The following is a 57,315-nucleotide window of genomic DNA, read 5'->3' as shown; positions in this document are numbered from 1 at the left end:
CGGCGTTGCGCGCAGCGGCGACCAGTTGCTTGATATTGCCGACCGCCGCGTCCATGCCGGAGAGGGCGAGCGGGCCACTGAGGTATTCCTTTTGGGCGTCGATGATCACGAGGGTCGCATGGCCAAGGTTGGCAGCTGCGTAACCACGACCGCTGAGTTGAAACATCGTCTTTGGAACGGACATTCTGGGGCTCCTGTGAGGGGGGCTTTTGCGTCATTGTCCACTGGCTGAGCGGTTCTGTGAATCGCTACTATCGTAAGGTACGCCGTTGCTGGCGTGCAGCCATGTCAAGTGGCGGTGATGTTTAACCGAATGATGGCGATTTGGATGAAATCCGACGTACGGCGACAGGTTTTCGTACATCGTCGGCACAGGCGAAGGCTGTTAGAATCGCCAGTCGTTTTTTCCAGGAGTCTGCCCCCGTGATCACATCCCGCCTGCGCACCTTGCGCGACCACATCCGTTGGGCTGTCAGCCGTTTCCATGGGGAAGACCTGTTTTTTGGCCACGGTACCGACAATGCCTGGGACGAAGCCCGGCAGTTGGTGCTCGGCGCTTTGCACCTGCCATGGGAAATTGCCGACAGCTACCTGGATTGCAACCTGGAAGAAGAGGAAATCTCCCACGTACAACGCTTGCTGCATCGCCGTATCCACGAGCGCGTGCCTACCGCGTATCTGTTGAAAGAGGCGTGGTTCTGCGGCATGTCGTTTATCGTTGACGAGCGCGTGCTGATCCCGCGTTCACCCATCGGCGAGTTGATCGAAAACCGCTTCGAGCCTTGGCTGGCCCAACCGCCGGCGCGCATCCTCGACCTGTGCACCGGCTCCGGTTGCATCGGCATTGCCTGCGCCTACGAGTTCCAGGACGCCGAAGTGGTACTCGGTGACTTGTCCTTCGAAGCCCTGGAAGTAGCCAACCAGAATATCGAGCGCCATGGTGTCGACGAGCGCGTGTACACCGTGCAGGGCGATGGCTTCGACGGCCTGCCGGGCCAGCGCTTTGACCTGATTGTGTCCAACCCACCGTATGTGGATGCCGAAGACTTTGCCGACATGCCGGACGAATACCAGCACGAGCCGGAGCTGGGCCTGGCCTGTGGCGACGATGGCTTGAACCTGGTGCGGCGCATGCTGGCCGAGGCGGCGGACCACCTGAACGAGAAGGGTTTGCTGATTGTCGAGGTGGGTAACAGCCAGGTGCATGTTGACGCGCTGTACCCGGAAGTGGACTTCGCCTGGCTGGACTTCCAGCGGGGTGGGCATGGGGTGTTCATGCTCACGGCCGAACAGTGCCGGGAACATCAGGCAATCTTCGCCGCTCGGGTTTAACCAACCTTGTCTGTAGAAAATGTGGGAGGGGGCAAGCCCCCCCACATTTTGATTGCTTTCCAGCCGGCTAGCGGTGCGTGGCAATCCAGATCAACAGCCCCGCCTGAAACACGGTGAACGCCACCAGGCAGGTGATGGTAAACCGCAACCCGCTGTCCTCACGCTTGAACTTGGTGACCTTTTCTTCTTCCTTGCGCAGCTTCACTTCCTGCTCCAACAGGTTGTGCTCGGCCTGTTGCAGCATCTGCGCGGCTTCAAGGATCTCCACGAACTGCACCTTCTCGGTGTTCCAACTGTCGAGCACGTCGCTGACCTTGCCCGGCTGCACGTTGCCTTTGAGGTGCTGCACATCGGCGTAGGCCACATCGAAACCCTGGACGCGCAGGAAGTGATCGCGGCGCAGGCGTGTGGCTTCGTTGAGTGCATCCTTGTTGGCCAGGTCCACGCCATCGACGCGGTAGTGCGACCATTTCTTCTTCGCCCACGCGGCGCCCTGGGCCACCAGGAAGCGACCGATGCCGCGGTTGGCCGGTTCGATTTCCAGGCTGTTGCCCGGGCCGAAGTGCACGCGGTGTTTATCGTGATCCACCCAGATATCCAGATGGTTCTGCTCACGGCGCACCCGCTGCCCCGGCAATTGGATGACCATGCGCAACAGGCTGTGGTGTTTGTCATGGCGCTCGGCATAGCCGAACTGTACGAAACGTAGCGGCCGCAGGCCGGTGGCGCGGTCGGTGGCCAGTGGGGCCAGGCGCAGCATCTTGAAATGCTCGGCCTGAACATCCGCCCACGGCAGGGGAGCCGCCGTGTCGATGGCCTCGGTTTTTTCAGCCGGGGTGTCGGCGGTCGGTTCCGGTGTTGCTTCAGTGGTTGTCATGCGGTGCGATCCTGTCCAAGCCCTGCAAGTCGACCGTCTTTTTGCCGTCGACCCTGGGCTTATCGGCCGATTTCTGCAGGACTGGAGGCAAATTGTCGCTTAACGGGGTTGAAGTCCGTCGATAAAGCGCACCACACGGTTGCCCAGCTCGGCGGCGAGGGGTAATTGCGGGTCATTGTAGGAGGCCAATTGTTGCTTTACGTCGTTGGGCACGATGCGCATCACGTGGTTCATGCCTTCGATCACCGTCAGTTCGGCATCGGGCTTCGCCCTTTTGAGTTGCTGGGCGTCGCCGACACCTACCTGAATATCGTTGGTGCCCTGGATGATCAACGCCGGCATGCGCAGTTTCGCAAAGGCCGCCGAAGGGTCGGCGCGAAACAGGCTGATCAGATACGGCTGCACGCTGGGTCGGAAAATGCCCTCCAACGGGCCAGGCACATCGGCATCCACCTGACCGGCCTTGAGGTGATCAAGGATTTCATTGCTGCGCAGCAGCAGGGCAGGGGGCAGGTGATCGGCCAGTTGCTGGCGGATGACCTGATCCACCGGGCGGGCGCTGCCGGACAGGGATATCACCCCGGCCGGGTCGAGTTGCGGTGCAGCCAGTGCGGCCACCAGCGCGCCTTCGCTGTGGCCCAGCACAATCAGCGGGCCCATGCGTTTGTCGGCTTTGAGCAATTTACCCCAGGCCACCGCGTCGGCCACATAGGCGTCGAGGGTCAGGTTGCGTTCGTCGGGCGTGGCGGCCAGGCTGGCGGCCACACCGCGCTTGTCGTAGCGCACGCTGGCGATGTTGTGCCGGGCCAGCACCCAGGCCAGGCGCTTGAGGCTGTCGTTGCGTGCGCCGTCGGCGCTGTTGCCGTTGCGGTCGGTGGGGCCGGAGCCGGCGATGATCAACACCACCGGCACCGGCTTGTCGGACTGGGGCAGCAGCAGCGAGCCAAACAGTTCGCCGCTGCCGGTGTCCAGGCTGATCGGGCGTTGCAGTACGACAGGGGAGGCGGCGTGGGCCACGGCGGTAAACAGGGTCAGGGTAAACAGAAGAACTCGCAGCATCATCGCGCCATCATGAGGAAGGTGCCGGTTGGACCAAGGTCTACCGGTAAGGTTTCGAGGATGAACTAGTCGGTTAGCCTGCGTATACTGGCCGCCTTAAGTTATTACGGTTGACTTGATTCAACTGATTTCACGGAGCGCCCTGCATGTCCGGCAATACCTTCGGCAAGCTGTTCACTGTCACCACCGCGGGCGAAAGCCATGGCCCGGCGTTGGTCGCCATTGTCGACGGCTGCCCGCCCGGCCTCGAGCTGTCCCTGGAAGACCTGCAGCGTGACCTCGACCGCCGCAAGCCCGGCACCAGCCGCCACACCACCCAGCGCCAGGAGCCCGACGAAGTCGAGATCCTCTCCGGGGTGTTCGAAGGCCGCACCACCGGGTGCGCCATCGGCCTGCTGATTCGCAACACCGACCAGAAGTCCAAGGACTACTCGGCGATCAAGGATCTGTTCCGCCCGGCTCACGCCGACTACACCTACCACCATAAATACGGCGAACGTGACTACCGTGGCGGCGGCCGCAGCTCGGCGCGCGAAACCGCGATGCGTGTGGCTGCCGGCGCCATCGCCAAGAAATACCTGGCGACCCAGGGCATCGTCATCCGTGGCTACATGAGCCAGTTGGGCCCGATTGAAATCCCGTTCAAGACCTGGGACAGCGTGGAAGACAACGCCTTTTTCTGCCCTGACCCGGACAAAGTGCCGGAACTGGAAGCCTACATGGACCAGCTGCGCCGCGACCAGGATTCGGTCGGCGCCAAGATCACCGTGGTCGCCGAAGGCGTCAAGCCGGGCCTGGGCGAGCCGATCTTCGACCGCCTCGACGCCGAACTGGCCCATGCGCTGATGAGCATCAATGCGGTGAAAGGTGTGGAAATCGGCGCCGGTTTCGCCTGCGTGTCCCAGCGTGGTACCGAGCACCGCGATGAACTGACCCCGGAAGGCTTCCTCAGCAACAACGCGGGCGGCATCCTCGGTGGTATTTCCTCCGGCCAGCCGATTGTTGCGCACCTGGCACTCAAGGCCACCTCGAGCATCACCACCCCCGGCCGTTCCATCGATGTGCACGGCAACCCGGTGGACGTGATCACCAAGGGCCGTCACGACCCGTGCGTAGGCATCCGTGCCACGCCGATTGCCGAAGCGATGATGGCCATTGTGTTGATGGACCACCTGTTGCGCAATCGCGGGCAAAACGCCGATGTGCGCGTGAGTACCCCGGTGCTGGGCCAACTGTGACGGCGCGGCGGTGACAGCCCTCCCATACTGGCGTCTCTCCAGCTTCTACCTGTTCTACTTCGCCCTGCTCGGGGCGACGGCGCCGTTCCTGGCGCTGTACTTCGACCACCTGGGGTTCTCCAGCGCGCGTATCGGCGAGCTGGTGGCCATCCCCATGCTGATGCGCTGCGTGGCCCCCAACCTGTGGGGCTGGCTGGGCGACTACACCGGCCGACGTCTGGCCATCGTGCGCTTCGGCGCGGTGTGCACCCTGCTGAGTTTTTCCCTGATCTTCATCAGCCACACCTACGCCTGGCTGGCCCTGGTGATGGCCCTGCATGCGTTCTTCTGGCACGCGGTGCTGCCGCAGTTCGAAGTGATCACCCTGGCCCACCTGCAAAAACAGACCTCGCGCTATAGCCAGGTACGCCTGTGGGGCTCCATCGGTTTTATCCTCACCGTGGTGATCATGGGTCGCCTGTTCGACTGGCTGAGCCTGGACATCTACCCGGTGGTGGTCGTGGTGATCATGGCTGGCATCATCGGCGCCAGCCTGTGGGTGCCGAATGCGCAGCCCGCCAGCCACGGCAATCGCCTGGCGGCTGATGGATTCCTCAAGCAATTGCGCAGTCCCGGCGTACTGGCGTTTTACGCCTGTGTGGCGCTGATGCAAATGAGCCATGGCCCGTATTACACCTTCCTGACCCTGCACCTCGAACACCTCGGCTACAGCCGTGGCGTGATCGGCACGCTGTGGGCCCTGGGGGTGGTGGCGGAAGTGCTGATGTTCCTGGGCATGAGCCGCATCCTTGCGCGTTTTTCGGTACGCCGGGTTCTGCTGGTCAGTTTCCTGCTTGCGGCGCTGCGCTGGTTGCTGCTGGGCTCGTTTGCCGAACTCCCATGGGTGCTGTTGCTGGCGCAGGTCATGCACGCTGCCACGTTCGGCAGTTTTCACGCGGCGGCGATTGCCTTTGTGCAGCGCAGCTTTGGCGATAAGCAACAAGGCCAGGGCCAGGCACTTTACGCCGCCCTGGCCGGCACCGGCGGTGCGCTGGGTGCGCTGTATTCCGGCTACAGCTGGAACCTGCTGGGGCCGACCGTCACCTTTAGTATTGCCAGCGTCGCAGCCCTGGCCGCGGCCGTTATCATCGGTTTTCGATTGCAAGAGCAGAACCAAGGAACCCTTCAATGAGTTATGTCGCCGTCTACCCCGTTGCTTCACCGGATACCCCGAACAAGGTCCTGACCCATGTCGACGACATCGCTGCCACCCTGGCCGAGCACGGTGTGCGGTTCGAGCGCTGGCAGCCAGGCCTGATCGAGAGGGACGCCAGCGACGCTGAAATGATTGCCGCCTATCAGCCGCAGATCGATGCACTCGGCTATGGTGCGGTGGCGGTGCTCCGTGTCACGAGCGACCACCCGCAGAAAGCCGAATGGCGGGCCCGGTTCCTGGATGAGCGCCGCTACAACGAAGACGAAGTGCGTTTTTTCATCGCCGGCCAGGGTTTGTTCAACCTGCATGTTGGCGACTACGTGTATGCCGTGCGTTGTGAGAAAAACGACCTGCTGGGGGTGCCGGCCGGTATGGCGCACTGGTTTGATATGGGGGAGAACCCGCACTGTATAACGCTGCGACTCTTCAATAAGGCGCAAAGCCCAGTGCCGGAGTTGACGGGCGACGATATCGCCCGACGCTTTCCGGGTTTGGATGACTAATTACGGTGTATCGAAAACTTCAACCCCCGCATGTTGGAAGTTGTTGTGGGAATAAACTCTTATTTTTGTAAGGCCCGGCTGTTTATCGCGGGGCCTGCGCCTTAGTGCCATTGGTTATGTAACTCTTTGCGGCATTAACGTTTATATCACCTGTCAATAGGAGGAATCCGAAGGTGATAGGGCGATAGCCAACAAAAGGGAGTGAAACTAATGAGAGGCCCCAGGGAATTGTTTCCAACGCCAAACTCCGTGCCCAGCGCTGTCAGAAGGCGTTTGAGTTTGTCCGGAAAACCACTGACGCCTACGGAACTGGAAATCCTGCGTTGGGCCTCCGAAGGCAAGACCGTCTGGGAAATCAGCCAGATTCGCGCCACGTCCGAAGCGACGGTGAAATTCCACCTGCGCAATATCTACGGCAAACTTGGAGTGACCAACCGCGTGCAGGCGATGAATGAGGCGGCACGCCAAGGTTTATGCTGACCCAAGCGAGCCTTGGAGGAGGACTTTCGGCCACCGAAGCAATCGGTTTGAAGCGTCATAGTCCAGCCACAACGAAGCCGTGCTTCGGCCTATCAAGGCATTCGTGCGGCGCTCCGGCAACGCCTGGTCGATCTTGACGCGCAAAAGGGCATCCCATGCTCGGTCGAACTCTCGAATGAACATGCGCAATAACGGTAATGCCATGACCTCGACCTTGCACCTAATTGACCTCATCATCGTGTCGCCCATTCACATTCGGGGGGCTCGATGTCTAACGTCGCATTGGTGGCGCTAGGCTCGACGTCAGTCTTTTGATTGATCGCGTCGGCTAAGCGGCAGCGATCAGCGCTCCTTGTTGGCGCAGATGCGTCTGGAAACGATCGGCATAGTCTTCGACAACGGCATCCCTTACGCTGGAGCGCGCCTCAAGCGCCTCACGCCAAGCCGAAATGCGCGGAAGACCGTCGAAAATCTGGTGTGCGACAGTTGCGTCGATACTCTCGAAGTAACGGAAAAGCGGGGCATAAACCGCATCAACCATTCCAAAGGCCGAGCCATCGAAGAACGGCCCCGCGCCTATTTCTGATTCCAGTTTGCCGAGCCGTTCGCGAAATGCGGTGCGCTTGGCATCTGCGGTCGCAGAGTCACGAGCGTGGAGAAACTGCCAGGCTTCAGCTTGAGTCTGCGACGCGAACTCGATCCATGCGCGATTCCGTGCGCGAGCTAACGCATCAATGGGGTACATCGGCGTGCCACCTTGGGTTTCGTCGAGGTACTCGCAGATGACCATGCTTTCGAATAGGATCGCATCTTGCGCATTGTCCTGGCGCACCTTGAGCACGGGGACCTTGCCGGTTGGCGAAACGGCCAGGAACCAGTCTGGCTTGGCTGATAAATCGACATCTATCCGATCGAATTGGATACCCTTTTCAAGAAGCACAATCGCGGCGCGCTGTACGAATGGGCATAGTGGGTGGCTTATTAGCGTAAGAGCGTTCATTGCTTTTAGTGGCCCTGGATGGTTTATCAAGCGGAAACAGCGGCAGAGGTTTCCCGCGTGCCGCTGTGTGCGCAGTCTGGATTGGACTGGTTCGTCGCTAAGTGCTGGGGCGGGCGTTCAGTACCTGATTAACTTAGCCCGGACGATGTGGCATTCGCATAATTCTTGAGCTGCGCGCTTAGCCATTCAGCAGGCGGCCGCCGTCAAGGACGATTTCAGAGCCGAGCGTCCAGCGTGACTCGTCGGATGCCAGATACAGCACTGCTTTGGCCACCTCGTCGGAGGTACCGAAGCGCCCAAGCGGAATGGTTGCCGCGATCTCTTTGTTAAGCTGCGCGCGATAAGCTTCCGGAATACCCAGCTTGTCGTAAAGCGGAGTCTCGACGGGGCCAGGGCTCACTGCGTTGACACGGATGCCACGGCCCAGCAATTCGGTCGAGAGCGTCTTCGACATGTTCAGCAGTGCGGCCTTCGTTGCGGCATACACGGACGAGCGATCTGCGCCTGCATGCGCGCTTACGGAAGTCGTCAACACTACGGAAGCAGGATTGGCGAAGACCGGCAACAGCGCCTGCATCAGGAAGTACGGCCCTTTGACGTTGATGTCGAAAGAGCGGTCGAACATCTCTTCCGTCCATTCCTCAATGGGCAGCCAGACGGATACGCCGGCATTGAGGAAGGCAACGTCGAGTTGGCCGTAGTGTTCCTTGATGACTTGTGCCAGCTCCTTTTGTGCTGCAACGCTGGCCGAGTCGGCGCGCAGCACCGGCACTTCCGGGCCTAATTCGGCCTTGGCCTTTGCAATCGAATCGGGGTTGACACCCGTTACGATCACGCGAGCACCCTCCGCGAGGAACTGCTTTGCCGTTTCCAGCCCGATGCCACTGGTGCCGCCAGTGATGAGCGTACGTTTACCTTGCAAGCGCGACATTTGAATTCTCCGGTGAATGACGACCACCGCGGTCGACATGGAGAACTATGCGCTCATGCCTCGTAGCATATAAGACTGCTTATTCGCATATAATTCATGCAATTTGAGCATGAATTGAGGTGGAGAAGTGGACCGATTTCTTTTGATGACATGCTTCGCGCGTGCGGTAGAAACCGGGAGCTTTTCGGCGGCAGGGCGGGATCTAGGGCTGGGGCAACCCAATGTAAGCCGCTATGTAGCGGCTCTGGAGGATCATTTGCAGACGCGTTTGCTCCACCGGTCTACGCGCAAGCTGTCGTTGACACCGGAGGGCGAACGCTACTATGCGGACATCCGGCGCATCCTGGATGCGGTGGATGAATCCGAATCGTCCTTCAGAAACAACGTCGATCCATCGGGACTCTTGCGCGTAGCCTGTCCGACAGCTCTCGCACACGCGTTTGTGCTGCCGCATGTGCCGGCCTTTTTGGAACGCTACCCTCAATTGATCTTGGATCTCCAGCTCAACGATCGATACGTAGACCTGGTCAATGAAGGCACCGAACTCGCCATTCGCATAGGACAGATGGAGGACAGCACCTTGCGCGCCCGGCCTCTTGGATGGTACGACCGGGTCTTCGTCGCCAGCAAGGACTACTTGGCTAAACGCGGCGTTCCGCAGACCCCGGAGGATCTACGCGACCACGATTGCATCATCTACACCTTACTGTCGTCCGGGGCGACCTGGCGATTCCGAGACGCGGACATTCCGATTACCGGTAGGCTCAGGGTCAACTCTCCCGACGCTGTGAGTGCGGCGGTCGTGGCTGGCCTGGGTGTGGCGCATGGACCTGCGTGGCTGTTTGAGGGTGGGCTGAACAGCGGGAGATTACAGTTCATTCTCGCCAACCATGGGGCTCCCCCTGTCCCCGTGCAGATGGTTTATGTCGCCAATAGACTGCTCCCCACGCGGGCTATCGTGTTCATGGATTTTATGGCTGAGGTGTTTTCAAAGATTCCAGCCTTGAACGGCGGCACCCCTGTGCCGACGCTATAGGACGAGACGGCACCGGCCTAAGTTGAACTCGCCTAATTGTTTGATAAACCCGCTGTATCGGGGTTAGGCGCAGTCCAGCGAAGTGCCGGGCTGGAGTCATCGTCAAACAAAAAAGGCCGCGACGCTCAAGAGCGTCGCGGCCTTGTTATGACTGCGGTATTTATGCCGAATGGTAGGTCGGCAGGGCAAAGCGATTCTGACTTTGCAGCATCGAAATGTGCGGCAATTCACTGGCTTGTTCGGCCAGGTCGCGGCGAATCGCGCTGATCACCCAAGTCAATTGATCGGCAGTATGCAGCTGCTGGTAAGAGATCGAACGCTTGACCTGTTTGCCGTCACTGTTGCGCAGGGTCAACAGGATGCCACCGTCGGGACGTGGCTGGGTGGTGACGTCGTAGTTGGAGAATACTGAAGCGAATTTATCTTGGATCAGGCTCATGTCTATCAGCTCCGTTGGCTCAAGTTGGCAAGCATGGAGTGATAGGTGCAGTGATTGTGCCATCTTATGATTTATAAAATATCGTTATAAATCAATAGTTTGAAAAAGTAGAAGATTTTCGGTTTCGTGCAAATTGCATGAATGGCCATCATGCATCCTGCATTTTGCGTTACTCAATGGAGTGGGATGGACGCGCCTGTATGGATAAAGACTACTCGCGGGCAGCTAAATTCCTTTTTTGAGCGCGCACCCGACGGGATACAAAACTTTTCAAATCCCGCGTGTACAGCCGAAGAACGGCTGACGTATTTTCCTGCAATGCATTCGGCCTTCCTCTTACGGAAGTGTCGGTGTTTCGGGATCAGACGAAGAATAAGAAAAAGGACGTTCCTCCATGAGCCACCCGCACAACGACATGATCACCTGGGGCAAGCTGCTGAGAAAGGTGCCGGCCATCGTTCGCGCCCTGCCGCGCGTAGTGCGCGGCATGCGTGCCGCCAATGTCACCGACCCCGCGCAGCCTTGCGGGTTGGGCTGGCACTTTGAGCAAGCCACCCTGCGCAACCCCGACGGCAACGCGTTGCTGTACGGCGACCGTGTGCTCAGCTACACCGACGCCAACCAGTGTGCCAACCGTATTGCCCATCACCTGCAAGCCCAGGGCGTCGGCAAGGGGGACGTGGTGGCGCTGTTTATCGAAAACCGCCCCGAATTGCTCTTGAACGTGCTGGCCGTGGCCAAGCTGGGGGGCATCTGCGCGATGCTCAATACCGCACAAACCCAGGCGGCGCTGGTGCACAGCCTGAACCTGGTGAGTCCGGCAGCCATTATTGTCGGCGCGGAATTGGTCGCCCCCTATGACGCGGTGCGCGATCAGGTGGCCATCGCGGCTGATCGAACCTGGTTCGTCGCCGATCAGCCGTCTAGCCTGGTGCCGCAGGGGTATATCGACCTGTTGGCTGCGAGCGGCGAGTGCCCGGTGGACAACCCGGCCAGCACCGCGCAGATCTTCTTCAACGACCCCTGCTTCTATATCTACACCTCCGGCACCACCGGCCTGCCCAAGGCCGGCATCATGAAACATGGTCGCTGGACCAAAACCGCCGTCAGCTTCGGCAGCATCGCCTTGGACATGGGCCCTGACGACGTCCTGTATTGCACGTTGCCGCTGTACCACGCCACCGGCCTTTGCGTGTGCTGGGGCTCGGCAATTGTCGGGGCGTCGGGCTTCGCCATCCGCCGCAAGTTCAGCGCCAGCCAGTTCTGGGACGATGCGCGCAGATTCAAGGCGACCACCCTCGGCTACGTCGGTGAGTTGTGTCGTTACCTGCTCGACCAGCCACCCGGCGAAAACGACCGTGATAACCGCGTGACCAAGATGGTCGGCAATGGCTTGCGCCCCGGCGTGTGGGCGCAGTTCAAGGCACGCTATGGCGTGGAGCATATCTGTGAGCTGTACGCGGCCAGTGACGGCAATATCGGTTTTACCAACGTACTGAATTTCGACAACACCATCGGTTTCTGCCTCCAGCACTGGGCGCTGGTGGACTACGCCCACGACAACGGCGAGCCGTTGCGTGGCAGCGATGGTTTTATGCGTAAAGTCCCCACGGGCGGGCAAGGCCTGTTACTGGCCAGGATCGATGAAAAATCGCCCTTCGACGGCTACACCGACCCGGAAAAGAATCGCAGGGTGGTACTCACCGACGTGTTTGAAAAAGGTGACCGCTACTTCAATACCGGCGATGTGTTGCGCAGCATCGGCTTCGGTCATGCGCAGTTCGTGGATCGACTGGGGGATACCTATCGCTGGAAAGGTGAAAACGTGTCCACCACCGAGGTAGAGAACGTCCTGCTGCAACACCCGCAGATCGCCGAAGCAGTGGCCTATGGCGTTGAGATCGAAAACACCAATGGCCGCGCGGGCATGGTCGCCATCACCCCGAGTGAGTCCCTGGCCTCGCTGGACATGCGCGAGCTGCTGCAATTCGCCCACGGCCAGTTGCCGCACTATGCGGTGCCGCTCTTCCTGCGGATCAAGGTCAAGATGGAAACCACCGGTACCTTTAAGTACCAGAAGGTGAAGCTCAAGGAAGAAGCCTTTGATCCGGACAAGGCCGGCAACGACCCGGTGTATGCCTGGCTGCCGGGTTCGGACTGTTATGTGCCGGTTACCGGACAACTGTTGGCGCAGATCCAGGGCGGCCAGTTCCGCTATTGATTCTGTCTATGGCCGCTTTTGCTAAAAAGGGCATGACAGTGGGGAACTCCCTCGCGACACTGGCGGCCTATAAAGCACCAGACAAGGAGCCCCCCACATGTCAGACCAAGCCAAACAGATGACCGAAGACGAAGCCGCCGAATTTGCCGAGCAGGTCTTCGACGTGGCCCGCAAAGGCGACGCCGCTATGCTCGCCGCGCTGCTGGCCAAAGGCTTGCCGGCCAACTTTCGCAACCACAACGGCGACACCTTGTTGATGCTCTCGGCCTACCACGGCCATGCCGAAGCGGTAAAAGTGCTGCTGGAATTCAAGGCCGACCCGCTGATCGCCAATGACAAGAACCAGCTGCCCATCGCCGGCGCGGCATTCAAGGGTAATTTGCCGGTGGTCAAGGCGCTGATTGAAGGGGGCACGCCGATCGAGGCCGCCTCGTCCGACGGTCGTACCGCGCTGATGATGGCCGCCATGTTCAACCGCGTCGAGATGGTCGACTACCTGCTCAGCCAGGGCGCCAACCCCAAGGCCACCGATGCCCAAGGCGCGACTGCGCTGGCGGCGGCGCAGACCATGGGGGCGAAGGACACGGCGGCGCAGCTGGAGAAACTGGTGTAGGCTGTGCGCCCTCAAAAACCAGCCCGCTACAGGATCACCCCATGAAAACCACCCTCGTCGAACTTATCAGCAAAATCAGCGCCGGGGTCATGGGCGAGGACGAGGTGGCACGCATCGCCGAAGAGGCCGCCCAGGCCTACGCCGACCCGGCGGCTTTCCTGGCGGCCAACCCGGATATCAACTACGACGACAGCTTTCCGATCCCGTTGGGGGAGTGGGTGGTGGTCGGCAGCCTGCCGGACACCGTGCTGTTCCAGGCCGATACCTATGGCGACCTGTTTGCGCAGATCGTCGCATCGTTCGGCCCGGGTGTGGCGTTCAACCTCAAGCCCAAGCAACTGGCCAAGACTGAAGACCTCACCGCGTTGAACCGTATCCAGATCCAGATGAGTGCCCTGAGCCCGGAAGACGGCGGTTATGTGCTGCTCAATTTCAGCCAGCCACTGGATGACGAGATCCAGGCCGTCCTGGTGTTCGGCAATGACCTGCAGCGCGTGCTGGCGTTGTGCGCCGAAGTCGGCATCAAGGCCGAGCCGTCCCTGGAAGCGCTGAAAGTCGCCGTGCACGTCTGAAATAAAACGGAACCCCGACCAGGGCTGGCTATCCTACAAGGGCATGCCCTCACTTAGGAGCGACACCATGGGTTCCACTTTTAATGGCTTGATCGGGCTGATCATCCTGGCGCTGGATATCTGGGCGATCATCAACGTGTTCAAAAGCGGCGCGAGTACCGGCGCCAAGGTCTTGTGGATCCTGTTGATCCTGCTCTTGCCGGTACTGGGCCTGATCATCTGGGCCATTGCAGGGCCGCGCGGTAACGTGCGGATCTGACCTCTCACTCACTTGGAGAGTGAGCAATAAGTGTGGGAGGGAGCAGTCGAATCGTCGCACCGCCCCTCCCACATTGGTCTTCAGCGCCCTCCAGAGATTTGTGTATCGATATATTCGCTGCACAAAATTTTCACATCTTATCCAAGACAATCCGCCGGCTGTATCTCCCTGCCAAGGCCCTGCCTCAGGTGCTTTTAAAGGCGGCGTAGCAGTGCTCGCTCAGTAATTAATAGCCTTGATGCCATTGATCGGGCACCATTCGCGCCACCGTAAAACTTCGTCACTTAAACTTCCAATGGGTCCTGAAACGACATGGCAAACCCGGACGCCCTGAGTCAGCAGCGAGCTTCTAATCGCCTGCTGCAACCGACCGTCAAATCCCATCTGGCGTACACGCTGCTCTGCGCACTGGTCATGATGGTGATGCTCTCCCTGCTGCGCCTGGCGCTGCTGGTCTACAACCGCGAGATGATCCTCGACACGCCGGCCTCGACTTTCCTTGAAGCGTTCGCCAACGGCCTGCGTTTTGACATCCGCCTGGTGGTCTACCTGCTGATCCCGCTGCTGCTGGCCCTGTTCAGCGTACGGGCCATGGCCGCGCGTGGGTTTTTCCGCTTCTGGCTGACCATTGCGTCCAGCATCGCCCTGTTCCTGGGCTTGATGGAGATGGACTTCTATCGCGAGTTCCACCAGCGCCTCAACGGCCTGGTCTTCCAGTACGTGAAGGAAGACCCGAAAACCGTGATGAGCATGCTCTGGTACGGTTTCCCGGTGGTGCGCTACCTGCTGGCCTGGGCCGTGGGCACGTTGATCCTGAGCATGGCGTTCAAGGGCGCTGATCGCGCCACGCGCCCACGTGGCCCGTTCAGTGGCGGCAGCATTGGTACGCGGCAAGTGGCGCCGTGGTACAGCCGCATCGCGGTGTTCGTGGTGTGCCTGCTGATCGCCGTGGTTGCCGCCCGTGGCACCCTGCGCCAGGGCCCGCCGCTGCGTTGGGGTGATGTCTACACCACCGATTCGAACTTCGCCAACCAGTTGGGCCTTAATGGCACCTTGTCGCTGATCGCGGCGGCCAAGGCCCGGTTCGGTGAAGACCGCTCCAATATCTGGAAGGCGACCCTCGACCAACCGCTGGCGACCCAGACCGTGCGTGACATGCTGGTGCTGCCGCAAGAGAAACTGGTCGATACCGACATCGCCGCCGTGCGCCGTGACTACACGCCACCGGCCGAGAAGACCCTGCCGATCAAGAACGTGGTCGTGATCCTGATGGAAAGCTTCGCCGGTCACTCGGTAGGCGCCCTGGGTCGTCCGGGCAACATCACGCCATCCTTCGACAAACTGTCCAAAGAAGGCCTGCTGTTCGATCGTTTCTTCTCCAACGGCACCCACACCCACCAGGGTATGTTCGCCACCATGGCCTGCTTCCCGAACCTGCCGGGCTTTGAATACCTGATGCAGACCCCGGAAGGCAGCCACAAGCTGTCAGGCCTGCCGCAGTTGCTCAGCGCCCGTGATTTCAACGACGTGTATGTCTACAACGGCGACTTTGCCTGGGACAACCAGTCGGGCTTCTTCAGCAACCAGGGCATGACCAACTTCATCGGCCGCAACGACTTCGTCGACCCGGTGTTCTCCGACCCGACGTGGGGCGTGTCCGACCAGGACATGTTCAACCGTGGCCTGGAAGAGTTGAAGGCCCGTGAAGGCGGCAAGCCGTTCTACGCACTCCTGCAAACCCTGTCCAACCACACGCCGTACGCGTTGCCAACGCCATTGCCGGTGGAGAAAGTCACTGACCGTGGCAGCCTCAACGAGCATTTGACGGCCATGCGTTACTCCGACTGGGCCTTGGGCCAGTTCTTTGAAAAGGCCCGCAAGGAGCCGTACTTCAAGGAAACCCTGTTCGTGATCGTGGGCGACCACGGCTTCGGCAACGAACAGCAGATCACCGAGATGGACCTGGGCCGCTTCAACGTACCGATGCTGATGATTGCACCGGGCATACAGGAGAAGTTCGGCGAGCGTGACCACACCGTTGGCACCCAGATCGACATCGTGCCGACCATCATGGGCCGCCTGGGTGGCGACACTCTGCACCAATGCTGGGGCCGCGACCTGCTGAACCTGCCGGAAGGCGACAAGGGCTTTGGCGTGATCAAACCATCGGGCAGCGACCAGACCGTGGCCTTGGTCACCGCAAACCGCATTCTGGTACTGCCCAAGGAAATGCCACCGAAGCTGTGGGAATACGAACTGGGCGCAAACCCGACCGGGAAAGTGATTGCCGAGTCGCCGGACGAGGCTGCCTTGAAGCAGAAACTTGAGTCGTTCCTGCAAACGGCGACCAAGAGCCTGCTGGATAACACTGCCGGCGTGGTTAACGGCAAGCCGGACTAACTAACCGGCAATAAAAAAGAGGCCTTAACAGGCCTCTTTTTTTTATCCGGATTTTATATCCGGCCGAGTAACAACAACACCAGCAGGACAACCAGCACGACACCGAGGATACCCGACGGGCCATAACCCCAGTTACGCGAGTGCGGGAATACCGGCAGGCCACCGACCAGCAGGAGGATCAAGATAATGATCAGAATGAGGCTCATGGTTTTTTTCCTTGTTGTCTTTCTGCAAAGACCGGTTGTTTAACGATAGGCCTGCAGAGTTAATTACAGACGCCTTAACAACTCCGACTCTGGCGCTTCGTAGAAAATTCCATGTTTTTTTAAAGCATTTCGATCAGTCGCTTATTTCTTTTAATTCACGCGCATTCACCGCTTATTAGTTGAAAAACATTGAACTTAGGCTGAGGGCAGGCATCCGACCCGGCCCGCAGTTTGCCTGGGGCATTCATCAATCTGATGGTGCGTGGGTGCAGGAAAAACCTTCGCTACACTGCCGATCACTTCTTCTGTGAACCACAAGGCTACTTCCTATGCAAAATCGCATGATGATCACTGGCGCCGGGTCCGGCCTGGGTCGTGAAATCGCTCTGCGCTGGGCCCGTGAGGGTTGGCAGTTGGCCTTGTCGGATGTCAGCGAGCCAGGCCTGCAGGAAACCCTGAAATTAGTGCGCGAAGCCGGTGGTGATGGGTTTATCCAGCGCTGCGACGTGCGCGACTACAGCCAGCTCACCGCGTTTGCCCAGGCCTGCGAAGTGAAGTTGGGCGGCATTGATGTGATCGTCAACAACGCCGGCGTGGCCTCGGGTGGTTTCTTTGCCGAGCTGTCCCTGGAGGACTGGGACTGGCAGATCGCAATCAACCTGATGGGCGTGGTCAAGGGCTGCAAGGCGTTCCTGCCACTGCTGGAAAAGAGCAAGGGCCGCATCATCAACATCGCCTCGATGGCAGCCCTGATGCAGGGGCCGGCCATGAGCAACTACAACGTGGCCAAGGCGGGTGTGGTGGCGCTGTCGGAGAGTTTGCTGGTGGAGCTCAAGCAGCAGGAAGTCGGCGTGCACGTGGTGTGCCCGTCGTTCTTCCAGACCAACCTGTTGGATTCGTTTCGTGGGCCCACACCCGCGATGAAGGCACAGGTAGGCAAGCTGTTGGAGAGTTCGCCGATCTCGGCGGCGGACATTGCCGACTACATCTACCAGCGTGTAGCGCAGGGCGAATTCATGATCCTGCCCCATGAGCAAGGGCGGATGGCGTGGGCATTGAAGCAGAAGAACCCGCAGTTGCTTTATGACGAAATGACCACCATGGCCGACAAGATGAGGGCCAAGGCTCAGGCTGTTAAGGGTTAATCAGGCGGTAGTCTGTCAGGCAATTTACCTGCTTAAGTAGGTATTGCCTGATTTTGCCGCGAGGCATTGCTGCGGCCAGACCCGGCGCGCATGGTCGGGGTCCTGTTATTGGATAAGGACAACCGCCATGCTGGTCTTAAGCCGCGCCGTGGGCGAAATCATCGCCATCGGCGATGACATCACCGTGCATATTCTTGAGTTGAACGGTAACCACGTGAAATTCGGTATTGCCGCCCCCGTCGGGGTGCATGTGCACCGCGCCGAGGTCTACCAAAAGATCCGTGAACATCAAACCCCGCAACCCCAGCCCGCCACCACCCCCTGAGTCAGTCGAACAGATGCTTGGGCACATCGTGCTTGAGCATCAACTGGCACTGCTCGCTGTCCGGGTCGAACACGATCAGCGCCTGGCCCTTGGTCAGCGCCTGGCGTACGCGCAGTACGCGGGTTTCCAGGGGCGTGTCGTCGCCATTGTCGGTGCCGTCGCGGGTCACGAAGTCTTCGATAAGGCGGTTCAGGGTGTCGACTTCAAGTGCGTCGTAGGGAATCAGCATACAAGCCTCAGGTGATGGATCCCGGCGATGCTACTGCGCCGGGACCGCAGTTGCCAGCGTCAGGACTTCTGACCGACCAGGCTGTCCACCGACGGTACACGCGTGTCGCTCTCCATCTGCGTTTCGTGCTCGATCTGATGACTGAAGCGATCCAGTGAGCCCTGGGCCGGTTGTGCGTCACTGGCAAACACCGGCGGGCTGAGGATATACGCGCCCAGCAGACGGCTCAGGGCGGCCAGGCTGTCGATATGGGTGCGCTCATAACCGTGGGTCGCATCGCAACCGAACGCCAGTAAGGCGGTGCGGATGTCATGACCTGCAGTCACCGCCGAGTGGGCATCGCTGAAATAATAGCGGAACAGGTCGCGGCGCACGGGCAAGTCGTTATCCGAGGCCAGGCGCAGCAAGTGGCGGGAGAGGTGATAGTCATACGGCCCGCCGGAATCCTGCATGGCCACGCTGACCGAGTGCTCGCTGGAGTGCTGGCCGGGGGCGACGGGGGCGATATCGATGCCGACAAACTCACTCACATCCCAAGGCAGGGCCGCCGCAGCGCCGCTGCCGGTTTCTTCGGTGATGGTGAACAGCGGGTGGCAGTCGATCAGCAAGGGCTCGCCGCTGTCGACGATGGCCTTGAGCGCAGCCAACAGTGCGGCGACACCGGCTTTATCGTCCAGGTGGCGGGCACTGATATGCCCGCTCTCGGTGAACTCGGGCAACGGATCGAACGCCACGTAGTCGCCGATGCCGATCCCCAGGGAATCGCAATCGGCGCGGGTGGCGCAATAGGCGTCCAGGCGCAATTCCACGTGGTCCCAGCTCACCGGCATTTCATCCACGGCGGTGTTGAACGCGTGCCCGGAGGCCATCAACGGCAACACGCTGCCACGGATCACGCCGTTGTCGGTGAACAGGCTGACGCGACTGCCTTCGGCAAAGCGGCTCGACCAGCAGCCGACGGGGGCAAGGGTCAGGCGGCCATTGTCCTTGATCGCGCGCACGGCGGCGCCGATGGTGTCGAGGTGCGCGGACACGGCGCGGTCGGGGCTGTTTTTCTGGCCCTTGAGGGTGGCGCGAATGGTCCCGCGCCGGGTCATTTCAAACGGGATGCCCAGCTCTTCCAGGCGCTCGGCGACGTAGCGCACGATGGTGTCGGTGAACCCGGTGGGGCTGGGAATGGCGAGCATTTCCAGCAGCACTTTTTGCAGGTAGTTGAGATCCGGTTCGGGAATGGTTCGGCTCATAAAGACTCCTGATGGAATAAGGGAAATTCTGTGGCCAATGGGGCTTGTTGTGACCAGTGGGGCTTGTTGTGGCGAGCGGGCTTGCCCCGTGTTGGGCTGCGAAGCAGCCCTCAATCCGGGCGCCGCGCTCTTTCAGTCAACCCTCATTGGCAGCCTTTGGGGCTGCTTCGCAGCCCAACGCGGGGCAAGCCCGCTCGCCACAGGGTTATTGAGCCGTCGGCTGGCTATGGGGGAATAACAGGTCCACAAACTTCTCCGCCGTCGGCTGCGGGTCATGATTGGCCAGGCCGGCCCGTTCGTTGGCTTCGATAAACACGTACTCGGGCTGATCGGCAGCGGGCACCATCAGGTCCAGGCCGACCATGGGGATGTCCAGGGCGCGGGCGGCGCGCACAGCGGCGTCCACCAGCGTGGGGTGGAGGATCGCCGTGACGTCTTCCAGGCAACCGCCGGTGTGCAGGTTGGCGGTACGGCGCACGGCGAGCGTTTTGCCACGGGGCAGGATGCTGCTGTAGTCGTAGCCGGCGGCGTGCAGGGTGCGTTCGGTTTCGGCATCTACGGGGATTTTGCTTTCGCCGTCAGTGGCCGCCTGACGGCGTCGGCTCTGGGCTTCGATCAGCGCACCAATGGAATGCTGGCCGTCACCGGTCACTTCGGCGGGGCGGCGAATCGCGGCGGCGACTACCTCAAAGCCAATCACCAAAATGCGCAGGTCCAGGCCTTCGTGGAAACTTTCCAGCAACACGCGGCTGTCGAACTGGCGCGCGGCTTCGATTGCCTGCTGCACCTCTTCAATGCTCTGCAGATCCACCGCCACGCCCTGGCCTTGCTCGCCATCCAGCGGCTTGACCACAATGCGCTGGTGTTCGTCGAGGAACTCCAGGTTGTCATCGGCGCTGCCTGCCAGTTGTTGCGCAGGCAGTTTCAAACCCGCCGCTTTCAACACCTTGTGGGTGAGGCTCTTGTCCTGGCACAGGGTCATGCTGATGGCGCTGGTCAGGTCGCTCAGCGACTCCCGGCAACGCACGCGGCGCCCACCATGGCTGAGGGTAAACAGGCCGGCATCGGCGTCGTCCACCTGCACATCAATGCCGCGTCGATGCGCTTCTTCGACAATGATCCGCGCATACGGGTTGAACCCCGCCTGCGGGCCGGGGCCGAGGAACAGCGGCTGGTTGATACCGTTCTTGCGCTTGATCGCAAAGGTGGTCAGCGCACGGAAGCCGAGCTTGGCGTAGAGGTTCTTGGCCTGTCGGTTATCGTGCAGCACCGACAGGTCCAGATAACTCAAGCCACGGCTCATGAAGTGCTCCACCAGATGGCGCACCAACACTTCGCCCACACCGGGGCGTGTGCACTGCGGGTCGACCGCCAGGCACCACAGGCTGCACCCGTTTTCCGGGTCGTGGAAGGCTTTCTGGTGATTGAGGCCCATCACGCTGCCGATCACCGCGCCACTGTCTTCGTCTTCTGCGAGCCAATACACCGGGCCACCTTCATGGCGCGGCGTGAGGCGCTCGGCATCGACCGGCAACATGCCGCGGCCCTGATACAACTGGTTGACCGCCCGCCAATCGGCCTCGGTCTGCACCCGGCGAATGCGGAAGCCGCGAAATACCCGGGTCGACGGGCGATAGTCGCTGAACCACAGGCGCAGGGTGTCGGACGGGTCGAGGAACAACTGCTGCGGATCGATCCCGAGGATCTGCTGGGGCGCGGCCACGTAAAGCGCGATGTCGCGCTCGCCGGGCTGCTCGTTGAGCAGTTCCTGGGCCAGGCTGGCTGGGTCGGGGAAGGTGTGGCCGATCAACAGCCGGCCCCAACCGCAATGCACCGCGATCGGCTCGGCGGCCAGCGGGCTGCCATCTTCGGCCAGGCGCGCTTGCAGGCGCTCGTAGGTCGGTGCCTGGCCCTTCAACAAGCGTTGGCTGTAAGCCGCTGCATGGGGTTTCATCAATCAGATTCCTTGTTCGCTGAGCCACAGGTTCAGCGCTGCCAGTTGCCACAGCTTCGAGCCGCGCAGCGGGGTCAATTGGCCCTGCGGGTCGGTGAGCAGGCGGTCGAGCATGGCCGGGTTGAACAGGCCGCGATCCTGGCTTGGGTCCAGCAGCAATTCGCGCACCCAGTTCAGGGTGTCGCCTTGTAAATGCTTGAGGCCCGGCACCGGGAAGTAGCCTTTCTTGCGGTCGATGACTTCGCTCGGGATGACCCGGCGTGCGGCCTCTTTCAACACTTGCTTGCCACCGTCGGGCAATTTGAATTTGCCGGGCACGCGGGCTGACAATTCCACCAGGCGGTAGTCGAGGAACGGTGTGCGGGCTTCCAGGCCCCAGGCCATGGTCATGTTGTCGACACGTTTGACCGGGTCATCCACCAACATCACCGTGCTGTCCAGGCGCAGGGCCTTGTCCACGGCGGCGTCCGCGCCGGGCATCGCAAAATGCTCGCGCACGAAGTCACCGGCCGCGTCGTTGGCGGTCAGCCATTTGGGCGCGACGGTGGCGGCGTAGTCGTCGTAGCTGCGGTCGAAGAACGCTTCTCGGTAGGCCGCATACGGATCGCTGGCGCCGTCGACCTGCGGGTACCAGTGGTAACCGGCGAACAGCTCGTCGGCGCCCTGGCCGCTCTGCACCACCTTGCAATGCTTGGCCACTTCCCGCGACAGCAGGTAGAAGGCGATGCAGTCATGGCTGACCATCGGCTCGCTCATGGCGCGGAACGCCGCCGGCAGTTGTTCGATGATCTCGCTTTCGGCAATGCGCAGTTGGTGGTGACGGGTGCCGTAGTGCTTGGCGATCAGGTCCGAATACTGGAACTCGTCGCCGCGCTCGCCACCGGCGTCTTCAAAACCGATGGAGAAGGTCGACAGGTCCTGCACGCCGACTTCACGCAGCAGGCCGACGAGCATGCTCGAGTCGACGCCGCCGGAGAGCAGCACACCGACATCCACGGCAGCCCGTTGACGGATCGCCACGGCTTCGCGGGTGCTGTCGAGCACGCGGTCGGTCCAGTCTTCGAGGGTGAGATTGCGCTCGTCCTCATGGGGGCCGTAGGGCAGGGTCCACCAGGTTTTCTGCTCGGTGTTGCCTTCGGCATCGATGCGCATCCAAGTGGCCGGCGGCAGTTTTTCAATACCCGCCAGCAGGGTGCGCGGTGCAGGCACCACCGCATGGAAATTCAAATAGTGATTCAGTGCCACCGGGTCGAGGATCGGGTTGATGTCACCGCCCTTGAGCAGCGCCGGCAGGGCCGAAGCAAAACGCAGGCGCTGGCCGGTGCGCGACAGGTACAACGGCTTCACGCCGAGACGGTCACGGGCGATGAACAGGCGCTGGGCATCGCGCTCCCAGATGGCAAAGGCAAACATGCCGTTGAGTTTGGGCAGCAGCGCTTCCCCCCAGGCGTGGTAACCCTTGAGCAGCACTTCGGTGTCGCCGCCGGAATAGAAGGCGTAACCCAGGGCTTCAAGCTCCTGGCGCAATTCCGGGAAGTTGTAGATCGCGCCGTTGAATGCCAGGGACAGGCCCAGTTGGGCGTCGACCATCGGTTGGGCGGAGCCGTCCGACAGGTCCATGATTTTCAGGCGTCGATGGCCCAGGGCAATCGGCCCTTGGGCATGGAAGCCCCACGCGTCAGGGCCGCGTGGGGCCAAATGATGGGTGATTCGCTCCACGGCTGCGAGGTCCGCAGGTTGAAGATCGAAACGTAACTCGCCAGCTAATCCGCACATAGGTTCCTTACCGGTTTTTCCGTTGGGGAGGGATAGAAAGACCCGCGCCAAAATGGCGGGTACCTAGGGACTGACCCGAGGCTATACGCGGAGTTTTAGATCAATAAGTTATATGGCAAACCGCCGCCCCCCATTCGGCACCCCTCTGCGGCCTGTGCGACGTGGGTGAAAGGGGCGGTAATTAAGTCGAGGTGAGATGCAAAAAATCGACGGTCAGGAGGGCTGATCTGTAGCTATTTGAACCCTTTTGCGGCAGCGCAGCGCTTATCGTCTGGCGTCATTGTTCAACGCGATAAAGGAGCATTGCGAATGAAGCAAACAGCTGATTTGACCCAGGCGCTTAAGCCCGTGGCCCAGGACCAATTGATGGCAGCGCTGCTGGATATCACCGGCGACCTGGATAAAGCGCAGGTCTTGCATGACACGCTGCCGGCCTGGTTGGTCAAGGCCGATTCCCATGTACTGCAGGCCATCGAGCAGGCGTATGCCGACAGCGAGCGCCCGCGTGAAACCCTGCACCGGGTGCTGAACCGTCTGCAACCGCTGGATAAATTCTGTGCCGAACGGCTCAAGGCATTTCTGGACGGCAAGGGGCATAGGGGCCTGGACATCGAAAACGACACCCTGGAAATCCCCCGGCGCTCGTTCAGTGGTGTCAGCCGGGACCTGGGCGGCCAGGTGGTCGAGACCGTCCACCTGGAGAAGCACAGCCTGCTGCAAGCGGCCATGCAGAATTTCTCCCAGGCGGCTGCCGAGCCTGGCGGCTCGCCGACCACTGCCGTGGTGCGCATCGGGCCCAGGCGCCGAATTGCGCAAACCCTCACCGCCCAGACCTTTATCGGCTACTGCCGCGAACTGAACCTGGGAGAGGCCTATCAGACCCATGTGCGCGAGGTGTTCAACCTGGTGGCGCCCGACCAGGACTTCAACCCTTCGGTGGCGCAGGTCGGCCAATCCCGTTGCGTGGACATGCAGATCGACCTGCATCTGGCCCATGCCAAGGGCGATATCGATGCGCCGACCCGTGCGTTGCTGCTGGGCCTGGTCAAGGCGGATATGCCCGCCAGGGACATCCGGCAACTGTGGTTCAACCACCAGCCGCTGGCCTGGCAAGGCCTGAACATCGACGGTGCCTGCCTGTGGGGTGTATTGGTGTTTTCCAGTGCATCGGCCGAAGGGTTCTCCAGCGGCCCGATCGTGGTGTATATGCCCAACGAGCCCGTGCGGCCGTGGTACCGCTATGAATCACTGGAGCATTTCAAGCTCTACCTCACCCTCAAGCTTCACGTCAGTACCTATCGTGACTTCTTCAAGGGTTACCTGGACGAGTCCGAGCGTTTCGGTTTTTTCGAGCGTTTTGACCAAGAGGCAATCGTCGTGCGGGTGGCGCCGCTCCCGGTAACGGGCAAGCTGTCGACGTTCTTTTTCAATGCCTGCGTCGGCAAGACCCAGCTGGATGCGCGGGTATTGGCGGTTCCCAATGCCCAGGCTGATGACGACGCGCGTCGCAAGCGTATCCAGGATTACCTGGATGTCGGCTTGACGGTGCTCAACGTCGCAGGGTTCGTGGTGCCGGTGGTGGGCCAACTGATGACCGGCGTGGCTGTTGGGCAGTTGCTTGGCGAGGTGTTCGAGGGGGTGGATGACTGGCTGCACCATGACAAGCTTGGCGCCCTCAGGCACCTGACGAACATCGCGGAAAACCTTGCCGCCATGGCGTTGTTCGCGGCGGGCACGAAAGTGGTGGGCCGGCTGTGGCGAACCACGCCTCCGGCCGCTGGATTCTACGACAGCATGAAAGCCGTGCGGCTGCCCGACAAGTCCGCGCGCTTATGGCGCAGTCGTACCGAGCCGTATCGTCATACCGTCTCGCTTGAAGGCGCTGTGGCCAGTCCCCGTGGGGTCTACCAACTCAATGGCCAGTCCTACGTGAATGTCGACGGCGCGCTGTATTCGATGGTCTTTGACTCCCGCACCGGGCGCTGGCGGGCCCGGCATCCGCAGCGGGATTCGGCCTATCGACCGCCCTTGACCCACAACTACCAGGGCGGCTGGCAGTTCTCGTTCGAGCGACCGGATGAATGGCACAGCCCTGACTATATCCTGGGGCGGTTGGACCCCAGTCTCACCACCCTCCCGGCCGGGCATCTGCAGGATATCGCCGCCATCACCGGCTCGACCTTGCCGCGCTTGCAGCAACTGGCGATGCAGAACCTGCCGTTGCCGGAGCGGCTGCGCGATTGTGCGCTGCGGTTCAATCAGAACCAGGGGGTTCGCGACCTGATCTGGCAAATGGAGCATCAAGCCCCGCTCGATGCGGCCACCACCCGTGTGCAGATGCTGGCCCTGCCACTGATGGACGGGTGGCCCCGCGGGCGTTTTTTCGAACTGCTCGACGACGAGGGCTACCTGCTTGAGCGCCATCCAGACACCGCGCCGTTCGACTACGAGGACTTGAGCATCCACCTCACCACGCAACAACTCAGGAACGGGCAGATCCTGCCCACCTTGCTGGCCGCGCTCGACTCCGAAGAAACCGCGCAATTGCTCGGCGGCACCTTCCACGCCGACGAGGCGCAAGCCGCACTGACGGGGCGTCTCACGGCTTCACTCAAGGACACGCATCAGGCGGTCTATGAGCGGCTGCGCATGGATGCCGACTTCTTCGATCAGACCGATCACGGCCAGCTCAAGCAGCGCTTGCCGCAATTGCCGATCCGGGTGGCCTGGGAGGTCCTGACCCAGGCCTCCACGGCGGAGCGCTGGCACTTGCGCCATACCGGGCGTGTGCCGCTGCGGGTCGGCCAATGGGCCCGGGAAGCCCTGGAAGCGCTGGAGGAAGACGACGCCCTGGCCGGCCTGTACTTGCCGGAGCTGGCCACCGATGCGACACGGCGCGTGGCCACCGGGTTGCTGCACCGGGTTCCGGGCTGGCCCGAGGATCTGTTTTTGCAGGTACGCCGCGACAGCGTTCAGGGCACAGTCCTGGGCCAAGTGGGCAACCCAGATGCTGATATGAGCCGCATCGTGGTGCAGTCGGCCAAGGGCTTTCGCGCCCACGATGGGCAAGGTGTGGCGTTGGGCGCGCTGGCCGGCGGGCCGGAAGGTTTCTATGAGGCGTTGCTCAACAGTTTGTCTGCCGCCCAACTCGATGCGCTGCGCCTGACCGCGAGCGGCAGGGCCAGCCAGTTGCGGCATGCACTGATTGGCAAGGCGCAGGACGAACGCAATCGCATCGGTCGCTATTTGTGGCCGGAGCGCGCAGTGCCCGAGGACCCCGCCTTGTCGTGTGTACAAGGTGCGCCGCCTGCGCAGCCTCCACAGCCTGCAGGCCTGGTACGCAAGGCACGCAAACTCTTCCCGTTATTCGATGACCGGCGCCTGTCGACCTTCCTGCAGGACTTGGGTAGCGACCACCTGTCCCGGGCCAGGGCCGTACGCGCCCTTGAACAGCAATATGACGCACTGCAGCGGACGCTGAGGCTGTGGGCCAGGGACAAACCGGCGCAGCCATACTCTGACATCGCGCTGCGAGACCACCGCCTGGCTCGCCACCAAGCCGCACGGGCCATCGAGCGCTGCTGGCAATATGTGTCGCTGGCGCCGGATGAACTCCATCAGAAAGTGCCGAGCCTGTCCCTGGACGGCATGACCATCGGGGCGTTGCCGACCTTGCCGGCGCACGTGCAGTTCGAGCATGTCCGGCAATTGTCATTGAAACGCATGGGACTCAACGATGACGTTGCGTATTTCCTCAAGCACTTCAAGGGACTGCGCAGCCTGGAGTTGAACGGTAATCGGCTGACGCGGCTGCCTGAAGTGCTCCAGCACATGCCGTTGCTCAGGCAACTGTACATGGCCGATAACCAACTGCAACTGACCGAGTACACCCGCACCAAACTCGCAGACCTCAAAGGGCTGGCCGTGCTCGACCTGAGCAACAATCCCCTGGTGGACCCGCCCATCGCCAACAAGATGTTCGAGTTGCGCAACCTGGTGCTGCGCAACTGCCGGCTGACCAGCCTGCCCACTGGCTTTACCCGCGTTCCGTACCTGGAGCAACTCGACCTGCGCGACAATGACATCGCCAGTTTGCCGGCATGGTTGTTCAATGCGCCGCGCGAGCAAACTGAAGTCCTCAACTTGCGGCACAACCCTTTGGACGCCAGCACTCGTCAGGCCTTGAACCGTTACCGGGACACCATCGGCGTGGGCATGGGCTTCGTGGAGGATGACATTACGCGACTCAACGAGCAGACCGCGCGTCAGCTGTGGCTGGGCGATGAGCGCGCGACACACTTCGCCGAAAAGGTCGAGACCTGGCTGGGGCTCAAGGATGAGCCCGGCTCCGATGGCCTGTTCACATTGCTGGCCGGCCTGGGCGGTACCGCCGACACCACCCACGTGCGCGAGGACATGAACCGCCGCGTCTGGCGTGTGCTCGAGGCGGCCGCCGCCGATACCCGACTGCGTACCGAGGTCTTCGAGCGGGCGGCCACGCCATTGAACTGTGATGACGCCGCTGCCGTGAGCTTCAGTGACCTGGAGGTGCTGGTTGAAATCCACGAGGCCTCGCAGCGGGTGGAGGGCGGCAGGGTCACGGCCAAGCCGCTACTCAGGTTGGCCAGGGGGCTGTTTCGTCTCGACCGCCTGGAATCCATGGCCAGCCGGCACAGCGTCGAGCATCCGATGCTCGATCCGCTGGAGGTCAGCCTGGCTTATCGCACCGGGCTGGTGGAGCGCTTTCATTTGCCCGGGCAGCCCCGGCATATGCGCTTCGCCAGCCTGGCTGGGGTGACCGAGCACATGCTGGAAGTTGCCGAAGCGCAGGTGAAGGCGGCCGAGCTTTCCCCGCAACTGGTGAACTATCTGGTGAAGCTGCCATTTTGGAGCAGTTACCTGAGGCGCGCCCATGGCGGTTCGTTCGACACCTTGACCCAGCCCTTTGGCGAGCGCATGGAAGCCGTTTGGGCGCAGAGGGAAACCTTGGGTGACGCTGACTATCACACCCAGATGGGCGTGATCCAGCGCGCGCGGCAAAGTGCCGAGCTCGTCGAGCTCAAACGCCTGACCCAGGAAGCGTTGAGGTTCGATGCGCAGGGCACCTGCGAACTGCCGCCGATGGGTTGAAGCGCCGCCTACGGGGCCGTTTTTGCAACGTTGCTGCGAACCAACGCGCGCACCGCAAAGCGATTCGGGTGGCAGGCCTCGGCGACGCTGCGGGGCAGAGGCAGCGGTTCGTTATCCAGCCACGCCGCCAGCAACTCGCCGGACAGCGGCGCGGTGATCAGGCCTCGCGAGCCGTGGCCGCTGTTGAGGTACAGGCCGTCCAGCCACGGGCAGGTGGCCTGTGGCGTGTGGCGGGCATCTTTGCGTAGCACGTCGTAGGCCCGGGCGAACGCCAGGGTGTCGGCCAGCGGCCCGACAATCGGCAAGTAGTCCGGGCTGGTGCAGCGAAATGCCGCGCGGCCTTCCAGCGTGTCTGCGGCAAGGTCGGCGGCGTGCAGGCGCTGTGCCAGGTCCGGGGAAATCTCTTGCAGTAGCTCAAGGTTTCCAGCGTGTTCGGCGGCGGTGGGGGTGAGGTCATCGTTGTTGAAATCAAAGCTGGCCCCCAGTGTGTGCTCGCCCAGCCGAGCCGGCGCCACATAGCCTTCGGCACACACCACGGTGGCCAGGGCCTGGCTGTCGGCGGTCTGGGGCAAGCGGGTGATCTGCCCGCGGATGCGCTTGAGGGGGAGCTCGGCGCTGGCGGCAAAGCGCTTGACCTCGGCCGCGCCGGCCAGCACCACCACGGGGGCGCTGGCCAGCAGGCGATCACCGTCCCAGGCCTGCCATTGAGCGCCGACTTTGCGCAGTTCCAGCACATCATGGTGGGCGTGCACCTCGATACCTGGCTGGCTTGCCTGCCACTGGCACAGGGCGGGCGGATGCACCCAGCCGCCCTCGGGGAAAAACAACCCACCATGCTCCAGGCCCACCCCGGCGCGAATCTGGGCCTGGTCGCGGTCCAGCAACTGCAGCAACGCTGGAGCGAACGCCTCGGCCAGTTTCGCCTGGCGTTCGGCCTCCTTGGCATTGAACCCCAGTTGCAGCACGCCACACCCGTCCCAATCCACGCCGCGTTGCAGGTGCTCGAGCAGGCGCCGGGTATGCCCGAACCCGCTCACAATCATCTGCGACAAGGCCGTGCCATGGGCGGACAGCTTGAGGTACAAAACGCCCTGTGGGTTGCCCGAGGCTTCCTGGGCCAGGCCGTCATGGCGCTCCAGCAGGCTGACCTGCCAACCCCGCGCCGCCAGGCTGGCCGCGCTGGCGCAGCCGGCCAGGCCGCCGCCGATCACCAAGGCGTGGCGCTTGCCGTTGTGTGCGGGCGGGCGCGCGAACCAGGGCTTGGCGGCGACCGGTGCCGGGGTCTCGGCCGGCCAGCCGAGAAACTCCCCGCGCAGGATTTCCCACTTGTGGCCGATGCCCGGCGTGCGCTTCATCTTGAAGCCGGCGGCGTTGATCAGGCGCCGTACCCAGCCGGTGCTGGTGAAGGTGCTGATGGTCGAGCCCGGCGCTGCCAGGCGTGCCAATTCAGCGAACAGTTCGGCGGTCCACATCTCGGGGTTTTTCGCCGGGGCGAAACCGTCGAGAAACCACGCGTCGATCTGCGCATCCAGTTGCGGCAGTTGCTCCAGGGCATCGCCGATCAGCAGCGTGAGGGTGACGCGGCCGTTATCCAGCACCAGGCGCTGGAAGCCTTGGTGGATGGCGATGTATTGCGCTAGCAGTTGCTCGGCGAACGGCGCCAGCTCCGGCCAGAGGGCGAGGGCGCGTTGCAGGTCGACGGGGCTCAGCGGGTACTTTTCCACGCTGACAAAATGCAGGCGCGCGCCGGCCACTGCGTGTTGCTCGAACAACTGCCAGGCGCAGAGAAAATTCAGGCCGGTGCCGAAGCCGGTTTCGCCAATCACCAGACGCCCGCCCGCCGGCAGTGCGGCGAAGCGCTCCTGCAAACGGTTCTGTTGGAGGAACACGTAGCGGGTTTCTTCCAGGCCCGATTGGTCAGAGAAGTACACGTCATCGAACACCCGCGAGTGCGGGCGACCTTGGTCATCCCAGTCGAGCTGGGCGTGGGTTACGGGATTCATGGGCGGCTCGGTAAAGGCAAGGCGGCCATTCTAGCCGATCAACAGGCGCGTCATTGATCCATGGCAAGCGGCAGTGGAATTTCCTGGCACGCCGCGCTGCCCAATCCGCTAGTCTTGCTGAATTCTGGAACGGAGCCGCCCATGTTCGAATCTGCCGAAATCGGTCACGCCATCGACAAAGACACCTACGACGCCGAAGTGCCGGCCCTGCGCGAAGCCTTGCTGGAGGTGCAGTACGAACTGCAACAGCAAAAGCGCTTCCCGGTGATCATCCTGATCAATGGCATCGAAGGCGCCGGTAAAGGTGAGACGGTCAAACTGCTGAATGAATGGATGGACCCGCGCCTGATCGAGGTGCGCACCTTCGACCAGCAGACCGACGAAGAACTGGCGCGCCCACCGGCCTGGCGCTATTGGCGCCAATTGCCTGCCAAAGGCCGCATGGGCATCTTTTTCGGCAACTGGTACAGCCAGATGCTGCAGGGCCGGGTCCACGGCGAGATCAAGGACGCGCGGCTCGACCAGGCCATCGCCGGTGCCGAGCGCCTGGAGAAGATGTTCTGCGATGAAGGCGCGCTGATCTTCAAGTTCTGGTTCCACCTGTCCAAGAAGCAAATGAAGGCCCGGCTCAAGGCCCTGGCCGACGACCCGCTGCACAGCTGGCGCATCAGCCCGCTGGACTGGCAGCAGTCCGAGACCTACGACAAGTTCGTGCATTTCGGCGAGCGCATCCTGCGCCGTACCAGCCGCGATTACGCACCCTGGCATGTGATCGAAGGCGTCGACGCCAACTACCGCAGCCTCACGGTGGGCAAGATCCTGCTCGAAGGCCTGCAGAATGCCCTGAAGCTGCCCAAGGGCAAGGCCAGCGGCATGAACCCGGCACCGTTGCCGTCGTCCGTGGACCAAATGAGCTTGCTCAACAGCCTCGACATGACCCTGAGCCTGGACAAGGACGACTACGAAGAACAACTGATTACCGAGCAGGCGCGCTTCTCTGGCCTGATGCGCGACAAGCGCATGCGCAAGCACGCGCTGGTGACGGTCTTTGAAGGGAACGATGCGGCCGGCAAGGGCGGGGCGATCCGGCGGGTGGCGGCCGCGCTCGACCCGCGCCAGTACCACATCGTGCCGATTGCCGCGCCGACCGAGGATGAGCGCGCCCAGCCGTACCTGTGGCGGTTCTGGCAGAAGATCCCGGCGCGGGGCAAATTCACCGTGTTCGACCGCTCGTGGTACGGCCGCGTACTGGTGGAGCGCATCGAGGGCTTCTGCACGCCGGCCGACTGGATGCGCGCCTATGGCGAGATCAATGATTTTGAAGAGCAATTGCGTGACGCGGGTGTGATCGTGGTCAAGTTCTGGCTGGCCATCGACAAGCAGACCCAACTTGAACGTTTCCAGGCCCGTGAGGAAATTCCCTTCAAGCGCTTCAAGATCACCGAAGACGACTGGCGCAACCGCGACAAATGGGACGACTACCGCGCCGCTGTGGGCGATATGGTCGACCGCACCAGCACCGAGGTCTCGCCGTGGACGCTGGTGGAAGCCAATGATAAACGCTGGGCGCGGGTCAAGGTGTTGCGCACCATCAACCTGGCCTTGGAGGAAGCCTTCGCCAAGGCTGACAAGCACGACAAGAAGAAAAAGAAATAATCACTTGCCTGGTGTTGTCCAGGATGCAGGCCTCTGTGGCGAGCGGGCTTGCCCCGCGTTGGGCTGCGAAGCGGCCCCAAAACCAGCCAATAAGGTCTGCCTGAAAGAACGCGGCGCCTGGGGCAGGGCCGCTTCGCGCCCCAACGCAGGGCAAGCCTGCTCGCCACAGGTTTATGTTCGTCACCATGTTTTTGTATACGCCGGGTGAATGATCGTCGCGGTGGGGCAGGCCTGGATCTATCCTCGATCCATCTCCCCACAACGACAAGATCGAGGTAGCCCATGCGTGAAGTAGTGATCGTCGACAGCGTGCGAACCGGCCTGGCCAAATCCTTTCGCGGCAAGTTCAACCAGACTCGCCCGGATGACATGGCGGCCCATTGCGTCAACGCGCTGCTGACCCGCAACGGCATCGACCCGGCCAGTGTCGAGGATTGCATCGTCGGTGCCGGTTCCAACGAAGGCGCCCAGGGCTACAACATCGGGCGCAACGTGGCAGTGCTGTCGCAATTGGGTACCGGCACCGCGGGCATGACCCTCAACCGGTTCTGCTCGTCGGGTTTGCAGGCGATTGCGATTGCGGCCAACCAGATCGCGTCGGGCTGCAGCGAGATCATCGTTGCCGGCGGCGTCGAGTCCATCAGCCTGACCATGAAAAGCGTCAACACCGATAACCTGATCAACCCATTGCTCAAGGAACAGGTGCCGGGCATCTACTTCCCCATGGGCCAGACCGCCGAAATCGTCGCCCGCCGCTATAACGTCAGCCGAGAAGAGCAGGACCTTTATGCCCTGCAAAGCCAGCAGCGCACGGCTCAGGCTCAGGCGGATGGCTTGTTTGATGATGAAATCGTGCCGATGGCGGTCAAGTACAAGGTCGAGGACAAGCACACTGGCGCCGTACAAATCCTTGACGGCGTCGTTGATCGCGATGACTGCAATCGCCCGGACACCACGTTGGCCAGCCTGTCTGGGTTGAAGCCGGTGTTTGCCGAAGACGGCTCGGTGACGGCGGGTAACTCGTCGCAGCTCTCCGACGGCGCCTCCATGACGCTGGTGATGAGCCTGGAGAAAGCCCTGGCGCTGGGGCTCAAGCCCAAGGCGTTCTTCCGCGGTTTCACCGTGGCCGGTTGCGAGCCGGATGAGATGGGCATCGGCCCGGTGTTCTCGGTGCCCAAGCTGCTCAAGGCGCGGGGCTTGCAGGTGGCGGACATCGACCTGTGGGAACTCAACGAGGCATTTGCTTCGCAGTGCCTGTATGCGCGCAATCGCCTGGAAATCGACAACGCCAGGTACAACGTCAACGGCGGCTCGATTTCCATCGGCCACCCGTTTGGCATGACCGGCTCGCGCCAGGTAGGGCATCTGGTGCGTGAGCTGCAGCGGCGTAATTTGCGTTATGGCATCGTCACCATGTGCGTGGGCGGCGGCATGGGCGCCACGGGGCTGTTCGAAGCCGTGCGCTAAGTTAAATGTGGGAGGGGACGTGCCCCCTCCCATAGGTAAGCAGCGCCATATCCCAATTCGTCCACTTGCCCCTAGAATGGCCGCTCCTCCACCTCTGGCATTTTCTGGGGCGCTCATGCACATCTCTTCCGGCCGCTGGGTCTACGGTTTTTTCCTGACCCTGCTGACCGCGCTGCTCTGGGGCATTCTGCCGATCAAACTCAAGCAAGTCTTGCAGGTGATGGACCCGATCACCGTCACCTGGTTTCGCATGGTGGTGGCCGGCAGTTGCCTGTTCGTGTACCTCGCCGCGACCAAGCGCCTGCCCAGTCGTAAAGTGCTCGGCCCCAAGGGCGGCTGGCTGGTGGCGATGGCGGTGTGCGGCCTTGTGGGCAACTACGTGTTGTACCTGGTGGGCCTGAAAGTGCTCAGCCCCGGTACTGCGCAACTGGTGGTGCAGATGGGGCCGATCTTCCTGATGATTGCCAGCGTGTTTGTGTTCAAGGAACGTTTCAGCGTCGGGCAGAGCGTGGGCCTGGTGGTGCTGATCGTCGGTTTCGGTCTGTTCTTCAACCAACGCCTGGAGGAGTTGCTGACGTCCCTCGGCGCTTATACCGCCGGCGTGCTGACGATCCTGCTCGCCACTTCGATCTGGGTGTTCTACGCCCTGGGCCAGAAGCAGTTGCTGACGGTATGGAATTCGCTGCAAGTGATGATGGTGATCTATCTGTCTTGCGCCGTGTTGCTGACGCCATGGGCGCATCCGCTGGAGGCTTTGGACCTGAGTCCGCTGCAAGGCTGGCTGTTGCTCGCGTGCTGCATGAACACACTGGTGGCCTATGGCGCATTTGCCGAAGCACTGGCCCACTGGGAAGCCTCGCGGGTGAGTGCAACCCTGGCACTGACGCCGTTGGTGACCTTTGTCGCGGTGGCGTTGGCGGCGTGGTTGTGGCCCCACTATGTGCAGGCCGAAGAGATCAATGCCTTGGGCTATTTCGGCGCGTTGGTGGTGGTCGTGGGGTCGGCGGCGGTCGCGCTGGCGCCGTCGTTGCTCGCCGGGCTCAAGGCCCGGCGGCTACGCATGGCGTCTTAGGCGCCCAGCATGTTTTCCGGGCGTACCCACTGGTCGAACTCTGCGTCGGTGAGGTAGCCCAGGTCCAGCGCTGCTTCCCGAAGGGTCAAACCTTCGGCGTAGGCCTTCTTGGCGATCTCTGCCGACTTGTCATAGCCGATGTGCGGGTTGAGCGCCGTGACCAGCATCAGCCCGCGCTCCAGGTGCTCGGCCATTTTCCCGGCGTCGGGTTCGAGGCCGGCGATGCAGTGCTCCTGGAAGTTATTGCAGCCATCGGCCAGCAGGCGGATCGATTCCAGCAGGTTGTGGATGATCACCGGCTTGTACACGTTCAACTGCAAATGCCCTTGGCTCGCCGCGATGCCGATGGTCACGTCATTGCCCAGTACCTGGCAGGCCAGCATCGACAGCGCTTCGCACTGGGTCGGGTTGACCTTGCCGGGCATGATCGAGCTGCCCGGCTCATTGGCTGGCAGTTTCACCTCCGCAAGGCCGGCCCGCGGGCCGGAGCCCAGCAGACGCAGGTCGTTGGCGATTTTCATCAGGGCCACGGCCAGGGTTTTCAGGGCTCCGTGCAAGGTCACTATCGGTTCATGGCCGGCCAGCGCGGCGAATTTGTTCGGCGCGGTGACGAAGGGCAGGCCCGATAAGGCTGCCAATTCCGAGGCAATCGCCTCGCTGAAGCCATGGGGCGCATTGAGCCCGGTGCCCACCGCCGTACCGCCCTGGGCCAGCTCGCACACCTGGGGCAGGGCGCTGCGGATCGCGCGTTCGGCGTAATCGAGTTGGGCGATAAACGCCGAGATTTCCTGGCCGAAGGTGATCGGCGTGGCGTCCATCATGTGGGTGCGGCCCGTCTTCACCAGCTTTGCATGGCGTGCCGACAATTCCGCGAGTCCGCCGGACAGCGTATTGATCGCCGGCAACAACTGCTGGTGCACCGCTTGCACCGCCGCAATGCTCATGGCCGTAGGGAAGCAGTCGTTGGAGCTTTGGGAGCGGTTCACATGATCGTTGGGGTGCACCGGGCTTTTGCCGCCACGGGGCTTGCCCGAGAGCTCGTTGGCACGGCCGGCAATGACCTCGTTGGCGTTCATGTTGCTCTGGGTGCCGCTGCCGGTTTGCCAGACGACCAGGGGGAACTGGTCATCATGTTGGCCGTCGAGCACTTCGTCGGCGGCTTGTTCGATCAGGCGGGCAATGTCGGCGGGCAGGTCGCCGTTGCGGTCGTTGACCCGGGCGGCGGCCTTCTTGATCAGGGCCAGCGCGTGCAGTACCGCCAGGGGCATGCGCTGCTCGCCGATGGCGAAATTCACCAGCGAACGTTGGGTCTGGGCGCCCCAGTAAGCGTCATCCGGGACTTCCACTTCTCCCAGGCTGTCGGTTTCGATACGGCTCATCGGGCACACTCCTTCAGGTTCGTTTGCGCAGTTTAGGCCCTGATCAGCCTGGGGGGTTCCCTAAAAGACTTTTCATCGGATTCATTCACGGCAATCCGCGCCCGGTAAGGCTCGGGGTTGAGCCGCAGCGTTTTTTAGGCGCAGAATGGGCGCCCTTGGGGTCTTACCTCGCCTGCTAGAAAGGAAACTCGATGACTCGTCTTCGTGCCATCTGTACCGCGGTTGCTCTGGTTTGCGCCAGCGGCCAGGTTTTTGCCGATACCGCCAGCCACAACGCCAGTGCCGAAGCCTTCCTTACCCTGGCCCATGCCGACAAGCTGGGTACCCCGGTGTACATGCAAGTGCAGCAAATGTTCGCCCAGCGTTTCGAACAGACCAAGGCGCCTGCCGCCAAGCAGTCCGTACTGGACAGCTACCAGGCCAAGGCCAACGCCGCCCTGGACCAGGCCATCGGCTGGCCGAAGCTGAAACCGGACATGGTCAAGCTCTACACCACCAACTTCAGTGAATCCGAGCTCAAGGACCTGGTTGCTTTCTACCAGTCGCCACTGGGCAAGAAAGTCCTGGAGAAAATGCCGCAGCTGACCCAGCAATCGGCCCAGATGACCCAGGCCAAGCTGGAAAGTGCTGTGCCGGTGGTGAACAAACTGTTGGAAGACATGACCAACGAGCTGACGCCAAAAGCCGCTGCACCGGCCAAGAAGAAGTAAGCAGGAATGACCATGCAACAGCGTATCGAAACGGCGCTCGCCGCCCTGGACCCGGACCACTTGAGCGTGCTGGATGAAAGCCATATGCACAGCCGTGGGCTGCAGACCCACTTCAAGGCCGTGCTGGTCAGCCAGCAGTTCGAGGGGCTTAACCGCGTCAAGCGCCACCAGAAGGTCTACGCCACCCTGGGTGACCTGATGAGCGAATTTCATGCGCTGGCGCTGCATACCTACACGCCCGATGAATGGGCCAAAATCGACGCAGCCCCGGCCTCGCCGACCTGCGCCGGCGGGCATAGCTGATACGCGGGTGTTTCTAAAACCCTGCATTTGCTAGAATCCGCAACGCGCCGCTTAGCCGGCGCGTTTTTTTTGCATCCGGTTCACCCCTTACGAGGGTAGCCACCTGGAGAGAACACCCATGACTCAACCGATTGTCGTGGCGGCACTGTATAAGTTCGTCACCCTCGAAGATTACGTCGCCCTGCGCGAGCCATTGCTGCAGGCAATGGTCGACAACGGCATCAAAGGCACCTTGCTGATCGCCGAAGAAGGCATCAACGGCACCGTTTCCGGCAGTCGCGAAGGCATTGATGGCCTGATGGCCTGGCTGAAGAATGACCCGCGCATGGACGACATCGACCACAAAGAGTCGTACTGCGATGAGCAGCCGTTCTACCGCACCAAGGTCAAGCTCAAGAAAGAGATCGTGACCCTGGGCGTCGAAGGCGTCGACCCGAACAAGAAAGTCGGCACCTATGTCGACCCGCAGGACTGGAATGCGCTGATCAGCGACCCCGAAGTGCTGTTGATCGACACCCGCAACGACTACGAAGTGTCGATCGGCACCTTTGAAGGCGCAATCGACCCGAAAACCACCAGTTTTCGCGAATTTCCCGACTATATCAAAGCCAACTTCGACCCGGCCAAGCACAAGAAGGTCGCCATGTTCTGCACCGGTGGCATTCGTTGCGAGAAGGCGTCGAGCTACATGCTCAGCGAAGGTTTCGATGAGGTCTACCACCTCAAGGGCGGGATCCTGAAGTACCTCGAAGAGGTGCCGCAGGCAGAAACCAAATGGCAGGGCGACTGCTTTGTGTTCGACAATCGCGTCACTGTGCGCCACGACCTGAGCGAAGGCGACTACGATCAATGTCATGCCTGCCGCACACCGGTGAGCGTCGAAGACCGCGCATCCGAACACTATGTAGCTGGCATCAGCTGCCCCCATTGCTGGGATAAGCTGCCAGAGAAAACCCGCCGCAGCGCGATCGACCGGCAAAAGCAGATTGAGCTGGCCAAGGCCCGCAATATGCCGCACCCGATTGGCTTCAACTATAAGCAAACCCCTTCCGAGGCCTGACCCATGTCCGCGCGCCTGCTCTATGTAATGGATCCGATGTGTTCCTGGTGCTGGGGGTTTGCCCCGGTGGCGCAGGCGCTGGTTGAGCAGGCCCAGGCGGCCGGCGTGGACGTGCACCTGGTGGTGGGCGGCCTTCGCACCGGCAGCGGCGCGGCACTGGAACCGACCACGCGGCGCTATATAGTCGAGCACTGGCAGGCGGTCACCGACGCCACCGGCCAGCCGTTCAAGCGCGACGGCGCGTTGCCCGACGGTTTTGTCTACGACACCGAGCCTGCGTGCCGTGCCATTGTCACCGCGCGCAGCCTGGCGCCGGATTGTGCGTGGAAACTGCTGGGCCTGATCCAGCGCGCGTTTTATGTCGAGGGCCGCGACGTAACCCTCGCCAGCGTGCTGGTGGAGTTGGCGGAGGAGGCGGGCATCCCGCGCATCGAGTTTGCCGGCGAATTCGACCGTGCCGAGCAGCATGCCGCGACGGCCGCTGACTTCACCTGGGTCCAGGACCTGGGTATCGCTGGCTTTCCGACCTTGCTCGCCGAGCGTAACGGCCAGTTGGCGTTGCTGACTAACGGCTATCAGCCGCTGTCCGAGCTGTCACCGTTGTTGGGTCGATGGCTGGAGCGAGCAACCTGTGCATGACCAATCACCACGCACCGACCGACTGACCTGGGCGGAAATTCGCCGCCTGGCCCTGCGTCACAAGAAATCCCTGTGGATCGCCAATGGCGTCGCCGTGCTGGCGACGCTATGCAGTGTGCCGATCCCCTTGCTGTTGCCGTTGCTGGTGGACGAAGTGCTGCTGGGCCATGGCGATGCCGCGCTCAAGGTAATGAATCACGCATTGCCCCTGGTCTGGCAGAAAGCCGCCGGTTATATCGGCCTGATGCTGCTGATCACCCTGGCCCTGCGGTGTGGCGCACTGCTGTTTAACGTGGTGCAGGCGCGACTGTTTGCGCGTTTGGCCAAGGACATTGTGTATCGCATCCGCGTGCGTTTGATCGAGCGACTCAAGCGCATCTCCCTCGGCGAATACGAAAGCCTGGGCAGCGGTACGGTCACCACCCACCTGGTCACCGACCTGGACACGCTGGACAAATTCGTCGGCGAAACCCTCAGCCGCTTCCTGGTGGCCATGCTGACCCTGGTGGGCACCTCGGCGATCCTGGTGTGGATGCATTGGCAACTCGCGTTGCTGATCCTGCTGTTCAACCCGTTGGTGATCTACGCCACGGTGCAGTTGGGCAAGCGCGTCAAGCATCTGAAGAAGCTGGAGAACGACAGTACCTCGCGCTTTACCCAGGCCCTGACCGAAACCCTGGATGCCATCCAGGAAGTGCGCGCCGGCAACCGCCAGGGCTTTTTCCTCGGGCGCCTCGGCCAGCGAGCCCAGGAAGTGCGTGACTACGCCATTCATTCGCAATGGAAAACCGACGCTTCCAGTCGCGCCAGCGGGCTGTTGTTCCAGTTTGGTATCGACATCTTCCGTGCGGCGGCGATGCTCACCGTGCTGTTTTCCGACCTGTCCATCGGCCAGATGCTCGCGGTGTTCAGTTACCTGTGGTTCATGATCGGCCCGGTGGAGCAACTGCTGAACCTGCAATACGCCTACTACGCGGCGGGCGGGGCGCTGACACGGATCAACGAGCTGCTGGCGCGCGCCGATGAGCCGCAGTACGCCGGCGGTGCAGACCCGTTCACCGGGCGCGAAACCGTGGGCATCGAAGTGCGCGGCCTGGACTTCGGCTACGGCGAAGACCTGGTACTCGACCAGTTGAACCTGGTCATCGCGCCCGGTGAGAAGGTGGCGATTGTCGGCGCCAGCGGCGGTGGCAAAAGCACCCTGGTGCAACTGTTGCTCGGGCTCTACACACCGCAGGCGGGCAGTATCCGTTTTGGCGGTGCCACCCAGCAGGAGATTGGCCTGGAGACCATTCGCGAGCACGTCGCGGTGGTGCTGCAACACCCGGCGCTGTTCAACGACACCGTGCGCGCCAACCTGACCATGGGCCGTGAGCGCAGTGACCAGGCTTGCTGGCAGGCGCTGGAAATCGCCCAGCTGGAGGCTACAGTCAAGGCATTGCCCCAGGGCTTGGACAGTGTGGTGGGGCGTTCCGGCGTGCGCTTTTCCGGCGGCCAGCGTCAGCGCCTGGCGATTGCGCGCATGGTCCTGGCCGAACCCAAGGTGGTGATACTCGACGAGGCCACCTCCGCTCTGGACGCCGCCACCGAATACAACCTGCACCAGGCGCTGGCACGGTTCCTCAGTGGGCGTACTACACTGATCATCGCCCACCGTCTGTCGGCGGTAAAACAAGCTGATCGAGTGTTAGTGTTTGACGGCGGTCATATTGCCGAGGATGGCGATCATCAGCAATTGATCGCCGATGGCGGTCTTTACGCCAAACTCTATGGGCACTTGCAGCAAGTACGTTGATTTAGCCTAGGCTGTGCTATCGGAAGTGGGTGTTTGCGTGCGTATTCAGCAGTGCATGTGCAAGGGACTTCATGAAGCAAAAGCGGACTTTCGGAACGCCTCGGTTACTGGGCATTGTCTGGCCCTTTATTGCCGTCGTGCTGTTCCAGGCATTGTTGGGTTGCGTCAGCCTCTACGTGCTTTCAGCGGTGCGTGGCTATGTGGCCGGCGAGAGCCTGTGGTCCAAGGGCCAGAAAGACGCCATCTATTACCTGACGCTGTACGCCGATAATCGCGACGCAGGCACATACCTCAAATACCAGCAGGCCATTGCGGTGCCCCAGGGCGGCCATGAACTGCGCATCGCCCTGGACAGTCCCAGCCCTGACCTGGCTGCCGCGCGCCTGGGTATCCTCAAGGGCGGCAACCACCCGGACGATGTTTCCAGCGTGATCTGGCTGTACCTGAATTTTCGGCATTTCAGCTACCTGGAAAAAGCCATTGAACTGTGGACCGTCGGCGATGGCTACCTGGTTCAGTTGGACGACCTGGCTCGCGAGATGCACCAAGCGATCAATGCCGACCATGTCAATCCCAACGATGTTCGGCAGTGGAAAGCCCGCATCACTGCCATCAACGAGGGTGTGACCCCAGCCGCCAAAGCCTTCAGCGACGCCTTGGGTGAAGGCTCGCGCATGATCCTGCGGTTGCTGCTGATCACCAACCTGGCGACGGCCCTGGGCCTGATTGTGCTGGCGCTGTTGCGTACCCATAAGCTGCTGACCCAGCGTCATGCGTTCGCCAATGCGCTGCAGGCCGAGAAGGAGCGCGCACAGATCACCCTGGAGTCGATTGGCGATGGGGTGATCACCACCGATGTCGACGGGACCATTACCTATATGAACCCGGCAGCCGAGGCCATGACCCACTGGAATTCGGCCCAGGCCCAAGGCCTGCCCCTGGCGGCACTGTTCAACCTGCTGGATGACGATGCACAGCCGGATGGCTTCACCCTGATCGAACACATCGTCAAGGGCCGGTTCAGGGGCGGCAGCGAGCATTCGAAAACCATCCAGCGCCTGGACGGCAGCACGGTCTCCGTCACCCTGGTGGGGGCGCCGATCCTCAGCGGCGGCAAGGTCAGCGGTGCAGTGCTGGTACTGCATGACATGACCCAGGAGCGTCAGTACATCGCCAACCTGTCGTGGCAGGCCACGCACGACGCTTTGACCGGCCTGGCCAACCGTCGCGAGTTCGAGTACCGCCTGGAACAGGTGCTGCACAGGGCAGGGCAGCACCAGGGCGGGCGACATGCATTGATGTTTCTCGACCTCGACCAGTTCAAGCTGGTCAACGACACCTGCGGCCATGCGGCGGGCGACGAGTTGCTACGGCATATCTGCGCGCTGCTGCAATCGGACCTGCGCGAAGGCGACACCCTGGCGCGCCTGGGGGGCGACGAGTTCGGCATCCTGCTGGAGAACTGTCCGGCGGCGGTGGCGGAAAAAGTCGCCGAGAGCCTGCGCCATACCGTTCAAAACCTGCATTTCGTGTGGAAGGGGCGGCCGTTCATGACCACCGTGAGTATCGGCCTGGTGCACATATCGAGCACGCCGACCACCCTGGAAACCTCCCTGCGTGCCGCCGACATGGCGTGCTACATGGCCAAGGAAAAAGGCCGCAATCGCGTGCAGGTGTACCACGCCGATGACTCCGAACTGTCCCTGCGCTTTGGCGAGATGGCCTGGGTGCAACGCCTGCACATGGCATTGGAGGAGAACCGGTTTTGCCTGTATGCCCAGGAAATTGCGCCCCTGGGGTTGACCGACGGCGGCAATGGGCACATTGAAATCCTGCTGCGCCTGCACGACGAGGCGGGTCGGATCATTCTGCCCGACAGCTTCATCCCGGCTGCCGAGCGTTATGGTTTGATGACCTCTCTGGACCGTTGGGTGGTGGAGAACGTATTCAAGATCATTGCCCGCTGCATGCACGAGCACCCGGGCCGGCCTATGGCGATGTGTGCGATCAATCTGTCAGGCATTACGATTGGCGACGATGATTTTCTCGGCTTTTTACGTGAGAAATTCGAGGCTTACAGCATTCCGCCAGAAATGATTTGTTTTGAAATAACTGAAACAAGCGCTATTGCGAATCTGGGCAGTGCCATTCGCTTTATTAATGAACTCAAAGCCTTAGGTTGCTTCTTTTCCCTCGATGACTTCTGCGCCGGAATGTCCTCATTCGCGTATCTGAAACATTTACCTGTAGACTTCCTGAAGATCGATGGAAGTTTCGTAAAGGATATGCTGGACGACCCGATTAACCGCGCGATGGTCGAAGTGATCAACCACATCGGCCACGTCATGGGGAAGCGCACAATTGCCGAATTTGTTGAAACACTGCAGATCGAGCAGGCTTTGCTCGACATAGGTGTGGATTACGCTCAGGGCTACCTGATTGAACGACCGCAATTGTTTACCTTTGATAGCTTGCGTCGACCTGTGCGACCGCAGCCTCTGTTATTCAGGGCGCCCGGCACATTCCGCTGAAACATTTGCCGGTCTGTAAATCACACTTAAAAAGGAGCCTTAAATAGTGATCGACACATTCAGCAGAACCGGTCCGCTTATGGAAGCCTCAAGTTACCCCGCCTGGGCTCAGCAATTGATCCAGGACTGCAGCGAGAGCAAGCGCCGGGTTGTCGAACACGAACTGTACCAACGCATGCGTGACAACACGCTCAGCGCCAAAACCATGCGTCACTACCTGATCGGTGGCTGGCCCGTGGTGGAACAGTTTGCCTTGTACATGGCACAGAACCTCACCAAGACCAAGTTTGCCCGCCATCCAGGGGAAGACATGGCGCGACGTTGGCTGATGCGCAATATCCGTGTGGAGCTGAACCACGCGGACTATTGGGTCCATTGGGCGCGTGCCCACGGCGTCAGCCTCGAAGAGTTGCAGGCCCAGAACGTGCCGCCGGAGCTGCATGCGCTGAGCCATTGGTGTTGGCACACCAGCTCGGCCGATTCGTTGATTGTGGCTGTTGCCGCGACCAACTATGCGATCGAGGGCGCGACGGGAGAGTGGTCGGCAGTGGTGTGCTCCACCGGCGTGTATGCGGCGGCCTTTCCCGAGGAAGACCGCAAGCGTGCGATGAAGTGGCTGAAGATGCACGCCCAGTACGACGACGCCCATCCTTGGGAAGCCCTGGAAATCATCTGCACCCTGGCCGGGATGAACCCGACCAAGGAACTGCAGGCAGAGTTGCGCCAAGCCGTGTGCAAGAGCTACGACTACATGTACCTGTTCCTGGAACGTTGCATGCGCCTGGAGAAAGAAAAACCTGCGAGCGCTGCTGTGCGTGAGCGCCCGTTGCGTGTCGCCAGCGAAGCGTGATGTAACGGGGATGGCGGGGTCTTACCCCGCCATTGCCAGGCGATTACGGCCTTCGCGCTTGGCCACGTACAAGGCGCTGTCGGCGCGGCGCAACAGGCTGTCGGCCGACTCGGCGGCCAGCAGGGTCGAACAACCGAGGCTCACCGTCAATTCGATCCGTGTTCCATCCGCCCAATAATCCTGGGCCTTTGCCGCCTGGCGCAGGCGTTCACCGACCATGGCCGCCGCATCCCGTCCGGTGTTGGACAGCAGGATCAGAAACTCTTCCCCGCCAAACCGAAACACCATGTCCACGTTACGCAACTGGCTCTTGATTGCCCCGGCGACCGTGCGCAATACGTTATCGCCGGCCGCATGGCCGTGGGTATCGTTGATGATCTTGAAGTGGTCGATGTCCAGCATCAGCAAGGACAGCGGGTTCAGGTGCCGACGCGCCATGTCGATTTCCCGTTGCAGGGTCTGGTCCATGGCAATGCGGTTGCCCGTTTCGGTCAACGGGTCGCGCAGGGCGCTGCGGGTGGCGGCGCGGTAGAGCAGGGCGTTGCGCATCGGGTAGAGCAGGGTCGACAGCAGTGATTCGAGCTGGCCGAGTTCCTCTTCCAGCAGGCGCTGGTTGCGGCGAAAGATCAGCTCGCCGAGGTGCTCGCCTTCGTGGCTCAGGCTGTAGCTCACCGAATGGTGGCCGCGGTGGCCGAACTCCAGGCGCAGGTCGCTGGTTTCGTGGCGATATTGCAGGGCATCCAGAGGTACCAGGCGCTGGATCTCACGGAAAAACACCGCGAGGAGGCGCTGCGGTTCCAGGCTGGTCTGCAATTGCATCCCCAGTTGCTGGCGAAGTTGTGCGACGGTTGTCGGGCGGCGAGGTACGAGTGATGGCTGACCAAAGCCCAGGCGTTGCAATTTGGCACTGTCGAAGTCAACTGCGTTGGTCTGGGTTGGTGTTTTCATAAGCAAACGGCCTCTAAGCACTTAGCTGTCTTACAGGCTGGATGAGAGTGGCGAATGCCAGGCGTCTTACTGTTCCTTCAGTTCCGTAAAACATTGGAAACAGTTTAGACCGCTTTACCAAGGGTTATAACCCCTGGGCACTGCCACACGTCTTGTCATCGCTTGACCTGCTTGGAAGGTGTTAGAGCGAGATTCGTGCCATTTCGTTTAAATAAATAAAAGTCCTTACAAATCAAAGAGCGTTTTTAAAGTAAAAAACGGTCGTTAAGCAATGACGTCAGCTATTTGACTGATTGCACCAGCGTGCTGGAGTCAATCTGGTCAATGGATGTGACGCCGGTTAACGTCATGGCCACGCGCATTTCCTTGGCGAAGATGTCCAGCAGGTTCTCTACCCCGCGCTGACCATCGGCGGCCAGTGCATAGGCGGTGGCGCGTCCGAGCAGGCACGCCTTGGCGCCCAGGGCGAGCATGCGCACCACGTCCAGCCCGGAACGAATGCCGGAGTCCACCAGCACCGTCAGGTCATCGCCCACGACATCGGCAATCGGTGGCAAGGCCTTGGCAGTGGACAGCACACCGTCCAGCTGACGGCCGCCATGGTTGGAGACCACGATGCCATCGGCGCCGAAACTCACCGCGTCCTTGGCGTCCTGGGGGTCGAGGATGCCCTTGATGATCATCGGGCCTTTCCAGAATTCGCGGATCCACTCCAGGTCTTTCCAACTGATGGAGGGGTCGAAGTTATTGGCCAGCCAGCCGATGTAATCTTCCAGGTGGGTGGGTTTGCCGAGGTACTTGGAGATATTGCCCAGGTCATGGGGGCGGCCCATGAGCCCTACGTCGAATGCCCATTGTGGCTTGGTGACGGCCTGCAACATGCGCCGCTGCGCCGCGAACGGCCCGGACATGCCCGAGTGGGCATCGCGGTAGCGCGCCCCGGGCGTGGGCATGTCCACGGTGAACACCAGGGTGGTGACCCCAGCTGCCTGGGCCCGCTCTAGGGCATTGCGCATAAAGCCCCGGTCCTTGAGCACATACAGCTGGAACCAGATTGACTGCGGGCTCTGCGCCGCCACTTCTTCAATCGAACACACCGACACCGTCGACAGACAGAAGGGGATGCCCTTGTTCGCCGCCGCCTTCGCCGCCTGTACTTCGCCGCGCCGCGCATACATGCCGGTCAGGCCGACAGGGCTGAGGATGACCGGCATGTCCAGGGCCTGGCCGAACAGCGTGGTCTTGAGGCTGAGGTTATCGACATTGCGCAGCACGCGTTGGCGCAGGCTGATCTCGGCCAGGTCCGAACTGTTCGCGCGCATCGTGTGCTCGGCGTAGGCACCGCCGTCGATGTAGTCGAACAGGAAGCGCGGCAGCTTGCGTTTGGCCGCTGCGCGGTAGTCGGAGGCGGACGAGATAATCATTAAGCGTGTCTCCACAAGGCTGGGCGGGTCAGGATAGGCAAATATCTGTCATGATAAAAACAACTTTTATCGCTAGTAGTCAGTCGCTGAAGGAATACCCATGAACTTGAGAACGTTGCGCACGTTCGTCGAAGTGGTACGCCAGGGCGGATTCTCCCAGGCCGCCGAGGTGGTAGCCTTGACCCAATCCTCGGTGAGCAAGGCGGTCAAGACTCTGGAAGAGGAACTCGGCATGCCGCTGCTCGACCGCCTGGGCCATCGCAACGAACTCACCGCCGCCGGTGAGATCGCCTACCGCCGCGCCATAGTGCTGCTCGCCGAACACCATGACCTGGTCGCCGAGATCAACGACCTGCGCGGCCTCAAGCGCGGTGTGTTGCGCATAGGCCTGCCACCGGTGGGGTGTGGGGTGCTGTTTGCTACGATGTTTGCCACCTATCGCAGTCGTTACCCGGACATCGACATCGAACTCACCGAATACGGCAGCAAAAGACTGCGCGAGTGCCTGGAGGTGGGGGAGGTCGACCTCGCTGCATTGCTGCTGCCGGTCGATGCAGGCTTCGATTATCAGCCCGTGCGCAACGAACCGCTGATGGCCGTACTGCCCAGGAGCCACCCCTTGGCCCAACGTCAACGCATTGACTTCGCCGACCTGGCGGATTCGCCGTTCATCCTGTTCGAAGCCGGCTTCGCCCTGAACGCCAAGATTCTGGCCGCCTGCGAGCGCAAAGGCGTGATACCCCGCGTGGCGGCGCGCAGCGGACAGATCGACTTCATCGTCGACCTGGTCGCGGCCGGCCTCGGCGTCGCTTTCCTGCCGCGCATGTTGGCGCACAAGCACCAACACGCGGGCATCGCCCTGATCCCTCTCGACGAACCCCACACCGACTGGCACATCGCCCTGGCCTGGCGCGCCAGCGCCCACTTGCCACCCGCCGTGCGCGCCTGGCTGGAACTGGCCAAGGAGCAGCAGCTTTCAACCGGTCATCCGGATTCATCGTCCAGGATCTCAGGGAAGGCTTGACTTCTCCTTTTTAATCAGTAACATACGGCGCATTCCGCGATAGCTCAGTTGGTAGAGCAAATGACTGTTAATCATTGGGTCCCTGGTTCGAGTCCAGGTCGTGGAGCCAGATAGGGAAAAGCCTGCAGCGATGCAGGCTTTTTTTTTGCCTTGGATTTTTCCGGGGGGATCAAAGCGCACAGCGTGACCTGCATGAAAGCATCTCAAATCCTACGATTCCGAGGTCAATATCATGAAAGTCACTGCGGTCGTTTCAACCAAAGGCGGGCCGGGTAAAACCACGGTCGACGTCAATCTAGGCGCGTTCTGCGCCGATGCAGGGATCCGTACTCTGCTCATCGATCTGGATAACCAGCCGTCGCTGTCATCGTTCTATGCCCTATCGCATCAGGCGCCCGGTGGAACCTATCAACTGATCGCGAACAACGAGATCCGGGCTGATCAGGTCATTTCGCACACCTGCATTCCTGATCTCTCATTGATCCATTCCAATGATCCGTTCAATCAGCTGGGAACTTTGTTGCTCCATGCTGCTGACGGGCGCCTTCGTCTCAAGCTGCACGAGAATTTCAGCGTGGAATGCTCCAGCGCTGTTGCCGCTGACCGAAAACTGACCGAGTAGAGGCTGTTCTGCCGACTGAAAACTGAGCTACCAGATAGGGGGACGTTGGCAGTGTTACTGTAAGTCGCTCCGCGATCTCGTCGATTGTCGGTGGTGCTAGCTCAAACGAATGACGGTGTCCAAAACCATTGGAGCATAGATGGCCTGGATATTAGAGGCATCAGCGGGCGTAGCATTTAACACTTTCTCGGAAACTCACTTACGCTACATTTACAGAAGTTTTTTTAACGACCTGGTCAAGAGCTTGAATCATGTCAGATTGAAGCTCGTTTAAATTTTCTAAACCAGCATGCACTCGAACAAGATAACCTGACTTCTCCCAGTTTTGTACAGTACGAGAAGGTTTGCCAATCGGTAAAACTAGACTTTCATACCCCCCCCAAGACAAACCAATTCCAAAGTGTTTTAGGCTGTCGAAGAAACACCTGACGCGTTCCATGTCAGTGCTTTTCAATTGCAAAGAAAATAGACCGCTCGCGCCTCTGAAGTCTCGTGTCCAGAGATCATGGCTCGGATCATTAGCCAGTGCAGGGTGATGCACTTGGGCCACCGCTGGATGCGTCTGCAAACATTGAGCTAGGGCTAAACCATTTTCCCAATGACGTTGCAATCGCACACTTAGGCTGCGAATACCACGCAGACCTAGAAAAATATCATCGGGACCCGCGGTTTCGCCAAAATCATGGGCGCTGGCCTGCAACTGCTCCCACGCGCCTTCATTGGCTGTGGCGGTACCAAGCAAGGCATCTGAATGACCGACGATGTATTTAGTGGCCGCTTGAATTGAAATGTCTACTCCGTGATCGAATGGCTTGAAATAAAGAGGGGTCGCCCAAGTGTTGTCCAACAATACTTTTGCACCGACGCTGTGCGCAGCATTAGACAGAGCACGTACATCCGAGATTTCAAAGGTCAACGATCCTGGGGATTCAATAAACACCACACTTGTATTTTTTCGAAGTTTTGACGTTAGATCTTCCACGTTAATTGGGTTGAAATACTCCACCTCGACACCCAAGCGAGTCAGCACCCTGTCAGCGAACATGCGGGTTGGCCCGTACACATTGTCAGTTATTAAAATGTGATCACCTGCGGCCACAAAAGCCATCACCGCATGAGTACAGGCCGAAAGCCCCGATGGAAATACGAGACTGGCATAGCCCCCTTCCAGTTCGGCAATAGCTGACTCAAAGGCACGTGTTGTTTCGGTACCAAACCGACCGTAATGTGCATAAGGATTACCGTCGCGCTTGCACGCTTCCCAAGCATCAAAGCTGGGCACGAGTATGGTCGAGCCACGAAAAACCGGAGTATTTATGAGCCCACCGAAACGCTCAGAATTGCGACCGGTATTGACTACGAGGGTATCTGGATGATGCATTTGTTTAATCTCAGCAGCAGGGACGTGGAAAGGTAAGTGCAAAGGTGACGCGATTCAGTCCCGCCACGCGATTAGCCCATTCAGCGCCTGCTGTTGAATGGCAACAGCATGACTTAGGGCGCTTTGTTGCCAGCTCACAGCATCAGGTGAAAACGCCTGAGTTATTTGCGTAAGCAAAGCTTGACGCTCAATAGGATCGGAGACCGAACCGCTGTGTAGACGCCTGTCGGCCTTCAATGCCTGCTGAAGCTTGTCCAGCGGTACGGTGCCAAGCTCGATAACCGCGCCCGTCAATTGAGCCGGTGCTACGAATCGGGAAATCCCTTGAAACAGCAAGCCGGTATATTGCGGACGTGCCGCCCCATCAAAACCGGCGGGGTTTTCGATATTGGGCTGACCCCACCATTCACATGCCCGGTTCCATGCCTCGCTATTGCGGTCACTGAAACAAAGGAAAAACGGTTCTCCTGTCTCCCCAAGCCCCGTATGCCAATCAATTAAAGCGACTTTTTCAGCACCACAAAGGTGCTGTTCAATAATTGACTGAAGTGCCAGATGAGACCATTCAGGCCCCTTGCCACCATAACTCAAGCCTTCTGGATGCGTGTATTGCCCGCGCATACTGGCGTCGGTAAACGCAGGCATGCCCTTGTCATCGATCCATGCATCGATAGTGCGCTGGGCCTCCTCGGCAGCGCTCACGTCAAGTTCATGCGGGCCAATCCAGGGGTGCAGATGCTCATATTCAAGGTTCTGGGGAACAGGCTGCGTCCAATCGATGAAGTTTCGATTGAGGTCGACGAGGCCTTCGGTGCACCGGCTCACATGAGCAGCCCCCCACGGATTGATTGCATGGATCAGCACCACTCGAACATCAAGTGCCTCAGCGTGAGCTCCCAGGGCTTGCATAAAGGCGATTTGCGCAGCGGAACCGATGAAGCACTCCGGGCCGTGAGTGCCGCTCACCACGATCATTGCCCGCTTGCTCTCCAGCGGTCCGATTATGGCAACGTCGGTGGTCAGGCTACCGCCGTTGGGTGCCGTTGCATCATCGTTGAGGTAAACATGCAGTACAGCGCCTGCCTGGGCCGCGGCCATTTGAAATTTAGCGCGTGCTGTAGCGTAATCGGGCGAGAAACAACTTGATGTCAAAGCGAGGGAGACTTCGCGCATGAATGATCCTTGAATACAAAACGGCACATGGATTTGGCCGGATCGTAACATGTTACGAATACTCCCTGTAAACTGCTAAAATGCCGTGCATGTAAAAAAGGTCCTCAGATGCCCAAAAAAAACGAAGTTGAAGCCCCACCTGTTGTTGAGGGGCGCATACGCGTCAGGCAAAGCGATGCGGCGTTCGATGCAGTGCACAGAGCTATCGTGCGCTGCGAACTGATGCCCGGCGTGCATGTGTCGGAAGCGGAAATAGAAACGCGCTTTGGGCTTAAGCGAGCGGCTACTCGCGCAGCGCTGGAGCGCCTGGCGGCCAAAGGGTTGGTCCGCCCGATGCATCGCCAGGGGTATCAGGTCAAACCCATCACTTTGCGCGACATCAACGAGCTGTATCAGATACGCGAAATCATCGAGTTAGCAACGGTTCGCATGGCGGCAGGCAAGGTCGATGAAGAGGGCCTGCGGCGTCTCGATCAAGCGTGTTCTAGAAGTTACAAGCCAGGTGATCGAGACAGCGAAGACCGCTTCCTTCAAGCCAATACCGAGTTTCACCTGGTGGTGGCGCAAGCCTCAGGCAATGAGCGCCTGGTGGAGATGTTAGCCAACGTTCTGAGTGAAATGGAGCGGTTGTTTCACCTCGGCCTAGCGCTGCGCGACCGCACCAACGAAATGCGACACGAGCATGAATCGCTTATTGCGGCGCTGACGGCTGGAGACTCAAAAGGCGCAGAAACAGTGGCGCGCATGGAATTGATCTCATCCAAGGCAATGGTGCTCGACGCCCTGATGTCTTCATCCAGCCTGTTGGATGTAAACATCACCAGTGGTCCGGTTGGGCCACTGTCATTGAGCAGCTGAGCTCACCCGCCTCGATTGCTTGAGACACTGCAAGCTGACCGGCAGTGTTTCAAGCTTGATCGCCGCCTCGTGTAAAGCCCGTACCTCTCCAAACAGCGGCGCACCTTAACATCCCACTCCCACCACTCCCTGCATCGAAACGGTGCAGCTTCGTGTCGGCAATTGTTCAGGATTGCTGATCCGCCAAGCGCTCAGCAGAGCCCTCTTAGCTCAATGTTGGCTTAATTTCTGTGTGTGGCACAGCTATTGCTGTGCCACAAAACATACTCGTAACATGTTACGAGAGCCATAAGGTCATTTCACAGATGATTTCCGGTCGGTAAATCGACCCGAGCAGATGTGCATACGATCTAAACGTTGTCCTTCCAGCGAAAAGGATCTGCTCATGCTCCGTAGAACCGTCAATCAATTTCTGGCAATAGGGCTGTGTGCCTTTGCAAGTCTTGCCAGCGCACAGAACGAGATCGCAGTCGGCTACCAACTGCCATTGACCGGCGATAACTCGCAATACGGCACGCTTTTCAAGAACTCGGCCGATATGGCGCTTGAGCAATTCAACGCGTCAGGAAAGCTGCCTGACACGAAGGTGGTGATCAAGTACGAAGACAGCAAGAGCGACGCAAAAGAAGGCGTGAACATCGCTCGAAAGTTCTCCGACGACGCCCATATTTTAGGAGTGATTGGCGACTTCAACTCAACCGTATCCATGGCGGCAGGGCAGGTTTACGCCGAACAACATGTACCGCAGTTGTCCCAATCGGCTTCGCACCCCGACTTCCTCAAGATCAGCAACTGGCAGTTTCGTAACATCACCACAATGGCCGTCGAGTCGCCATTCATCGCCAAATGGATGGCGCAGAACAACCTTAAGCATTACGCCGTTATAGGCATTCAAAACGACTGGGGTCAGAGCTCAGTGAAGAACTTCAGCGAGGAGGCCGCAACGCTAGGAAATGAGGTTGTGGATACCGAGTTCTTTAACCCGGGCAACCGAGACTTTCGCTCAATACTGACCAAGGTGGCTCGCTCTAAACCCGATGCGATCGTACTGTTCATGTTTTATGAAGAGGCCGCCAGCTTCCTGCAACAACGCGCACAGATGAACGTGCAAACCGTCGTCTACGGTGGTTCGCCACTGTATGAGCCCAAGCTTCTGCAACTGGCGGGGCCAGCGGCCAACGGTTTGATGATGCCTAGCACCTTCGTCGCGCAAAGTGCAGATACCAGGGTCCAGGCATACGTAGAGGGCTACCGCCAGCGGTATGGCAGCGAGCCAAGCATGTTTGCCGCGCAGGCTTATGATGCAACTAACATCATGCTCGACGCGATTGTTGCAGCAGGCCCAGAGCCGACTCGGGCCAGGGTTCGTGATGCACTGGCGGAGACGCATGATTACCCAGGGGTGACGGGAGCAACCACATTCGACCCGGTCACTCGCGAAGTGACCAAGCAGTTGAATCGCATGATCGTTAGCGATGGCGCTTACAAGGTCATCCAATGATGGAAACCGATTTCCTCATTCAACAGTTGATCAACGGCGTTTCGATCGGATTGGTCTATGCCCTGATGGCGATCGGGTTCACGTTGATATTCGGAGTACTCAACGTCGTCAACTTTGCCCACGGCGAAATTTACATGTTGGGCGCTTTCGTCGGGTTACTGCTGATTACCACATTCGCACCGCCGCTGTTTGTCGTGATTATTTTCGTACTGGCTTTCGGCGCGGTGATGGGACTGGCGCTTGATCGAGTGGCGTTCCGCCCATTCAGGCGGTTTCGCGACGAGGCGTCGATGAAATCCAAAGCTATTCGCGAGGCCACGCTACTGTCCTCGCTGGCACTGTCGATTGTGATTCGTGAGGGGGTCGAAAAAATCTTCGGCTCCAACATGCAGGTGGTGCCGCAGGACTACCTGCTAATCAGCCCGGTTCAAATCGGCAGTTTCTCGTTTGCCAGCGGTCAGTTCCTGATTTTCGGCTTATCAATGGCAATGTTGGTCGGACTGCAGCTATTGCTGTTCAAAACCCACATTGGGCGCTCGATCCGTGCAGTGGCCAGCAACCCGGCAGGCGCCATGTATGTCGGCATCCACACCGAAAACGTGATCATGGCGACGTTTGCCGTTGGCTCTATGCTGGGGGCCAGTGCAGGTATCGTCGTTGGCCTGTACCAAGGTGCGGTATTTCCGGCGATGGGTTTCGCGCCGGGTATCAAGGCATTCGTGGCGATGGTCATGGGCGGGCTGCACTCTATTCCAGGGGCGGTGATATGTGCACTGATACTGGGTATCGCTGAAACGTTTACCACCAGCTACCTGGCTCAAGGCTGGGGTGACTTGGTGGCCTACGCCTTTCTGCTGCTGACGCTGATTTTCTTCCCCACCGGTATTTTTGGCGCTGCCCGCGAGCGCGTTTAAGGAGGCTGCAATGACATCGAAAAAAACTGTCGCCGTGATGCTGATCCTGATGCTGGTCGTCGTGCCAGCCTTCCTGTACTGGCTCAACGCAAGCTACTGGTTTGGCGTCGCAGGAACCATGATGGTCTTCGCGATTCTCGCGGTGAGCGCCAACCTCATCACCGGTACCACCGGCTTGCTCTCATTGGGCCATGCCGGGTTTTACGGCATAGGCGCCTATACCGCCGCAATGACGGCCACTGCCTGGCATTGGCCGTTCTACCTGACCATCCCGGCAGCAGGCCTGGCCGCGGCGGGGGTGGGCATTTTGCTAGCCCTGCCAATTATGCGCTTGGTCGGTATTTACTTCGCCGTCGCCACCCTGGCCGTCGGCGAGATAATCCATGTAACGCTGCTCAACTGGGTCGATTTTACGCACGGCCCGATGGGCATCTCCGGGATTCCAGGAATTGCCCTGGCAGGCGTGTTCAAAAGCGGCAATCTGGCTAACTATTTTGCCGGCGCGGGTCTGCTGATCGCGACCGTTTTTGCCGTGCACCGATTGACACACTCCTATTACGGCAACGCTTTGCGCTCACTGCGTGAGGACGATCAGTGCGCCCAGGCAATGGGGCTCAAAGTGGTACGTATCAAGACCGAGGCCTTTGCGTTCAGCTGCTTTTTTGCCGGGGTCGCCGGCGCGCTGTGGGCGCACACAACTCAATATATCTCCCCTGGTGACTTCCGTTTTTCTGAGTCGATACTGATCTTGGCAATGGTTGTTGTTGGAGGATTGGGGAGTATTCCAGGCGCCCTGATAGGTGCGTTGCTGCTGGTTGGGCTGCCAGAAGTTCTAAGGCCGTTCGGTGACTATCGAATGATTGGCGTAGGGCTGGTGATGTTTCTCAGCATCCTGTTCTTGCCCCGTGGCATCTGTGGCGAAGTCAGTGCCATGGCACTGGCACGCAAGCACCTGAATGCGGCGTGGAAACCCTCACAACAACTGGGCTGGCGGTGAAATGAACATGACGACATCGATGAAGGCCCCCAGTGCGCCTGCTCAACTGCTGCTTATGGAAGACGTCACCCGTCGTTTCGGCGGTCTGACCGCAGTCGAAGGCTTTACCGGGCATGTAGGCTTCGGTGAACGGGTAGGGTTGATAGGTCCCAACGGGGCAGGAAAAACGACGCTCTTTAATCTCATTACCGGGATAACCGGAGTGTCTTCGGGCACGGTGCATTTTTGCGGTGAGCGTGTCACCGGCCTTGCCCCCGACAATCTTGCGCGAATGGGCGTAGCGCGCACGTTTCAAAATCTTCGGGTGCTGCCGAACATGAGCGTTTTCGACAACGTTTCAATCGGCGCTCTGGGCGTGGTCGGGCATTCGCCGTGGAGCAGCCTCTTCGGACGGCGAACATTGTCCAATCGCATTAGCAAGTTGACCTGGCAAGCACTGGAGCGGACCGGGCTGTGTGACCAAGCAGGAATGCTAGCGGCGAACCTTTCTTACGGACGGCGCAAGTACCTGGAGATCGCCCGCGCGTTGGCCTTACAGCCAAAGCTATTGATTCTGGACGAGCCGGCAGCTGGACTTAACGACACAGAAACATCGGAACTGGCGTTTTTTATCCGAAGCCTGTCCGACCAGGGGCTGTCGGTGATGTTGGTGGAGCATGACATGGGGTTCGTCATGTCGCTGTGTGATCGGATAATGGTCATGGCGTCGGGCCGCAAAATTGCAGATGGACCGCCCGCACAGATAGCAGCCCATCCAGCGGTTCTGGAAGCCTATCTGGGAACAGAGGAGGATGAAGTATGAATCCCCACGTTCAACCTATTCTGAGTATCGAGAACCTGACAGTGCGCATTGGGCCGCAAACCATTTTGCAGAACGTGTCATTGGAAGTTGCGCCACATAGCATCGTCAGCGTGTTAGGCAGCAACGGTGTAGGCAAAACCACGCTGATGCGAGCCATCTCCGGTATCTATCCCGTCGCCTCAGGTCGCATTATTTTCGATGGGCAGGACATCACCAACAAACCGTCGCACCAGATCGTCACCAACGGTCTTGCTCAGGCGCCAGAGGGGCGTCAGATATTTTTCGGAATGAGTGTGCTGGAAAACTTGCGCCTGGGTGCGGGCAAACGTCCCTATCGAGAGTTCAGCGAGTCTCTTGAGCAAATGTTGGTGCTTTTTCCTCGCTTGAAGGAGCGCCTGCTACAAAAAGCCGGAACGATGTCTGGTGGCGAGCAGCAAATGCTTTGCGTGGCCAGAGCGCTGATGAGCCGTCCCCGTCTGCTTTTGATGGACGAACCCTCCCTGGGCCTGGCACCCAAGGTGATACGTCAGATCTTCGACCTTACTCAAACCATTCGCGCCGGCGGGACGGCAGTACTGCTGGTGGAGCAGAATGCTCGTGCTGCATTGCGCGTGGCTGATTACGCTTACATCCTTGACTCAGGCACGGTTTCACTCTCAGGGCCCGCTGAGCAGATGGCCAATGATGCGCGAGTTCGCGCAGCTTACTTAGGAGGACATGCGGCATGAGTCAGCTGGAATCCATACCCCCGAACGCTCCGCTGCCACCTTCACTGTGGACGGAGAGCGCCAAGCCGGCTTTGCAGACCATGCAGTTGTCCCACACTCATCTTAGAGCCGACGTAGTCGTGATAGGTGCAGGCTTCACCGGCTTGTCTGCTGCCTTGCAATTAGCTGAAACAGGTGTCGATGTCGTAGTTTTGGAGGCTGCTGAACTTGGATGGGGCGCCTCAGGCCGTAATAATGGCCAGGTAATCCCCTGTTTATCCCGTGCAGATCCAGACCTGCTTTTAAAGGTGTTCGGAGCTCAGAAAGGTGAGGCATTTATCGGGCTGATCCGTGACTCCGCGAGCACGGTGTTCGACCTGATCCGAAAGCATGGAATCGAATGTGAGGCTGTTCAGAATGGCTGGGTACAGCCTGCACATAGGCCCAGTCGGATGTCATTGGTCAGTGCTCGCTGCAAACAATGGAGGTTGCGTGGCGCTCCGGTAGAATTGCTCGACCGTGATCAAGTTACAGCGATCACCGGGTCTGATTACTGGCACGGTGGCTGGCAAAACCCCACAGGGGGGCACGTTAACCCGTTAGGACTGGTGCGAGGCCTTGCGGCTGCGGCGATGAAATTCGGTGCACGCATCTATACACAAAGCCCGGCACTGCGCATCTTGCCCTCAGGCCCAAACTGGCGGGTTGAAACCAGGGATGGTGTGGTCATTGCCAAGAAAGTCATCATCGCTACCCACGCCTACAGCAGCACATTCTCCAATTCACTTTGGCCGGGTTTGGATCGCACATTTGTCCCAATTCGCTCATATCAGATGGCAACCGCGCCAATACCCGAAGGCCTTCGTAGAGGAATTCTACCGTTTAACCATGCGATGTCCGACACACATGGCGACCTGCATTTCTGTCGATTCGATGGCGCAGGGCGGTTGATAACGGGAGGGGCGTTGGTTCTGCATAATAATTTTGAAGAGCGCTTGCAGCGACGTATAGGGACACGGCTGAAGGACATGTTCCCAGCACTTTGCGAGTTGGGGCCGAAGCCTTTCGAGCACGTCTGGCACGGTAACCTCGCAATCACTACCGATGCCGTCCCCCATGTGCATAAGCTGGCTGACGGAGTCTATGCATGGCTTGGATGCAACGGTCGGGGGCTCGCACTGGCAACCGCCATCGGTGGAGCGTTAGCCGATGTAGTCAAAGGCTTACCTGAATCAAAATCACCGCTGCCCTTTGCTGCACTCGAACCGATTTCTTCGCATAGTTTAGCCAAGAAGGTTGCTCCCTTCGGCCTGCTTGGATACCGATGGAGGGACG

The 57,315-nt window shown here is 60.2% G+C and carries 49 protein-coding genes, 1 tRNA gene and 1 pseudogene (2 of these 51 running past the window's edge); 34 read left to right on the top strand and 17 right to left on the bottom strand.

The features are described from left to right. Positions 1-184, bottom strand: partial view of a cysteine hydrolase family protein gene (locus HDC32_RS07895; RefSeq protein WP_065926616.1) — the beginning only. Its footprint begins 407 nt before the window's first position; the window shows 184 of its 591 coding nt (coding positions 1-184); the start codon lies at positions 182-184; its stop codon lies off the left edge, out of view. A gap of 239 nt (positions 185-423) precedes the next feature. Between HDC32_RS07895 and prmB the strand changes: the two genes are divergently transcribed. Next, the gene (gene prmB / locus HDC32_RS07890) at positions 424-1,332 is read left to right on the top strand and encodes a 50S ribosomal protein L3 N(5)-glutamine methyltransferase (protein ID WP_145336485.1); all 909 of its coding nucleotides are present in this window, start codon (positions 424-426) and stop codon (positions 1,330-1,332) included. Positions 1,333-1,399: 67 nt separating this feature from the next. On the opposite strand, the gene HDC32_RS07885 is transcribed toward prmB, so the two are convergent. Continuing rightward, the gene (locus tag HDC32_RS07885) at positions 1,400-2,209 is read right to left on the bottom strand and encodes a hypothetical protein (RefSeq protein ID WP_065940505.1); all 810 of its coding nucleotides are present in this window, start codon (positions 2,207-2,209) and stop codon (positions 1,400-1,402) included. A gap of 99 nt (positions 2,210-2,308) precedes the next feature. Continuing rightward, the gene (locus HDC32_RS07880; protein ID WP_131700375.1) at positions 2,309-3,271 is read right to left on the bottom strand and encodes an alpha/beta hydrolase; all 963 of its coding nucleotides are present in this window, start codon (positions 3,269-3,271) and stop codon (positions 2,309-2,311) included. Between the two features lie 143 nt (positions 3,272-3,414). Between HDC32_RS07880 and aroC the strand changes: the two genes are divergently transcribed. From aroC to HDC32_RS07860, 4 genes are all read left to right on the top strand, one after another. Then, positions 3,415-4,506, top strand: coding sequence for a chorismate synthase (gene aroC, locus HDC32_RS07875; protein WP_027603936.1), 1,092 nt, complete (start codon positions 3,415-3,417; stop codon positions 4,504-4,506). A 10-nt stretch (positions 4,507-4,516) separates the two neighbouring features. After that, a complete protein-coding gene (locus HDC32_RS07870; RefSeq protein ID WP_184743341.1) occupies positions 4,517-5,677 on the top strand; it encodes an MFS transporter in 1,161 nt (386 codons plus the stop codon). Then, positions 5,674-6,204: an acireductone dioxygenase gene (locus tag HDC32_RS07865; RefSeq protein ID WP_131700377.1), complete on the top strand. Its 531-nt coding sequence runs from the start codon at positions 5,674-5,676 to the stop codon at positions 6,202-6,204. Before HDC32_RS07870 ends, HDC32_RS07865 begins: the two co-directional genes overlap by 4 nt. Before the next feature lie 210 nt (positions 6,205-6,414). Then, positions 6,415-6,684, top strand: coding sequence for a response regulator transcription factor (locus HDC32_RS07860; protein ID WP_131700378.1), 270 nt, complete (start codon positions 6,415-6,417; stop codon positions 6,682-6,684). Positions 6,685-7,012: 328 nt separating this feature from the next. Here the strand turns inward: HDC32_RS07860 and HDC32_RS07855 are convergent, their stop codons facing one another. Together HDC32_RS07855 and HDC32_RS07850 are read right to left on the bottom strand one after the other, a co-directional pair. Beyond that, positions 7,013-7,684 carry a glutathione S-transferase family protein gene (locus tag HDC32_RS07855; RefSeq protein ID WP_167656427.1) on the bottom strand — a complete coding sequence of 224 codons (672 nt, stop codon included), beginning with the start codon at positions 7,682-7,684 and terminating at the stop codon, positions 7,013-7,015. A 178-nt stretch (positions 7,685-7,862) separates the two neighbouring features. After that, on the bottom strand, positions 7,863-8,615 hold the full coding sequence (locus HDC32_RS07850) for an SDR family oxidoreductase (protein ID WP_184743338.1): 753 nt from the start codon (positions 8,613-8,615) through the stop codon (positions 7,863-7,865). 127 nt (positions 8,616-8,742) lie between these two features. On the opposite strand from HDC32_RS07850, the gene HDC32_RS07845 reads away from it, so the two are divergent. Further along, on the top strand, positions 8,743-9,651 hold the full coding sequence (locus tag HDC32_RS07845) for a LysR substrate-binding domain-containing protein (protein WP_131700381.1): 909 nt from the start codon (positions 8,743-8,745) through the stop codon (positions 9,649-9,651). 160 nt (positions 9,652-9,811) lie between these two features. Here HDC32_RS07845 and HDC32_RS07840 read toward each other — a convergent pair whose 3' ends face one another. Beyond that, positions 9,812-10,090, bottom strand: coding sequence for a DUF3509 domain-containing protein (locus tag HDC32_RS07840; RefSeq protein WP_131700382.1), 279 nt, complete (start codon positions 10,088-10,090; stop codon positions 9,812-9,814). A gap of 394 nt (positions 10,091-10,484) precedes the next feature. Here HDC32_RS07840 and HDC32_RS07835 point away from each other — a divergent pair, with 394 nt between their 5' ends. The 5 genes from HDC32_RS07835 to HDC32_RS07815 all read left to right on the top strand — a co-directional run bounded on the left by HDC32_RS07835 (position 10,485) and on the right by HDC32_RS07815 (position 16,155). Next, on the top strand, positions 10,485-12,311 hold the full coding sequence (locus HDC32_RS07835) for a long-chain-acyl-CoA synthetase (RefSeq protein WP_184743335.1): 1,827 nt from the start codon (positions 10,485-10,487) through the stop codon (positions 12,309-12,311). Between the two features lie 97 nt (positions 12,312-12,408). Further along, the gene (locus tag HDC32_RS07830) at positions 12,409-12,924 is read left to right on the top strand and encodes an ankyrin repeat domain-containing protein (RefSeq protein WP_131700384.1); all 516 of its coding nucleotides are present in this window, start codon (positions 12,409-12,411) and stop codon (positions 12,922-12,924) included. A gap of 41 nt (positions 12,925-12,965) precedes the next feature. Next, positions 12,966-13,496 (top strand): hypothetical protein, encoded by a 531-nt coding sequence (locus HDC32_RS07825; protein ID WP_131700385.1) that lies wholly within the window; start codon positions 12,966-12,968, stop codon positions 13,494-13,496. A 67-nt stretch (positions 13,497-13,563) separates the two neighbouring features. After that, complete coding sequence (locus HDC32_RS07820) at positions 13,564-13,755, top strand: PLDc N-terminal domain-containing protein (protein ID WP_003172956.1); 192 nt, start codon at positions 13,564-13,566, stop codon at positions 13,753-13,755. Between the two features lie 312 nt (positions 13,756-14,067). Continuing rightward, positions 14,068-16,155 (top strand): LTA synthase family protein, encoded by a 2,088-nt coding sequence (locus HDC32_RS07815; protein WP_131700386.1) that lies wholly within the window; start codon positions 14,068-14,070, stop codon positions 16,153-16,155. A 53-nt stretch (positions 16,156-16,208) separates the two neighbouring features. Here HDC32_RS07815 and HDC32_RS07810 read toward each other — a convergent pair whose 3' ends face one another. Further along, positions 16,209-16,361, bottom strand: coding sequence for a DUF3309 family protein (locus tag HDC32_RS07810; protein WP_015885095.1), 153 nt, complete (start codon positions 16,359-16,361; stop codon positions 16,209-16,211). 329 nt (positions 16,362-16,690) lie between these two features. Between HDC32_RS07810 and HDC32_RS07805 the strand changes: the two genes are divergently transcribed. Together HDC32_RS07805 and csrA are read left to right on the top strand one after the other, a co-directional pair. Continuing rightward, complete coding sequence (locus HDC32_RS07805; protein ID WP_090406965.1) at positions 16,691-17,506, top strand: SDR family oxidoreductase; 816 nt, start codon at positions 16,691-16,693, stop codon at positions 17,504-17,506. 127 nt (positions 17,507-17,633) lie between these two features. After that, positions 17,634-17,831, top strand: a complete 198-nt coding sequence (csrA, locus tag HDC32_RS07800) for a carbon storage regulator CsrA (RefSeq protein ID WP_131700388.1) — start codon at positions 17,634-17,636, stop codon at positions 17,829-17,831. Between the two features lies 1 nt (position 17,832). On the opposite strand, the gene HDC32_RS07795 is transcribed toward csrA, so the two are convergent. The 4 genes from HDC32_RS07795 to HDC32_RS07780 form a co-directional block, all read right to left on the bottom strand. Next, positions 17,833-18,060, bottom strand: a complete 228-nt coding sequence (locus HDC32_RS07795) for a YheU family protein (RefSeq protein ID WP_184743332.1) — start codon at positions 18,058-18,060, stop codon at positions 17,833-17,835. Positions 18,061-18,119: 59 nt separating this feature from the next. Further along, positions 18,120-19,304 carry an osmoprotectant NAGGN system M42 family peptidase gene (locus HDC32_RS07790; protein WP_131700389.1) on the bottom strand — a complete coding sequence of 395 codons (1,185 nt, stop codon included), beginning with the start codon at positions 19,302-19,304 and terminating at the stop codon, positions 18,120-18,122. A gap of 205 nt (positions 19,305-19,509) precedes the next feature. Then, complete coding sequence (gene ngg, locus HDC32_RS07785; RefSeq protein ID WP_131700390.1) at positions 19,510-21,258, bottom strand: N-acetylglutaminylglutamine synthetase; 1,749 nt, start codon at positions 21,256-21,258, stop codon at positions 19,510-19,512. Between the two features lie 3 nt (positions 21,259-21,261). Continuing rightward, positions 21,262-23,034, bottom strand: coding sequence for an N-acetylglutaminylglutamine amidotransferase (locus HDC32_RS07780; protein ID WP_131700391.1), 1,773 nt, complete (start codon positions 23,032-23,034; stop codon positions 21,262-21,264). 309 nt (positions 23,035-23,343) lie between these two features. Here HDC32_RS07780 and HDC32_RS07775 point away from each other — a divergent pair, with 309 nt between their 5' ends. After that, positions 23,344-28,164 (top strand): NEL-type E3 ubiquitin ligase domain-containing protein, encoded by a 4,821-nt coding sequence (locus HDC32_RS07775; RefSeq protein WP_184743329.1) that lies wholly within the window; start codon positions 23,344-23,346, stop codon positions 28,162-28,164. An 8-nt stretch (positions 28,165-28,172) separates the two neighbouring features. Here the strand turns inward: HDC32_RS07775 and mnmC are convergent, their stop codons facing one another. Further along, on the bottom strand, positions 28,173-30,167 hold the full coding sequence (gene mnmC, locus HDC32_RS07770; protein ID WP_184743327.1) for a bifunctional tRNA (5-methylaminomethyl-2-thiouridine)(34)-methyltransferase MnmD/FAD-dependent 5-carboxymethylaminomethyl-2-thiouridine(34) oxidoreductase MnmC: 1,995 nt from the start codon (positions 30,165-30,167) through the stop codon (positions 28,173-28,175). A gap of 141 nt (positions 30,168-30,308) precedes the next feature. Between mnmC and pap the strand changes: the two genes are divergently transcribed. The 3 genes from pap (at position 30,309) to HDC32_RS07755 (ending at position 34,362) form a co-directional block, all read left to right on the top strand. Continuing rightward, positions 30,309-31,823: a polyphosphate:AMP phosphotransferase gene (gene pap, locus HDC32_RS07765; RefSeq protein ID WP_131700394.1), complete on the top strand. Its 1,515-nt coding sequence runs from the start codon at positions 30,309-30,311 to the stop codon at positions 31,821-31,823. A 282-nt stretch (positions 31,824-32,105) separates the two neighbouring features. After that, positions 32,106-33,290, top strand: a complete 1,185-nt coding sequence (locus HDC32_RS07760; protein WP_167656420.1) for a thiolase family protein — start codon at positions 32,106-32,108, stop codon at positions 33,288-33,290. 115 nt (positions 33,291-33,405) lie between these two features. After that, entirely contained in the window at positions 33,406-34,362 is a 957-nt protein-coding gene (locus HDC32_RS07755; RefSeq protein ID WP_131700396.1) for a DMT family transporter, read from the top strand. Here the strand turns inward: HDC32_RS07755 and HDC32_RS07750 are convergent. Next, positions 34,359-35,741, bottom strand: a complete 1,383-nt coding sequence (locus HDC32_RS07750; protein WP_145336465.1) for a class II fumarate hydratase — start codon at positions 35,739-35,741, stop codon at positions 34,359-34,361. The genes HDC32_RS07755 and HDC32_RS07750 overlap by 4 nt on opposite strands. A gap of 191 nt (positions 35,742-35,932) precedes the next feature. On the opposite strand from HDC32_RS07750, the gene HDC32_RS07745 reads away from it, so the two are divergent. The 7 genes from HDC32_RS07745 to HDC32_RS07715 all read left to right on the top strand — a co-directional run bounded on the left by HDC32_RS07745 (position 35,933) and on the right by HDC32_RS07715 (position 43,629). Then, positions 35,933-36,451: a DUF2059 domain-containing protein gene (locus HDC32_RS07745; protein WP_003236690.1), complete on the top strand. Its 519-nt coding sequence runs from the start codon at positions 35,933-35,935 to the stop codon at positions 36,449-36,451. Between the two features lie 6 nt (positions 36,452-36,457). Next, positions 36,458-36,754 carry a BolA family transcriptional regulator gene (locus HDC32_RS07740; protein ID WP_131700398.1) on the top strand — a complete coding sequence of 99 codons (297 nt, stop codon included), beginning with the start codon at positions 36,458-36,460 and terminating at the stop codon, positions 36,752-36,754. Between the two features lie 118 nt (positions 36,755-36,872). Further along, entirely contained in the window at positions 36,873-37,814 is a 942-nt protein-coding gene (locus HDC32_RS07735; protein ID WP_131700399.1) for a rhodanese-related sulfurtransferase, read from the top strand. A 36-nt stretch (positions 37,815-37,850) separates the two neighbouring features. Further along, complete coding sequence (locus tag HDC32_RS07730) at positions 37,851-38,453, top strand: DsbA family protein (protein ID WP_184744131.1); 603 nt, start codon at positions 37,851-37,853, stop codon at positions 38,451-38,453. Further along, positions 38,446-40,248 carry an ABC transporter ATP-binding protein gene (locus tag HDC32_RS07725; RefSeq protein ID WP_131700401.1) on the top strand — a complete coding sequence of 601 codons (1,803 nt, stop codon included), beginning with the start codon at positions 38,446-38,448 and terminating at the stop codon, positions 40,246-40,248. Before HDC32_RS07730 ends, HDC32_RS07725 begins: the two co-directional genes overlap by 8 nt. Positions 40,249-40,319: 71 nt before the next feature. Beyond that, a complete protein-coding gene (locus HDC32_RS07720) occupies positions 40,320-42,779 on the top strand; it encodes an EAL domain-containing protein (protein WP_131700402.1) in 2,460 nt (819 codons plus the stop codon). Between the two features lie 79 nt (positions 42,780-42,858). Next, positions 42,859-43,629 (top strand): TenA family transcriptional regulator, encoded by a 771-nt coding sequence (locus HDC32_RS07715; protein ID WP_205885841.1) that lies wholly within the window; start codon positions 42,859-42,861, stop codon positions 43,627-43,629. A 21-nt stretch (positions 43,630-43,650) separates the two neighbouring features. On the opposite strand, the gene HDC32_RS07710 is transcribed toward HDC32_RS07715, so the two are convergent. Both HDC32_RS07710 and lldD read right to left on the bottom strand, forming a co-directional pair. Then, positions 43,651-44,577: a GGDEF domain-containing protein gene (locus tag HDC32_RS07710; RefSeq protein ID WP_184743324.1), complete on the bottom strand. Its 927-nt coding sequence runs from the start codon at positions 44,575-44,577 to the stop codon at positions 43,651-43,653. A 281-nt stretch (positions 44,578-44,858) separates the two neighbouring features. Continuing rightward, positions 44,859-46,001 carry an FMN-dependent L-lactate dehydrogenase LldD gene (gene lldD, locus HDC32_RS07705; RefSeq protein ID WP_145336461.1) on the bottom strand — a complete coding sequence of 381 codons (1,143 nt, stop codon included), beginning with the start codon at positions 45,999-46,001 and terminating at the stop codon, positions 44,859-44,861. A gap of 100 nt (positions 46,002-46,101) precedes the next feature. On the opposite strand from lldD, the gene HDC32_RS07700 reads away from it, so the two are divergent. The 3 genes and pseudogenes from HDC32_RS07700 to HDC32_RS07690 form a co-directional block, all read left to right on the top strand. Continuing rightward, positions 46,102-47,025 (top strand): LysR family transcriptional regulator, encoded by a 924-nt coding sequence (locus tag HDC32_RS07700; protein WP_184743321.1) that lies wholly within the window; start codon positions 46,102-46,104, stop codon positions 47,023-47,025. Between the two features lie 33 nt (positions 47,026-47,058). Then, positions 47,059-47,134 (top strand) — tRNA-Asn (locus HDC32_RS07695). 123 nt (positions 47,135-47,257) lie between these two features. Next, positions 47,258-47,581, top strand: a pseudogene (locus tag HDC32_RS07690) (ParA family protein); the annotation flags it as partial. A 265-nt stretch (positions 47,582-47,846) separates the two neighbouring features. Here the strand turns inward: HDC32_RS07690 and metC are convergent. Together metC and HDC32_RS07680 are read right to left on the bottom strand one after the other, a co-directional pair. After that, the gene (gene metC / locus HDC32_RS07685) at positions 47,847-49,028 is read right to left on the bottom strand and encodes a cystathionine beta-lyase (RefSeq protein ID WP_184743318.1); all 1,182 of its coding nucleotides are present in this window, start codon (positions 49,026-49,028) and stop codon (positions 47,847-47,849) included. Positions 49,029-49,082: 54 nt separating this feature from the next. Beyond that, the gene (locus HDC32_RS07680) at positions 49,083-50,201 is read right to left on the bottom strand and encodes a DUF2817 domain-containing protein (RefSeq protein WP_184743315.1); all 1,119 of its coding nucleotides are present in this window, start codon (positions 50,199-50,201) and stop codon (positions 49,083-49,085) included. Positions 50,202-50,309: 108 nt separating this feature from the next. Here HDC32_RS07680 and HDC32_RS07675 point away from each other — a divergent pair, with 108 nt between their 5' ends. The 7 genes from HDC32_RS07675 to HDC32_RS07645 all read left to right on the top strand — a co-directional run. Next, positions 50,310-51,059 (top strand): GntR family transcriptional regulator, encoded by a 750-nt coding sequence (locus HDC32_RS07675; protein WP_184743312.1) that lies wholly within the window; start codon positions 50,310-50,312, stop codon positions 51,057-51,059. Positions 51,060-51,444: 385 nt separating this feature from the next. After that, positions 51,445-52,560, top strand: a complete 1,116-nt coding sequence (locus HDC32_RS07670) for an ABC transporter substrate-binding protein (RefSeq protein ID WP_184743309.1) — start codon at positions 51,445-51,447, stop codon at positions 52,558-52,560. Further along, positions 52,560-53,474, top strand: coding sequence for a branched-chain amino acid ABC transporter permease (locus HDC32_RS07665; protein WP_184743307.1), 915 nt, complete (start codon positions 52,560-52,562; stop codon positions 53,472-53,474). Before HDC32_RS07670 ends, HDC32_RS07665 begins: the two co-directional genes overlap by 1 nt. A 10-nt stretch (positions 53,475-53,484) precedes the next feature. Beyond that, positions 53,485-54,471 carry a branched-chain amino acid ABC transporter permease gene (locus HDC32_RS07660; RefSeq protein WP_184743304.1) on the top strand — a complete coding sequence of 329 codons (987 nt, stop codon included), beginning with the start codon at positions 53,485-53,487 and terminating at the stop codon, positions 54,469-54,471. A 1-nt stretch (position 54,472) separates the two neighbouring features. Next, positions 54,473-55,273: an ABC transporter ATP-binding protein gene (locus HDC32_RS07655; RefSeq protein ID WP_260403583.1), complete on the top strand. Its 801-nt coding sequence runs from the start codon at positions 54,473-54,475 to the stop codon at positions 55,271-55,273. Then, complete coding sequence (locus HDC32_RS07650) at positions 55,270-56,001, top strand: ABC transporter ATP-binding protein (protein WP_221461873.1); 732 nt, start codon at positions 55,270-55,272, stop codon at positions 55,999-56,001. The genes HDC32_RS07655 and HDC32_RS07650 overlap by 4 nt, the downstream gene beginning before the upstream one ends. Further along, a protein-coding gene (locus tag HDC32_RS07645) for an FAD-binding oxidoreductase (RefSeq protein ID WP_184743301.1) crosses the window boundary here: on the top strand, positions 55,998-57,315 show its 5' portion. 11 nt of this gene lie beyond the right edge of the window; only the first 1,318 of its 1,329 coding nucleotides appear in the window; its start codon is at positions 55,998-56,000; its stop codon lies off the right edge, out of view. Before HDC32_RS07650 ends, HDC32_RS07645 begins: the two co-directional genes overlap by 4 nt.

It is taken from the genome of Pseudomonas sp. JAI120, assembly GCF_014207255.1.
In the GTDB taxonomy this organism is placed as follows: domain Bacteria; phylum Pseudomonadota; class Gammaproteobacteria; order Pseudomonadales; family Pseudomonadaceae; genus Aquipseudomonas.
The sequence above is the reverse complement of the archived record's forward strand: the minus strand, read 5'-3'. Positions and strand labels throughout refer to the sequence as shown.

Excerpts from the sequence above, each read along its gene's own strand:
- HDC32_RS07885 (WP_065940505.1), bottom strand. The coding sequence starts at position 2,209 with ATGACAACCACTGAAGCAACACCGGAACCGACCGCCGACACCCCGGCT.
- HDC32_RS07880 (WP_131700375.1), bottom strand. The coding sequence starts at position 3,271 with ATGATGCTGCGAGTTCTTCTGTTTACCCTGACCCTGTTTACCGCCGTG.
- aroC (WP_027603936.1), top strand. The coding sequence starts at position 3,415 with ATGTCCGGCAATACCTTCGGCAAGCTGTTCACTGTCACCACCGCGGGC.
- HDC32_RS07865 (WP_131700377.1), top strand. The coding sequence starts at position 5,674 with ATGAGTTATGTCGCCGTCTACCCCGTTGCTTCACCGGATACCCCGAAC.
- HDC32_RS07860 (WP_131700378.1), top strand. The coding sequence starts at position 6,415 with ATGAGAGGCCCCAGGGAATTGTTTCCAACGCCAAACTCCGTGCCCAGC.
- HDC32_RS07855 (WP_167656427.1), bottom strand. The coding sequence starts at position 7,684 with ATGAACGCTCTTACGCTAATAAGCCACCCACTATGCCCATTCGTACAG.
- HDC32_RS07850 (WP_184743338.1), bottom strand. The coding sequence starts at position 8,615 with ATGTCGCGCTTGCAAGGTAAACGTACGCTCATCACTGGCGGCACCAGT.
- HDC32_RS07840 (WP_131700382.1), bottom strand. The coding sequence starts at position 10,090 with ATGAGCCTGATCCAAGATAAATTCGCTTCAGTATTCTCCAACTACGAC.
- HDC32_RS07835 (WP_184743335.1), top strand. The coding sequence starts at position 10,485 with ATGAGCCACCCGCACAACGACATGATCACCTGGGGCAAGCTGCTGAGA.
- HDC32_RS07830 (WP_131700384.1), top strand. The coding sequence starts at position 12,409 with ATGTCAGACCAAGCCAAACAGATGACCGAAGACGAAGCCGCCGAATTT.
- HDC32_RS07825 (WP_131700385.1), top strand. The coding sequence starts at position 12,966 with ATGAAAACCACCCTCGTCGAACTTATCAGCAAAATCAGCGCCGGGGTC.
- HDC32_RS07820 (WP_003172956.1), top strand. The coding sequence starts at position 13,564 with ATGGGTTCCACTTTTAATGGCTTGATCGGGCTGATCATCCTGGCGCTG.
- HDC32_RS07815 (WP_131700386.1), top strand. The coding sequence starts at position 14,068 with ATGGCAAACCCGGACGCCCTGAGTCAGCAGCGAGCTTCTAATCGCCTG.
- HDC32_RS07810 (WP_015885095.1), bottom strand. The coding sequence starts at position 16,361 with ATGAGCCTCATTCTGATCATTATCTTGATCCTCCTGCTGGTCGGTGGC.
- HDC32_RS07805 (WP_090406965.1), top strand. The coding sequence starts at position 16,691 with ATGCAAAATCGCATGATGATCACTGGCGCCGGGTCCGGCCTGGGTCGT.
- csrA (WP_131700388.1), top strand. The coding sequence starts at position 17,634 with ATGCTGGTCTTAAGCCGCGCCGTGGGCGAAATCATCGCCATCGGCGAT.
- HDC32_RS07795 (WP_184743332.1), bottom strand. The coding sequence starts at position 18,060 with ATGCTGATTCCCTACGACGCACTTGAAGTCGACACCCTGAACCGCCTT.
- HDC32_RS07790 (WP_131700389.1), bottom strand. The coding sequence starts at position 19,304 with ATGAGCCGAACCATTCCCGAACCGGATCTCAACTACCTGCAAAAAGTG.
- ngg (WP_131700390.1), bottom strand. The coding sequence starts at position 21,258 with ATGAAACCCCATGCAGCGGCTTACAGCCAACGCTTGTTGAAGGGCCAG.
- HDC32_RS07780 (WP_131700391.1), bottom strand. The coding sequence starts at position 23,034 with ATGTGCGGATTAGCTGGCGAGTTACGTTTCGATCTTCAACCTGCGGAC.
- HDC32_RS07775 (WP_184743329.1), top strand. The coding sequence starts at position 23,344 with ATGAAGCAAACAGCTGATTTGACCCAGGCGCTTAAGCCCGTGGCCCAG.
- mnmC (WP_184743327.1), bottom strand. The coding sequence starts at position 30,167 with ATGAATCCCGTAACCCACGCCCAGCTCGACTGGGATGACCAAGGTCGC.
- pap (WP_131700394.1), top strand. The coding sequence starts at position 30,309 with ATGTTCGAATCTGCCGAAATCGGTCACGCCATCGACAAAGACACCTAC.
- HDC32_RS07760 (WP_167656420.1), top strand. The coding sequence starts at position 32,106 with ATGCGTGAAGTAGTGATCGTCGACAGCGTGCGAACCGGCCTGGCCAAA.
- HDC32_RS07755 (WP_131700396.1), top strand. The coding sequence starts at position 33,406 with ATGCACATCTCTTCCGGCCGCTGGGTCTACGGTTTTTTCCTGACCCTG.
- HDC32_RS07750 (WP_145336465.1), bottom strand. The coding sequence starts at position 35,741 with ATGAGCCGTATCGAAACCGACAGCCTGGGAGAAGTGGAAGTCCCGGAT.
- HDC32_RS07745 (WP_003236690.1), top strand. The coding sequence starts at position 35,933 with ATGACTCGTCTTCGTGCCATCTGTACCGCGGTTGCTCTGGTTTGCGCC.
- HDC32_RS07740 (WP_131700398.1), top strand. The coding sequence starts at position 36,458 with ATGACCATGCAACAGCGTATCGAAACGGCGCTCGCCGCCCTGGACCCG.
- HDC32_RS07735 (WP_131700399.1), top strand. The coding sequence starts at position 36,873 with ATGACTCAACCGATTGTCGTGGCGGCACTGTATAAGTTCGTCACCCTC.
- HDC32_RS07730 (WP_184744131.1), top strand. The coding sequence starts at position 37,851 with ATGTGTTCCTGGTGCTGGGGGTTTGCCCCGGTGGCGCAGGCGCTGGTT.
- HDC32_RS07720 (WP_131700402.1), top strand. The coding sequence starts at position 40,320 with ATGAAGCAAAAGCGGACTTTCGGAACGCCTCGGTTACTGGGCATTGTC.
- HDC32_RS07715 (WP_205885841.1), top strand. The coding sequence starts at position 42,859 with ATGGAAGCCTCAAGTTACCCCGCCTGGGCTCAGCAATTGATCCAGGAC.
- HDC32_RS07710 (WP_184743324.1), bottom strand. The coding sequence starts at position 44,577 with ATGAAAACACCAACCCAGACCAACGCAGTTGACTTCGACAGTGCCAAA.
- lldD (WP_145336461.1), bottom strand. The coding sequence starts at position 46,001 with ATGATTATCTCGTCCGCCTCCGACTACCGCGCAGCGGCCAAACGCAAG.
- HDC32_RS07700 (WP_184743321.1), top strand. The coding sequence starts at position 46,102 with ATGAACTTGAGAACGTTGCGCACGTTCGTCGAAGTGGTACGCCAGGGC.
- metC (WP_184743318.1), bottom strand. The coding sequence starts at position 49,028 with ATGCATCATCCAGATACCCTCGTAGTCAATACCGGTCGCAATTCTGAG.
- HDC32_RS07680 (WP_184743315.1), bottom strand. The coding sequence starts at position 50,201 with ATGCGCGAAGTCTCCCTCGCTTTGACATCAAGTTGTTTCTCGCCCGAT.
- HDC32_RS07675 (WP_184743312.1), top strand. The coding sequence starts at position 50,310 with ATGCCCAAAAAAAACGAAGTTGAAGCCCCACCTGTTGTTGAGGGGCGC.
- HDC32_RS07670 (WP_184743309.1), top strand. The coding sequence starts at position 51,445 with ATGCTCCGTAGAACCGTCAATCAATTTCTGGCAATAGGGCTGTGTGCC.
- HDC32_RS07665 (WP_184743307.1), top strand. The coding sequence starts at position 52,560 with ATGGAAACCGATTTCCTCATTCAACAGTTGATCAACGGCGTTTCGATC.
- HDC32_RS07660 (WP_184743304.1), top strand. The coding sequence starts at position 53,485 with ATGACATCGAAAAAAACTGTCGCCGTGATGCTGATCCTGATGCTGGTC.
- HDC32_RS07655 (WP_260403583.1), top strand. The coding sequence starts at position 54,473 with ATGAACATGACGACATCGATGAAGGCCCCCAGTGCGCCTGCTCAACTG.
- HDC32_RS07650 (WP_221461873.1), top strand. The coding sequence starts at position 55,270 with ATGAATCCCCACGTTCAACCTATTCTGAGTATCGAGAACCTGACAGTG.